We start from the raw sequence: 55,818 nt of genomic DNA, 5'->3' as shown, positions 1-55,818 counted from the left end.
ACTCCTTGGCTCACAGAACGACATGGCTACGATCCGACTTGTAATATCGATTTAAAGAATGCCTGGATCAAAGCGCACGTGAACGTGGAGCTGTCGCTCGAAGATCAACGTCGTTCCATTACCGCTATTTTTGATCACATTAAGCTAAATGCTTACAAAATAGACAAGACCTTGTCGCAAAGTACCGATGGCGCAAAAACCAAAGCCATTAACCTGATCTACTCTCTGGAGAAAAAAATGCTGCGTGCTGAAAAACGCAAACATGTTACTTCGCTTAACCAGATTGACGGTTTAAAAGCCAGGCTATTCCCAACAGGTGTACTTCAGGAACGGGTGTTGAATATAGCACCTTTATATGTTCTCTATGGTGACGATTTTCTGGCCGCCTTACTGCACAATTTTAAACCTTTAGATTTTAAATTTACTATTCTTTACGCCTAGTTGATATGACTTTCCATACGTTTCCTGAAGAAAAACTACGTTCTTTTACTGAACGTGTATTTTTAACCATGGGCTGCCCTGCAGACCATGCTTCTCTGGCAGCTGATGTTTTGCTGAAGTCGGACCTACGTGGTATTGATTCGCATGGTGTGGCGCGTTTAACGGGTTATGTACGCCTTTGGGAGAAGAAACGCATCAATGCACAACCCGAAATAAAAGTTGTTCATGAAACGGCTACCACAGCTACGGTAGATGGAGATGGCGGTTTAGGTTTAGTGGTAGCCCCTTTTGCCATGAAGCTGGCAATGGAAAAGGCAGCTACTTATGGAAGCGGCTGGGTGGCGGTAAAAAACTCCAACCATTTTGGTATAGCAGGTTATCATGCTTTACTCGCTGTAGAGCAAGATATGATAGGTATTAGCATGACGAATGCCAGTCCGCTGGTTGCCCCTACTTATTCCAGTGAGCGCTTACTGGGTACCAACCCTATGTGTTATGCATTTCCGGCAGGAAAATATCCACCAGTGATTGTTGACATGGCGACATCCGCCGCAGCAAATGGAAAATTGGAGATTGCACAAAGGGCAAATGAAAGTATTCCGGAAGGATGGGTACAGGATAAAAACGGACAATCGTCTACCGATCCCAATGCCTTAAAACACGGCGGTTCTTTATTGCCTTTAGGAAGTGATAAAGACCATGGCAGCCATAAAGGTTATGGTTTAGGTGCTACGGTTGATATTTTATCGGCGGTACTTTCCGGTGCCAATTACGGCCCATGGGTTCCCCCTTTTGTAGCCTTTTTAGATCCACCCACTGATCCGGTTGGCGAAGGCATAGGGCACTTTTTCGGTGCCATGCGTGTGGATGGCTTCCGCCCTGCCGAAGATTTTAAAAACCACCTGGACAACTGGATTGAAAGGTTTAAAAGCTCAGGCACCATTGATCCGGAGAAAAAAGTGGTTATCCCCGGAGAACCGGAACACGCTGCTGAAATTGACCGCAAAAAAAACGGCATCCCTTTGGTGGACGCCGTTGTAAAAGATTTAAATGAACTTGCTATGAAACTTGGTATTGAGGGTTTCTAATGAATCCCTTTCAACAACCTGTTCCACCTGATCTTACTGAAGAAAGAACCATTGTTATCATAGCTCATCCAGATGAACAAGGCTTTACCCACTATGTGGTCTGCCGGAACAAAACCCCAGTAGCGCGAATCCAGTGAGTTATGTCTGTTATCGCCCATCATCCAGTAGTAGTCCATTTTAAAGGTATAATTATCTGTTTTCACCCCGTTAATGATGAAATCATTGCCAACTTTTTCCAAAGTATTCCCTTCATAAACACGGATAGCTCTTTCATATAAAGGAAGTGTCAGACTATCTAACTTAACTGTCCAGCCTTTTTTAGGCACCTTGATTGGGCCGAAATTATCTATATTCCAGGGCCTGTTAGGATCATGTGGAAAAATAGCCAACTCCTCTACACCTGCAGGCACAGTACTTTCTTTTACTGATTGTACAAAGTCTAATTTACGCACTTCGTCCATCATGGCGGCAGTTCCGGTAAACTCATAGGTATTGTCAGATAAGCCGGTAATATCATTCTGCAGGTTGAAACCCATTTGTTCAAACACCTGGAAGTTCACATCGCTGGTTTTAAATGCTACCGCGTATGACATTTGGCCACTAGGCACCAGTTTTTCAGGCACTCCATTTACAGAAACCAAACCGTTCGCCATGCTTACCACATCGCCACCAATGGCGATACAACGTTTAATATAGTTCTCACGTTTATCAACAGGCCTTCCCACAATAGTAAACTGGTTATGTACGGTTTCTCTGCCTAGGTTGCGGATCATGTCGTAGTAATCATGCGCTTGCTGCTCTAAAGCAACCGTATCACCTTCGGGGAAGTTAAATACCACTACATCATTACGTTTTATCTCCTGGAAACCAGGAAGTCTTTTGTATGCCCACTGGATGCCATCGTAATAGGCTTTACCACCTGTAATTGGCATGGTGTGGTGCGCAAATGGAAAAGCCACGGGCGTCATAGGAATACGGGCACCGTAGTTAACTTTACTTACAAAGAGGAAATCGCCTACTTTCAGGGTCCGTTCCATGGATCCGGTAGGGATGGTGTAAGCTTCAATAAAAAATACGCGAATAATAGTGGCAGCGATAACGGCAAAAAGGATGGCGTCAAACCATTCTCTGCTTTTAGATTTCTTTTTCCTTGGAGTAGTATCCTGATGATCCGTATCCTTTTTCTTTTCCCAGAACTTATAGTTCATATGTTATGATTTGTTAAAATTAAAGATATCAGCAATGTTATAAAAACCTTGCTTATGTTGCAGCCATTCTGCAGCAATCACTGCACCCAATGCAAAACCTGCACGGCTGTGAGCGGTATGTTTTAGTTCTATATCATCAACCTCAGAGCTGTAAATAACGGTATGTGTACCCGGAACATGTTCTCTGCGTTGAGATGTAATTAAAAGCTGATCTTCTTTCAGCACTTCCTCAAAAGGTGTTCCTTCAACTTCGTTCACCCATTCCTGTTTCCGGTCAAGGTTTTCGATAATGCCTTCCGCTATGGTCATTGCAGTGCCGCTTGGCGCATCGACTTTCTCAGTATGATGAATCTCTTCCACCTGCACTTCGTAACCAGGGAAATTGTTCATTAACTTCGCCATGACCTCATTAATATGGAAAAATAAATTAACCCCTATACTGAAGTTTGACCCATAAAGCAGGGTATTGTTACGGTCGAGGCAGTCATTTTTAACCTGCTGTAATTCTCCATACCATCCTGTGGTACCCACAACTACCGGTATATTAGCATCGAAACAAGCGTAAATATTGCCAAGGGCAGCATCTGGCGCACTAAAGTCTATAGCTACATCTGCCTTGCGTAAATTAGAGGTTGTGAGATCTGCAAGGTTATCGATGTTGATTTTTAACACTACTTCGTGGCCTCTTTCTAAAGCAAAGCGCTCTATAATCTGACCCATTTTTCCGTAACCCAGTAAAGCTAGTTTCATTCTTATGATATTTAATATTTAAAGGTCATGTCCAGTAACAGCCATGTTATTTATGCAATCTTGCCGGCCATCTGGTCAGTTAATTATTTTGTTGTTGTTGTAATTCCAATGCCCGCAGCTTAGAACCTTAATGTGAGTTTAACACCCGGAGCTGCGCCCGCGTAACCATAAAGGGTTCCGGAGTTCATGTTCAGGCTGGGTGAAAATTTCAAAGAAAGGTCGTCGCCGACGTCAAAATATTTCAAACGGGCATCAACATAAGCCTCGATAATGTTTACTGCATACAATGCACCAAAAGAGAAGATAATGACCCAGCGGTTACGTGCATAGGTGTCCTTTGCCCGGATCAACCCTTCTGTAGGGTAGGGTTCTAGGGGTCCCCCCGGCGTGGGCACACCATTGTTAACCCGGTATTGCAACTCTTCGAGGTACTTGTGGTATTCTTTATTGTTATCGATATAGGATAAGGTTAGCAAAGTAGCACCAGTATAGATGGCTGCTACTTTGGCGATGCGGTAAACCGTTACCCCATTCCCGATCTGGCCAAGGCCTGGAAGGATTGCAGACCGTATTGCTGCGCGACGCCCGGCAACTTTTCCGGGGTTGATGTAAGCAGGCTTCAACGTGTCGATTTTACCTGATGTGCTGTCCTTTTTTATCGGCATAGGTTCTTGTCCTTTTGCCACCAGCGCCGCAAAAAACAAACAAACCATGAAGCTTAAGCATTTAGACATTACCAATCCAACAATTCAAGTATTCTGTTTAAGTCATCGTCGGATACAAAAGGAATCTCGATCGCCCCTTTTCCATTTTGTCCCACTTTCAGCTTCACTTTTGAAGCAAACCTCGATGCCAGGTCTTTTTGTAATTTCTGATATTCCAAAGAGGCTGTTGCCGTAACTTTAGCCGATTTAGGTTTCAATTGCTGGTTATTCAGGTCGCGTACCATTTCCTCTACCTTCCGTACCGAAAGTCCTTTTTCGATAATCTCCTGGTGCAGGAATAACTGCTTATCGGTACCATCAACATTAATTAATGCTCTGGCATGTCCCATGGATATTTTCTGGTCGCGAATGGAAATCTGAATAACTGGTGGCAGTTTTAACAAACGCAGGTAATTGGTTACCGTACTGCGATTTTTCCCTACCCTTTCACCCAATTGCTCTTGTTTAAGGCTGCATTCTTCCATCATTCGCTGGAAGCTGAGTGCCACCTCAATAGCATTGAGGTTTTCGCGTTGGATATTTTCAATTAAGGCCATTTCCAGCATCTGCTGATCGTTGGCACTTCTGATATAGGCTGGGATTTTAGTTAAACCGGCCAATTTAGAAGCCCTTAAACGGCGTTCTCCAGATATTAACTGGTATTGATTTGGCCCGATTTTTCTAACCGTAATGGGCTGGATTAAGCCCTGGGTTTTAATCGACTCTGAAAGTTCGTTTAATGCAACCTGGTCAAATTCTGTCCGCGGCTGATAAGGATTGGTTTCAATTTCACTGATGTTAATATCACCAATACTATTTTCCTGACGCTGATCTATGGTCGTCTGGTGGCTTGGAACGTTCTTCGAACTTTTCGGTTGATGAACGGAGTCGGTGTCATCTAAAAGCGCACTTAAACCTTTACCTAAACCTGTTTTTCGCTGAAAAGATGTCATGGTGTATAATTAAATAGCGGTTTTCAAATGGTCCACCTCGCCTAGCAAGCCATTCTTACGAACAATCTCACGGGCAAGGTTCAGGTAATTGATTGCACCCTTGCAGTTCGCATCGTGCATAATTACCGAGATACCATAGCTAGGTGCTTCACTTAAGCGGGTATTACGTTGTATAATGGTATCGAAAACCAGGTCCTGAAAATGCGTACGTACTTCTTCCACTACCTGATTTGATAGGCGAAGGCGTACATCGTACATGGTTAACAGAATACCTTCTATTTCCAGTTCCGGGTTTAAGCGTGTTTGAACAATTTTAATGGTATTTAAGAGTTTGCCTAAACCCTCCAGGGCAAAGTATTCGCACTGGACAGGAATGATCACAGAATCTGCGGCAGTTAGGGCATTGATTGTAATTAACCCCAGGGAAGGAGAACAGTCGATAATGATAAAATCGTACTGGTCCTTAACTTTTTCCAGTACCGCCTTCATTTTATATTCCCTGTTGTTCAGGTTAATCATTTCGATTTCCGCACCAACCAAATCAATATGTGCAGGGAGGAGGTCTAAATTAGGGGTATCTGTTTTTTGTATCGCTTCTGAAGGCTCTACATCATTAATGATACATTCGTAAATACTGTTCTTTATATTTCGGGGATCGAAGCCAATTCCAGAAGTGGAGTTGGCCTGAGGATCTGCATCAACTAATAAGGTCTTATACTCTAATACAGCTAAACTAGCGGCTAAATTAATTGATGAAGTGGTTTTCCCTACTCCACCTTTTTGATTTGCCAGTGCAATAATTTTACTCATTTATCTTTTTAAAAATTATAAATTATTTGCCTGAGGCTTAATTATTCATGAATTTATTACACCAAAAAATGCTATTTTTGTACAGTTCAGGCACTTTTTAATGAATAGCTAAGATACAAACTTATTGGCATATATGCTGTCAAAGCAATAAGTGTTTTAAACATATTACTAACACTTTTTACATGATAACCATCATATCAGGCACCAACAGACCCCATAGTAATACGCTCAAAATCGCGAAATATTATCAGAAATCTTTATTGAAAAGAGGAATGGACACCCGGTTGTTTAGTTTGGAAGAACTGCCCGACTGCCTGATAAAAACGGACCTTTACGGACAGCGAAGCGAAGCGTTCAAACCGATTCAGGAGATGGTAACCAACACGGAGAAATTCCTTTTTATCATTCCTGAGTACAACGGCAGTTTCCCTGGGGTTTTGAAAACTTTTATCGATGCCTGTGATTTTCCAGCCAGTTTTTACAATAAAAAAGCATGCCTGGTGGGTATCTCCTCAGGAAGATATGGAAACATCCGCGGCCTAGACCATTTTGCCGGGATCTGCAGTTACCTGCATTTAAATGTAATGCCTTTACGCATACACTTATCGACGATTAAACTGGAAATGAATAACAGCAATGACCTCTTTAAAGAGGACACGCTAAAGTTTACCGATGAACAGATGGATAAGTTTATTGCTTTCTAAAACGGTTTCTATACCCCAAAGCTGATCCAGGTTTTCCCCTCATTACCAAAAATGAAATATCCGGGATTTAGTATTTCTGCCAGATCTTCTAAAAGATCTATCTGTGCTGAAGGGTCGTTAGTTACGCTAACGTCGTCAAGCAGATACAAACGGTTATATTCAACTGCAGGCCATTCTTTGTCCAGCATTGCTGGTACCATGCCCATCAGGTTAAACATACTGCTGCCTGGTTCCAGGTAAAGCACCACCCTGGCTAACTTTGGATCAGATTCGATTTGTCCGCCTGCAAGGTCAAGTAATTCGTTTAGCGCCGGGTTAGGCACATTACGTGCATCAAGAACTGCTACCGGCACTTTATCCATAAACTTAATCTTATGCCTTACCAGATCCACACGGTCTTGTAATTGTTCTCTGACCAAATCATCCTCAACATTATTAATAGCGGCATTTAAAAAAGACATATCGATTTATTTATTACTTTGTGCAAAAGTAATATTCCTGAACTGATGCATCGTACTATTAAATATATTTTTTGGAGTCTGCCCTTGATCCTGTTGTTTTCCTGCCAGGATAGAACTGACCATAGCGATAAAAAAGTATTTAACCTGAACATTGACCAGGGGCTCACCTCTTTGGATCCTGCGTTCGCCAGAAATCAGAATGCCATATGGATGATCAATCAGATTTTCAATGGACTGGTTCAAATAGACAGCAACTTAAATACCGTACCGGCCATCGCCAAAACATGGCAGGTTAGTGATGATGGACTTCAGTATACCTTTAACCTGCGCCAGGATGTTTATTTTCACGACGACCCGTTATTTCAAAGTGGGAAAGGCAGGAAAGTGGTGGCGGCCGACTTCGCCTATAGCTTTAACCGCTTAATTGATGCTAAAGTGGGTTCTTCGGGCGGATGGATTTTTAGCGACAAAGTAAAAGATTCGAGCAGTTTTGTGGCCCTTAACGATAGTACATTCCAGATTAACCTGTTAAAACCATTTCCGGCATTTTTAAACTTATTGACGGCCCAATATTGTTCAGTCGTACCCAGAGAGGTAGTGGAACATTATGGAAAGGATTTCCGAAGTCACCCGATAGGTACGGGCCCCTTTAAATTTAAGTACTGGAAAGAAGATGAAATTATGGTGCTGTTGAAAAATGAGCATTATTGGGAGTCAGATGACCAGCAGCGCCTGCCCTACCTCGATGCTGTGAAAGTGACCTTCATTAATGACAAACAAAGTGCATTCATGAATTTTATTAAAAAGGAGCTTGACTTTTTTGATAAAGTAGACGGCAGTTATCGTGATGATATTTTAACAAAAAGCGGCAAAATGACCAGCAAATACAGGGATGCCTTTCAATTGAAGAAAGGAGAATACCTCTGCACGGAGTATTTGGGTATTCTGGTTGACACGAGTAAGACCATAGTTAAAAATTCACCCCTGAAAAACAAACTGGTGCGACAAGCGATCAACTATGCTATAGACAAGAAGAAGCTGATTAAATACCTACGCAACAGCATTGGCACGCCAGCCACTGCTGGTTTTGTGCCTGCTGGAATGCCTGGTTTCGACAGCCTGAAAGTAAAGGGGTATTCGTACCAGCCGGAAAAAGCAGCGGCATTACTCGCAGAAGCCGGTTTCCCTGGAGGTAAAGGCATGCCACAAGTTACCTTAAGTGCCTCCACAACATCAAAGGACATGATTGAATTTATCCAGGGTGAGTTGCAGGCCATTGGCATTAAAGTAAAGGTAGAAGTGAACCCCAGCGCCAGTTTGCGCGACCTGATGTCAAAAAATGAGGTAACTTTCTTCAGGGGATCCTGGATTGCAGATTATCCCGATGCAGAAAATTACCTCAGTGTATTTTATTCTAAAAACCGTGTTCCTTTTGGCCCAAATTACACGGGGTATTATAATGACGAATTTGATCGTTTATTTGAACAAAGTTATTACGAGAATGATTCGGATAAACGTTATGCCCTTTACCAAAAAATGGACAACATGATTCTCGAATACGCTTCTATAGTGCCCGTTTATTATGACCAGTCTGTAGTAATGTTACAAAACAACATCTCTGGTTATTTAATGAACCCCTTAAACTTGATGGTGCTTAAAAGGGTTCAGAAACATTAAGGTTATTGGCCTCCCTGTCCGGCACCGACTCCCATTCCGCCTTGCTCACCTTGCTTTTGGTCATCGTTGTTAATTTTCTTTTTCTTGGTCGGGTTATAATTAATCTTTCCAAAGCTATAGCTGAAGTTAACACCAAAAGAACGAATAGGGTAATAGATATTTGTGCTTTGCAGGAAGGTTGGCGACTGGTTAACTGATTCAATATGCAGGTCTCTGGCGAATACATTAAACACGTTTACACCAACTGTTCCTTTTTTATTCAGGATCTCTTTTTTAACAGCTCCGCCATAAAACTGCATGGCGCCGCTTTTGCCCTGGAAAGTATAACGTGGCCCGTTATGCACCCCGAAGATTTCTGTATTCCAGCCTCCTTTAAAGGAGATGGCCGAACGTAAGAAAGTGCTGTAGTTCAACTTCACACCAGTAGACTCCCCAGATACAGGGCCGGCCACTTCATAAGTGTTTAAGTTAAAATTACCCATTACTGTCCATTTCGGCTTAATGTTATAGGAAGCAAAAGCGTTAGCACCGTATGATTTACGGGTACCTACGTTATAATAAGACGTTAACTTTTGTGTAGGGTCAAAGACACTCTCTATCACATCTTGCGTATTTCTGTAAAATACAGAAGCGTTGATCACCGATCCTTTGATATAAGTAGAATACCCTAATTCTATGTTATCACTTAGTTCCGGACTTAAATTTGGGTTACCCTGCGTGATGTTCTCCGGGTCATTTTGATTCTGGAAAGGGTTTAGGTAAAATAAACTTGGGCGTGACATGCGTTTATTATAGCTTAATTTAAGTGTTGAGGCACCTTTTAAAGTTTGAGACAGGATCATACTTGGAAACAGGTTAAAGTAGTCATTATCAAAGTTAAGTTCCGTACCTGATTGTCCGCCGATTTTAGTGTATTCAGCACGTAAACCACCTTTTACTGTAGTTTTCTTAGCCAGTTTAAAACTGATGACACCATACACAGCACCTACATTCTGGTCGTAATCAAAATCCTGATCTGAATCCTGGTACTTACTTTGGATATTTCTGAAAATACCTTTCATACCCGTTTCCAATACCGTTACTTTCGAGAATGGGTAAGTATAATCAGCTTGTACAGTGTATTCGTTGTTTTTACCCGTATTGTCGCCGTTAATTCTATTGGTAAAACCATTAGCATACTGATCAACGGTATTAAATTCATTAACATTTTGTCCAAATGAAGCCTGGCCCATTAAAGCAAACTCTTCCCCTTCTTTTTTGGATGTCCTTCTGTAATCAGCACTCCAGTCTACATTTTTGAAAACCATTGCATTATCAGTGAACCTGGAAAAATTTGCAACATCTGCAGCAGGGTTGATATTAAGAACATCGAGAGAACCTTCAGAACCATTCTCAAAGCGGTTGAACTTCACGTTTGTGGATAAACTGTTATAGTTATTGATATCATAGTCTAAACCTGCACTTCCATTATAACCCCAGCGATTGGCTTTGGTAGTCCCTTGTTGTAAGACACCCCTATTTGTTACGTAATTCTGGTTAAGAATCTCCACACGGGTATCCTGTGGGATTGCATACTGGGTTCCGATATTGCTGGTAAATCCTAAACGGCCTTTTTTGGCGTTCAAACTTACGTTACCATTGTTTTGGCGTGTACCAACGGAGGTATTCACGGAACCACTCACCCCTTGGGCTGTTTTTTTCTTGGTAATGATGTTAATGATACCACCGGTACCCTCAGCATCATATTTCGCCGAGGGACTGGTGATCACTTCTACAGTTTTAATTTCTTCAGCAGGAATCATTTTTAAGGCATCAGCCACACTATTGGCCATGGTACCTGATGGTTTACCATTGATGAGCACTCTTACCGCAGAACCTCTTAAGGTTACATTCCCCTCAATATCTACAGATAACAATGGAACCTTTCTCATCACATCACCTGCTGTACCGCCAGCAAGGGTAACATCCTGGTCTGCATTATACACCATTCTGTCGATCTTATTTTCTACCATTGCCTTTTGGCCACTGATTTCCACTTCTTTTAAGTTACTTGCAGTTGGTGCTAAAATAATCGTCCCGATGTTGTTATCTGGTCGCTCAGGCGTGGTTTTCACCATCACTGATTTGGTTTTATAACCCATGAAACCAATAGATAATTTGTATTCATCGGGTGCAACATTTTGCATCACGATTTTACCTTTGTCGTCTGTTAAACCGCCGTTAACGGATTTGTTATCTTTCACTTTTATCAGCGACACGGTGGCGTAATCAACCGGCTTTTGTGTTAGCGAGTCGATAATCACCGCTGTGATCCTTCCCGTAACAGTCACTCTTGCGGCACCGCCGCCCATCGGGAATTGTGCCTTCGCACTACTCACCATACCTAAAACTATAAACAATAGTAAAATTCTTTTCATAAAAAATTATGTCGTTTCCTCTTAGTGCAAATTGACGACAAATTGTTACAGCTTGCTCCAAAAACAATATTAATGTTACATTAATATTATCTTCTGAGAAATGAGAAGATTAATAAAAAAGGCCTATAAGTTATTGAGGATTAACACAATAACAACCGATGATGTTAAAAACAAAAAAGCCTGTGCCGTTTCAACGACACAGGCTTTCTATTTAGCAGTAAAGAATAGATGTTAAACCACCAGGTTTACAATTCTACCCTTCACAACAATCACCTTTTTAGGTGTTTTACCGTCCAGGTATTTTTGCACTTGTTCATTTGCTAAAACAGCGGCTTCAATTTCAGCAACATCCAACGAAGCGCTTAAACTAAGGTTTAACCTGGTCTTTCCATTTACTGAAATAGGGTAATTAAACTCATCTTCCAACAAGTATTCCGGATTATACTCCGGGTATGGCGTATGCGACAGGCTTCCAGCTTCATGACCTAACAAGCTCCATAATTCTTCACAAATATGTGGTGCATACGGAGACAAAACAAGGGTTAAATCAGATAAGATTTTTTTGTTGTTACATTTAAGGTCTGTTAATTCATTCACGGCAATCATGAAAGCCGATACTGAAGTATTGAACGAGAAACGTTCAATGTCGTCCTGTACCTTTTTGATGATTTTATGTAAAGCTTTAAATTCTGCTTTGCTCGGCTCCTGGTCGGTAACGGTAAATACCCATTGCTCATTATGGAACAAACGCCAGAACTTGCGCAGGAATTTAAATACACCTTCGATTCCATTGGTGTTCCAAGGTTTACTTTGTTCAAGCGGACCTAAGAACATTTCATACATGCGGAGCGTATCGGCACCATAATTTTCAATGAGCACATCAGGGTTAACGACATTGAACTTAGATTTTGACATCTTTTCAACTTCTACACCACAAATGTATTTGCCATTTTCGAGTATAAACTCTGCATCCTGAAATTCCGGCCTGAACTGCTTAAACTTAGGGATATTTAACACTTCGTTTTCAACTATGTTAACATCCACGTGTAACGCTGTGGTTTTATATTGATTTTTTAATCCAGCAGAAACCAAGGTATTTGTACCCCTGCCCTCTTCATCGACCACCCGGTACACAAAATTACTGCGCCCCTGGATCATGCCCTGGTTAATTAATTTTTTGAAAGGCTCCTCTTCTATTACATACCCAAGATCCTTGAGAAACTTGTTCCAAAAGCGACTATACAATAAGTGTCCGGTGGCATGTTCTGCGCCACCAATGTATAAATCTACATCTTTCCAATATCCTATTGCCTCATTTGAAGCGAATTCATGTTTGTTATGTGCATCCATATAACGGTACCAATACCAACTGGAACCTGCCCAGCCCGGCATGGTACTTAACTCGTACTCATATTCTTTATGATACTTCCAGTTTTCAGCCCTGCCCAATGGTGGCTCACCTGATTCTGTTGGCAGGTACTTATCTATTTCAGGAAGTACCAAAGGCAATTCTTCTTCCTTAATTAGATATGGAAGTCCGTGTTTAAAATATACCGGAATTGGCTCTCCCCAATAACGCTGGCGGCCAAAAATAGCATCACGCATGCGGTAGTTGACTTTGGCTTTACCAACTTGTTTTTCTTCCAGCCATGCATTAAGTGTTTCCGTTGCTTCTTTGTAGCCCATGCCATTAATGAATCCGGAATTGACATATACGCCTTCTTTGGTTGGATCGGCCTGAACGTCTAAATGTTGTTGTGAGTCCAAGATTTGTACAATCGGCAAACCAAAGTACGTGGCGAATGCCCAGTCACGCTGGTCGCCACTTGGCACACCCATTACAGCGCCCGTACCATACCCAGCTAGTACATAATCGGCAATCCATAAAGGTATACGTTCGCCACTTACCGGGTTAATCACATAACTACCGGTAAACACGCCCGATACAGTTTTAGTATCCGCCATGCGGTCTAACTCTGATTTTTTACGGGTCTGGGCGATATATTGCAGCACCTGATCTTGCTGAGCAGGTGTGGTTAAGGAAGCTACCAGCTCGTGCTCTGGCGCCAACACCAGGTAAGACACGCCAAAAATGGTGTCTACACGTGTGGTAAACACTTCGATATAACTTGCAGGTAATGCTGCTGTTAGCGCTGTTTGTTCAATTTCAAATCTTACACTGGCACCAACACTTTTACCAATCCAGTTCCGTTGCATTTCTTTTACTGGTTCTGGCCAGTCGATGGTATCTAAGCCCTGCAATAAACGTTCGGCATAAGCTGAAATGCGCATGCTCCACTGCATCATTTTCTTTTGCTCAACCGGATGGCCACCGCGCTCTGAAAAACCGCCAATCACTTCGTCATTGGCCAATACTGTTCCTAAAGCCGGGCACCAGTTTACCGTACTTTCCCTTAGGTAAGTAAGTCGATATTTCAGTAATTCAATTTGTCTATCTTCAAAGGACATGGTTGCCCAGTCGCTTGGAAGTATTGATCTTACATCTTCATCACAAACGGCTTTTATACCCGCAGAGCCCTCAGCGTTAAACTTTTCTATTAAGGTGGTAATATCTTCGGCCATATCCGTTTCCAGGTTATACCAGGAATTGAACAACTGCATGAAAATCCATTGCGTCCATTTATAGTAACCAGGATCGCTGGTACGCACTTCGCGACTCCAATCGAAAGAAAACCCGATCTGGTCCAGCTGTCTGCGATAAGTGCTGATATTTACTTCGGTAGTAATAGCGGGGTGCAACCCGGTTTGAATAGCATACTGTTCTGCCGGCAAACCAAAAGAATCGTATCCCATTGGGTGTAATACATTAAACCCTTTTAACCTTTTATACCTTGAAAAAATATCTGATGCAATATAACCCAGCGGATGGCCTACATGTAAACCTGCCCCCGATGGGTAAGGGAACATATCTAATATATAAAATTTAGGTTTTTCGGTATTGGTTTCTGCTTGAAACGTTTTATGCTCCGCCCAGAAATTCTGCCACTTTTTTTCTATGTCTTTAAATTGGTAATCCATTTCAGCTGTGCTTATATAATGCGAAAATAACGAAATTAATTACCTTTTAGCAATCTTCCGGTGCAAGCTACCTGACCAGGTAATATGTTTCAGTAACTTTAGGATTGGAATTATCCACTGTTCCGGTAAAAATGAAGGACTTCTCGGTGAGGCTCTCGGTGTTACAGAATAGCAGTTTATTGGAAAGGCTAATGTTAAAAGTTCCACCCATTAATACGACATAATTCCCTGCCACACGGTTTCCCTGACCAAGATTCATCTCGAGCTCATCATTTTCATTGTTTTTAAAATCAATGTAATCTGTAGGTTGGAAGGGTATGGAGGCTGAAGACACTACTGAAGTTCCACTGGCATCGTAAACACGGGTTTCTATTCTTTCTACCTGCCAACGGCCTGTCATATCGGATTGATATTCGTCGGAAGTTTCTTTTTCACAGGCAGAGAATAGTGTTATCAAGCACAGAAATGCACTCATTCTAAATAGATTAGATTTCATAGTAGTTGGTTTAGATGTTTCTTTTTATTAAAATTTAACGACAAACTTCTAAACTTATTACAGAAGCTCTTTCAAATTGTATACAACTAATAACCGTGTACACATTAACGGTATGGCCATTATTAAAGACAATGCTTAGAATTTTTGTACTTCTACAGTTAACTCAACTTTCTGTCGGTGATGAAATTTTGTATAAAATGCATCATACTTGCAGCAGGCCATATTTTACTTATCTTTCTAAACTATTTCTTTGAAACAATCGTTGTACATAAGGTATTAATAAGGTGCTATTGGCAAGTAATTTATTTTAGTTGCTTTAATTTTTTTATTTTCGCAAAACATAAATACAAATACATGGAAGAATTTGAAGTGAGCGATGCTTCTAAGAAGACGAAAACCATCTATATTTCTACGATATTCAGTATCACCCTGGTTTTGTTGATGCTGGGGATGTTAGGTTTAATTTTGGTTCACGCCAAAAATTTATCCAACTATGTTAAAGAAAATATTGTACTGAATATAATTTTGGATGAAGGCGCTAAAGAAGCAGATGTTCTTCAGTTTCAAAAAGAACTTAATGCCAACCCTGCCATTAAAAACACACAATATGTGAACAAAGAAGTGGCAGCAAAAAACCTTACTCAGGATTTAGGTGAAGATTTTGTTAATTTCCTTGGTTATAACCCCTTGCTATCGACCGTTGATGTATACTTGAAAGCGGATTATGCAAATAATAAAAGTATCGATGCTTTAAAAGCACAAATCGGCCAAAGTCCCGTGGTGAAAGAAGTAATCTACCAGAGTTCTCTGATCGACATGGTTAACCAGAACATCAATACCATTAGTTTAATTATCCTTGGCTTCGCAGTTATTTTATTGGTGATCTCTATAGCTCTTATTAACAACACCATTCGCCTGGCCATTTATTCTCAACGCTTCTTAATTAAAAGCATGCAGCTGGTAGGTGCAACCAAAAGCTTCATACGTAAGCCCTTTGTATTGGTCGCGGCACTTCACGGTTTAATTTCTGCTATTATAGCGGTAATCTTATTATTAGGAATTCTGTATTATGCGCAAAAGCAAATACCAGAAATTATCATACTGAAAAATTATACAGAATTTGGCTTTGTGTTAATCTTCCTTGTTGCGGTGGGCATCTTTATTACGGCCATCTGTACAGCCCTGGCGGTAAACAAATATTTACGTCTTAAAATTTACGATCTTTACAGATAATGACAAATAAAAAAACCATTCCTGGGCACCAGGACAGCAAAAATGAACTGGTGTTCACTAAAAAGAATTATCAATTACTCCTAATCAGCATTGCCATTGTGGTAATAGGCTTTGTGCTTATGATTGGAGATACCAATATTTACGATTTCAGAAAAACACTTCTGGCACCGATGGTGGTGTTATTTGGTTTTGGATTTGGGGTTTATGCTATACTTAAGAAATAGGGTATAACATGGACTATCTTCAGGCTTTTATCCTTGCTGTTATAGAAGGATTAACAGAATTTTTACCGGTATCTTCTACCGGTCACATGGTTATTGCCAGTTCCATTATGGGTATTGGTAAAGACGACTTCGTGAAGTTATTTGAAGTTGCAATACAACTGGGCGCTATTTTGGCAGTGGTTGTATTATATTGGAAAAAATTCATTGATTTCGGCAAATGGCAGTTTTATTTTAAACTCCTCATTGCGGTAATTCCAGCCCTTTTCTTTGGTTACTTATTAAACGATTTTATCGACGACACCTTGGGTAATCCTATTTTTATTGCTCTGGTACTGCTTTTTGGTGGTATTGTATTGCTTTTTATCGACAAGGTATTTAAAAATCCAACAGTGCATAATGAACAGGAAATTACCAATTTAACTGCATTTAAAATTGGGTGTTTCCAGGTACTTGCCGTTGCCCTTCCCGGTTTAAGCAGAAGTGCCGCCACTATTATTGGCGGTATGCAGCAAAAGCTGAGTCGCCAGGCCGCAGCAGAATTTTCCTTTTTCCTTGCCGTTCCTACTATGTGTGCTGCTACGGGATATAAGCTGTTAAAAGGTTATCATTTGCTGAATGAGGAGAATATAAAATTGTTACTTTTTGGCAACGTTATTGCATTTGTTGTGGCTATAATAGCCATTAAGTCGTTTATAGGATTTTTGTCAAAACACGGTTTCCGTATCTTTGGCTGGTACAGAATAATAATAGGTGTGGTAATATTAGCGTTCTATTTTGCAGATGTGCCATTGACCGTTTAATAATGATAGATAGAGAATTTAATTTTACAGAAGGCGAACTGTTACTGATCAACAAACCATATCGGTGGACAAGCTTTGATGTGGTGGGAAAGATCAGAAATTCATTAAAACCTTTGAAACTCAAGGTTGGACATGCAGGGACACTGGATCCTTTGGCAACAGGATTGCTGATCATCTGTACAGGGAAACTGACTAAACAGATTGACACATTTCAGGCCCAGGAAAAAGAATATACAGGCACGATGGTACTTGGTGCAACTACACCTTCTTATGATATGGAAACCGTAGTAGATCAGGAATTTGCCATTGATAACCTTACTAAAGAAGCTATTTATGCAGCTACTGCTCCATTTACCGGCGACATTGAACAATACCCGCCGGCACACTCTGCAGTTAAAGTGAATGGTGAGCGCTTGTATGTGAAGGCCCGTCGTGGTGAAGAAACAGAAGCCCGTTTACGCTTTGTGTCGGTTCCGGAGTTTGAAATTACCCGCATTGACCTGCCGGAAGTAGATTTCCGTATTGTTTGCAGTAAGGGAACGTATATCAGGTCGCTGGTATCCGATTTTGGCAAACACCTGAACAACGGCGCCTATTTATCTAAACTAACCAGAACAAGAAGTGGTGAATTTAGCCTAACAAACGCATTAGAGGTTGCCGATCTGGTGGCTTTTCTAAAGAACAAGAAAGAAATTGAAAATATACCAGCACCTATCGGAGTTTAAGAAACTAGCCAACGCTGTAGTCACCATCGGCACTTTTGACGGCGTTCATTACGGTCACCAAAAGATCGTGAAGCGGCTTTGTGAACTGGCAAAGGAAACTGGCGGTGAAAGTGTCATCTTAACGTTCTTTCCACATCCGAGGTTAATCCTCGATCCGGAGAACCAGAACTTAAAAATGATAAACACAGTTAAACAAAAAGCCGAAATATTGGCAAGTTTAGGTGTAGATCACCTCATTATCATTCCTTTTACACGTGACTTTTCGAATTTAAGCGCCAAAGAGTACATTAGGCGGATTCTGATAGATACTATAGGCATGAAGTACATTATTGTTGGTTACGACCATCGTTTTGGGAAAGATAGAAAAGGCGGCATGCCTGAACTAGAGCTTTATGCTAGAGAATTCGATTATAAAATTGAGCTTATCAAAGAGCAGGATATCAATGATGTTGCCGTAAGTTCAACTAAAATACGGCAGGCTCTGTTAAAGGGCGATGTAGCACTGGCTGCTGAATACCTGGGTTATCCTTTTTCTATTGAAGGCCGGGTAGTTAAGGGTGATAAAATTGGCCGTACTATCGGCTACCCGACAGCTAACATTTTTGTTGAAGAAACTTACAAACTCATTCCTTCAGATGGGATTTACGCTGTAAAGGTAGATATGGGCGACGAAAGTTACCGGGGCATGGCTTACATTGGCCAACGGCCAACCATAAACGGCATGACCAGAAATATAGAAGTGAATATCTTCGATTTCAATAAAGAAATTTACGGGCAGACGATTGTAATGACCTTTCTACAGTTTTTACGTCACGACGTTAAATTTACCGGTTTGGAAGCTTTAAAGGAACAGCTTCATGAAGACAAACAAAATACTTTAGCTTATTTTAAACAATTGAAATAAACGTCCTGCAACCTGGGGCTTGTAATTAAAATCAATTTTTTTGTATATTTAACCTCACGAGGTAGTTGCTTTTTGCGTTCTTGCAAATCGCTTGCATGCTTACTTCCCATACCTATTAGCTTTTTCATACGAATAACGAGCATGATACATCTTCCCGAACTGATTAGTGACTTAGGGTTAATACTTGCTGCCGCAGGAATCACTACTTTATTATTTAAAAAAATTAGACAACCTTTGGTATTGGGTTACATCCTGGCGGGCTTACTGGTTGGTCCACATGTTGATTTTTTTCCAAGTGTTGCTGATCTGGAAAGTATTACCATCTGGGCGGAGATTGGGGTTATTTTCCTATTATTTAGCCTGGGCCTGGAATTTAGTTTTAAGAAATTGGTAAAGGTAGGCGGTTCATCGTCCATCACAGCCATTGTTGAAGCCGTATTTATGCTGAGTGTTGGTTTCCTGGCCGGGAAATTAATGGGCTGGGAGACCATGGACAGCATATTTTTAGGGGGATTACTTTCGGTATCTTCTACCACCATCATTATCAGGGCATTTGATGAGCTAGGTGTAAAACATAAAAAATTTGCAGGTTTAGTTTTCGGGGTGCTCATAATTGAAGATTTAGTTGCCATTTTAATGTTGGTATTGCTCACTACGCTTGCTGTTAGTCGGCAATTTGCAGGAGCAGATATGCTTATTTCCATCCTTAAACTAGCCTTTTTTCTGGTACTTTGGTTTATAGGTGGTATTTTTCTGGTTCCGTCGTTCCTAAAAGCTACAAAAAAACTAATGAACGATGAAACGATGCTCATCGTGTCCATCGCCTTATGTTTATTAATGGTCATTCTAGCCGTGCAAGTAGGCTTCTCCCCAGCCCTTGGCGCCTTTATTATGGGCTCTATTTTAGCAGAAACTACACAAGCAGAGCGCATTGAGCATTTAACAAAGTCGGTAAAAGACTTGTTTGCCGCCATATTTTTTGTGTCGGTAGGTATGTTGATCGACCCAAGAGTGCTTGTGGATTACGCAGGTCCGATTGTGATAATTACTTTCGTTACTGTTTTTGGTAAGTTTATCAGTTCCAGTCTTGGCGCGCTGCTCTCTGGGCAGCCTTTAAAAACGTCAATACAGGCAGGCCTGAGTTTATCTCAAATCGGTGAGTTTTCTTTTATCATTGCAACATTGGGTTTGACCCTAAAGGTTACCAGTGAATTCCTATATCCGATAGCGGTAGCTGTGTCGGCGATTACCACTTTTACCACTCCCTACCTAATTAAACATTCTGAATATATATACACACAGATTGAACGTCTGCTTCCAAAGAAATGGATTGCCGGTATGAACAGATATAGTACAAGTACTGCAGGCATTACAACTTTAAGCGATTGGAAAGTATTCCTGCGGGCTTACACATTCAGTGTCATTGTGCATTCCGTCATTCTGTTTGCACTCGTGCTTTTAGGCTCCCGTATTTTGCAACCCTTTATTGCAAAAAATCTAATTGATGGCCAATATGGCACCATTGTTAGTTTACTGCTAACCTTAATGGTTATGATTCCCTTTTTATGGGCACTTGCATTAAGGCGAATAGAACGCAAGGCTTATAGCAATTTATGGCTTAATAAAAAATACACCCGTGGTCCACTGGTGGCACTCGAAAGTTTACGGGTAGGACTCGCAGTATTTTTTGTAGGTTTCTTGATCTTCCAATTCTATAATACCTGGATCTCCGTAGGCGTAGCCGTTGCATTGATTATTCTTGTGATGACGATATTTTCAAGAAGACTGCAGGCATTTTATACAAGATTGGAAACCAGGTTTTTACACAACCTAAATGCCAGAGAAGAGCAAAAGAAACAACCGGAAATTTTACCATGGGATTCCCACCTGGTGGAACTTCATATTTCGCCAGAATCGAAATTGGTAGGAAAAACCCTAATGGAACTTGCCATCAGGGAGAAATATGGTGTAAATATTGCAATGATTGAACGCGGGAAAATTATTATACCTACCCCAGGGCGGGATGAGAGATTGTATCCGCATGATAAAATTCTTGTTATTGGTACCGATGATCAGATTGCGTTAGTACAATCCTTATTTGAGGGGCAGGAAGATGAAGTTGAAGACGTTGCCTTCCCTAAAAAAGATATGACCTTACAAAAGGTGGTTATCAACAAGCAATCGCCAGTTTATGGGTATAGCATCCGTAATTCAAAAATACGTGACATTACCCAGGGATTAGTGGTGGGAATAGAGCGGAAAGGCGAAAGAATATTAAACCCTGACTCAGACCTAGTGTTTGAGGACGACGATATTGTTTGGATTGTTGGGAATACCAAGAAGATTCCTGATTTACTTAAGAAAGCCTAAATTATTTATCAATTCGTTTACATGAAACTAGACCAGGAGAAAAGCGAGTTTTTGGACCAAATGCTTCAGCAATGGCAAGAACAGCAACTGCTGACTGAAGAACATGTTGTGAAGTTAAAAAACAGCTATGAGACCAAAAGTTTCGACTGGCGGAGGTTAGCGCAATATTCATTTTGGATAGCCATGGCTTGCGGAGTAATTTCGTTAGGGGCTCTGCTATTAGATAAGGATATTCTCACCTACCTGGAAAAACTTTACGATACTCCAGACGGGTTGATTAGCCTGCTTTCTGCCGTGGTTGCAGCAATTTTATACTATACCGGATTTAAACGCAGCCGAACGCACTATATGCAGGTGTTTAGCAACGATGCATTAATTTTTACGGCAGTGATGTTAACAGCGAATGCCATAGCCTATTTAGGAAAGGCTATTGGTAATAACGAATCGCATTTTTCAATACTCATTTTGTTTTCCGTCATCGTTTATGGCGTGCTTGCCTTTGTGTTTAAATCCAGGTTAATCTGGACCTTTGTATTAATCTCCCTCGGTGCCTGGTTTGGCACAGAAACTGGTTATCTCTCCCGCGGGGACTACTATTTCCTGGGATTGAATTACCCCTTACGTTTTGTTTTTTTTGGATTAGTGCTAACTGCCACTGCACTTTTGTTAAAGAACAAGCCTAAATTCAGGCTGTTTTATGGTACTACTTATATAGGCGGCATGCTTTACCTATTTGTGTCGTTGTGGCTTATTTCTGTTTTCGGAAATTATGCCTCTATTGAAGAATGGTATAATGTAAGACAGATAAACCTTTTTTACTGGGCCATCCTATCAGCGATTGCATGTTTGATCAGCATTATTGCTGGCCTAAAATATAGAGATGACATAGCCAGGGAATTTGGGATCACCTTTTTATTTCTAAACCTTTACACCCGTTATTTTGAGTATTTCTGGGATACCTGGCATAAAGCACTGTTTTTTTGCGTGCTTGCCGCATCGTTCTGGATTATAGGACGCAGGGCAGAAAAAATATGGAATGTCGAGTTCCTAAAAAAGTAACTTACGATTTGATAAAGTGCACATAGATTACTTTTATGAGGTGATAAGCCGACAAAGAAAAAAACAGAATGGCAATACTTTTATTGATCAGGTAACTACTCAACGCAAATTTTTCCTTGATATAGGTAGCAAAGCGTGCGAAACCATACAAGGCCAAAGCGGCACCGATACCTGAGCCGATGCTGAAAATGGTTAAAGACAGGTAACCTATATCGATCCACTCATGGGAAATAAGATAAGTACCCACAAACAACCAGTAAGGGACCTGCATTGGATTTAAAACACCAAGTACTAAACCATAACGCACACTATCTTTACTGCTGTAATCAGCTTTTGGCATTTCCTTTCTAGATTTCCAGGTAATAAGCCCTAAAATCAGAAACAGAAACACCATAATCACATCTATAATGTTGTCCAATTCTAAGCTTAAGGAAAGCCATTGAACAAAGCGCATCATGAGCAGGGTAAATACTACTTCGACAGCACTCAAAGTAGCGATAAAGTAGAATGCCTGTTTGATACCACGATTTATCGTAATCTGCACCACAGTGAGGTTGATATTACCAGGCGGAATGTAGCCAATAGCATTGAGCACCAGCCCCAATAAAAAAGTTAAAAAAAGCATCACCAAATATTATTTCAAATGCTCTTTTAAATATTTCGCCGTATAGGAATTGCCAGCTTCAACCAATGCCTCTGGAGTTCCTTCAAATACCACTTGTCCACCCTTATCACCACCTTCAGGGCCAATATCAATCACCCAGTCTGCAGACTTGATCATGTCCATATTGTGTTCAATCACAAGGATGGTATTGCCTTGCTCAATCAACGTATTCAATGCAATGAGCAGTTTCTTAATGTCGTGGAAGTGCAACCCTGTAGTCGGCTCATCAAAGATGAACATCGTTTTATTGGCGTTATTCCCTTTAATAAGGAAGGAAGCCAGTTTAATCCGCTGCGCTTCACCACCTGACAAGGTATTTGACGATTGCCCCAAATGAACATAACCCAAACCCACATCTAATAAAGGTTGCAGCTTGTTAAGAATCTTTGGTTCTTTGCTGAAAAATTCAACCGCTTCTTCTATGGTAAGATCAAGAATTTCTGAAACATTTTTTTCCTGATAAGTGACATCAAGCACCTGTGGTTTAAATCTTTTGCCACCGCATGCCTCACATGGCAAGTAAATATCGGCCATAAACTGCATTTCGATCTTTACTTCCCCCTCACCCTGGCAAACATCGCAACGGCCACCTTCTACGTTAAACGAGAAAGCAGAAGGTTTTAAGCCCGCGGCTTTTGACGCTGGTAAGGCTGCAAATAAAGCACGGATATCATCCCATGCTTTAACATAAGTAACGGGGTTAGAACGTGATGAACGGCCAATAGGATTTTGGTCTACCATTTCGACCTGGCTAACCAGCTCGAGGTTTCCAAAGATACCATCGTAAACACCTGTTTGTTCGCCAGCGTAATTGCCAATGGCTTTTTGTAACGCCGGAAAGAGTATTTTCTTGATTAAGCTGGTTTTACCAGAACCGGATACACCACTGACCACTGTAAATATACCCAGGGGAAACTTAACATCAATGTTCTTTAGGTTATTTTCGCGAGCGCCTTTTATAAGCACATGGTCATTCCAGCTCCGCCGACGCTCAGGTATCGAAATACTTTCTTTACCACTTAGGTACCTCCCCGTTAAGCTTTTTTTGTCTTTTATGATTTGCTCATAGGTTCCGCTAAAAACCAGGTTACCACCATGAGTACCAGCTTCTGGACCAATATCAATGATATGATCAGCAGCTTTCATCATCTCCTCTTCGTGTTCTACCACAATAACAGTGTTACCCACATTCCGTAAAGACTTAAGAACACCGATTAATTTATTGGTATCTCGGGGATGCAGGCCAATACTGGGTTCATCTAATACATAAATGGAACCCACCAGACTGCTGCCCAGAGAAGTGGCCAGGTTGATTCTTTGGGATTCGCCACCCGACAACGTATTTGACAAACGGTTTAAAGTAAGATAACCCAAGCCGACATTATTAAGGTATTCGACGCGGTTAAAAATCTCTGCAAGCAAACGCTTGGAGATCTTTTCATCGGTTTTAGACAGGTTAAGGTTTTCAAAGAAATTGAGGATCGTTGAAAGCGGCATTAAGACAATGTCAATGATCGACTTTTCTCCAATCTTTACGTATGATGCATCTTTACGCAACCGAGACCCTTTGCAATCCGGACAGATTGTTTTACCGCGATAGCGCGATAGCATGACCCGGTATTGGATTTTAAAAGTCTGCGTTTCAAGCTCTTTAAAAAAGGCATCCAGTCCACCAAAATATTTATTACCCGTCCACAACAAAGCCTTTTGCTTCTCTGTAAGTTCATGGTAAGGACGGTGAATAGGAAAATCAAATTTATCTGCTGTGCGGATCAGTTTATTAAGCCACTCGCGCATTTTTTCGCCTCGCCATGGCGCGATAGCACTATCATATACACTTTTACTCTTATCAGGTATAACAAGGTCCTCATCAATCCCGATAACGCTGCCATAACCCTCACATCTTTTACAAGCACCATATGGATTATTGAAACTAAAAAAATTAGGAGTAGGTTCTTCGAACCTTATACCATCTAATTCAAAGCGGTCGCAGAAATGGGTTGTTTCACCATCATGCTCCACGTAGCAATCACCTTTACCCTCGAAAAAGGCTGTTTGAGCTGAGTCAGCTATTCTACTTAATGTTTCTTCTTCTTGATCCACAACGATACGGTCAATCATGATCCGGATATTGGTTTCACTAGTTAGCTCTTCGTCTACGAAATCTTCATCTTCCAGAATAGCTTCAATTTTTCTTATCTTTCCTTCAAACAATACCCGGAGAAAGCCTTTTTGTAGTAATACAGCCAGTTCTTCTTTAATGGTTCTGTTATTATGCGGATATAATGGACAATAGATAGTGACTGTGCTACCCGCTACGAGTTTGGAAATGTAGTCGACCACCGTACTCACTGTATCTTTTTTAACCAGTTTGCCGGATTCCGGAGAATAAGTTTTGCCGATACGGGAAAACAATAGTTTCAGGTAGTCATAAATTTCAGTAGAAGTTCCTACAGTAGACCGGGGATTAGAGGTAATAACTTTTTGCTCAATAGCAATAGCTGGGGCAATACCCTTGATGTAATCCACATCAGGTTTATTCATTCTACCCATAAACTGTCGGGCATAAGACGACAAACTTTCTACATAACGTCTTTGGCCTTCAGCATATAAGGTGTCAAAAGCAAGGGAAGATTTGCCTGACCCGGACATCCCTGTAATGACGACAAGTTTATTCTTTGGAATAGCAACATCGATGTTTTTGAGGTTATGAACTCTGGCACCTTTTATGATTATATTTTTATGTGGATCTTTCTCTGTTTCCTTAGTCATTGTTGTTGGATAGAACTGCAAATATACCCCGAATTTTATAGATGATTATTTTTTGAGAATGTAAAATTAAGTATATCAGTAGCTTTTTATTTTTTTTAACACATTTATGGTTGATTTGTAAGAAAAAAGTGCTTCTTTTGAAAGAATTAACCACAACAATTGAACCATCATCACTAACCAACAAAAGGAGAAAGACTATCGATTAAACAACTACTAAATATTTTAAAGCAAACAGCAGGGAATTTAGTATTGACACTCCTATGAAATTACAATTAAATAGTGATCAGGAATTGGTGAAGTTATACCTCAACGGTGATGAATCCGTTTTGGAAGAACTTCTTCGAAGACATAAATCCAAAATATATACCTCTATTTATTTATTGGTCAAAGATCAATATCTAGCAGAAGATATATTTCAGGAAGCCTTTATTAAGGTAATTAACACACTTAGATCTGGCAGATATAATGAAGAAGGCAAATTTTTGCCTTGGGTAATGCGAATTGCACATAACCTTGTTATAGACCACTTTAGACGCGAAAAGCGTGCACCGGTAATTACAAGTGCCGATGGAACTGATATTCTGAACTTGTTGCAGATCCATGAGGATAGTGCTGAAGACAAGATTCTAAAAGAACAGACATATACAGATTTGAGGGAGATGATCAGGCTCTTGCCAGATGAGCAAAAAGAGGTTTTAATTATGCGTCACTACGCAGACCTCAGTTTTAAAGAGATTGCCGATCTAACCGATGTTAGTATTAACACAGCATTGGGCCGTATGAGGTACGCACTGAGCAATTTAAGGAAGATGATGAAAGTTAAAGAGGTGAGCTAATTGCCACACGAAATTATGTTTTTTAAAATTGTTGTGTAGGTTAAAATAAATAGCAAACTGCTGCGTTTAATAGATAAAACAAATCAGCCTTATGCTTATGGTAACAACCTCTACTTCAACCCACAAAACGGATCATTATCGTCAAAACGACCAACTTTTTAAAGGAGATTTTGATGAAAATGACAATTTCTTTTATGACAATCTCAAGAAAGAACTGGATTCTTTATCCCGGGAACCTAGTGATGAAGTCATAAACAAAATCTTAGCCTACGCCAAGGCGAAGTAAATAACAAAGCTGCCTTATACAAGGCAGCTTTTTTTTATTCCGCTATATTTATATTTGCAGATGCTTAAAAAAGAAAGGTACAGAGAATTTGTAAATCATTTTTCAGTTAAACAACCAGATGCAGTAACGGAGCTGGATTACCATAATCCTTTTCAATTGTTAATTGCCGTCATCCTATCGGCGCAGTGTACCGACAAAAGAGTTAATATGGTTACTCCTGCCTTGTTTGAACGCTTCCCTAACCCAAAGGCACTGGCCGAGGTTACACCAGATATCGTATTTGATTATATTAGAAGCATAAGCTACCCAAACAATAAAGCTAAACACCTTGTTGGTATGGCAAAAATGTTATTGAACGATTACAATAGCGAAGTGCCTTCAGACATCAATGAACTTCAGAAATTACCTGGTGTTGGACGAAAAACAGCCAATGTGATTGCTTCTGTAGTCTATAATGCGCCTGCCATGGCAGTAGATACACATGTATTCCGTGTGGCTAACCGAATTGGTTTAACAACCGGTAAAACGCCTTTGGCAGTGGAAAAAGACCTTGTGAAACATTTACCGGAACACACCATACATATTGCGCACCATTGGCTGATTTTGCATGGCAGATATGTTTGCGTGGCACGTTCTCCTAAATGCAGCATCTGTGAGATTACTCATCTATGCCGCTATTACGAAAGACTGTTTAAAACTAAGATTGTTAGTGAAAAAGAAACCAAATAAATAATACTTTACCCGATCATTTTTTATAATCAAATATTTCCGTATTTTTGCTAAAATAGTTAGCACTATAATTAATTTGATAGTTGTAATAAAGAATAAATATTTTATATTTAAGAACAAAACTTAACGAGATGAACCCAAACACAGACAAATTAAAAGCATTACAACTCACCCTTGACAAGCTTGAGAAATCTTACGGAAAAGGGGCCGTGATGAAATTAGGAGACCAAGCCATTGAGGCCGTTGAAGCTATTTCTACAGGCTCTATTGGGCTTGATATTGCTTTAGGCATTGGTGGCGTGCCAAAAGGCCGTGTAATTGAGATTTACGGGCCGGAGTCATCAGGTAAAACTACTTTGGCTACCCACATTATAGCAGAAGCCCAAAAGTCTGGTGGTGTTGCAGCTTTTATCGATGCGGAACATGCTTTTGATAAGTTTTACGCTAAGAAATTAGGTGTTGACGTAGAAAACCTGTTGATTGCTCAGCCAGACAATGGTGAGCAAGCGCTGGAAATTGCTGATAATCTGATCCGTTCGGGAGCTATAGATGTGATTGTAATTGACTCTGTTGCTGCATTGGTTCCAAAAGCAGAGATTGAGGGTGAAATGGGAGAATCTAAAATGGGCTTACAGGCACGTTTGATGTCGCAAGCCTTACGTAAACTTACCGGAACAATTGCAAAGACAGGATGTTGCTGTATTTTCATTAACCAACTGCGTGAAAAAATTGGAGTGATGTTTGGAAATCCAGAGACAACAACTGGTGGTAATGCATTAAAATTTTATGCTTCAGTACGTTTAGATATCCGTAGAACTTCACAGATCAAAGATTCGGACGAAGTATCTGGTAATAGAATTAAAGTAAAGATTGTTAAAAACAAAGTTGCACCACCTTTCAGGATTGCCGAGTTTGATATTATGTTTAACCAGGGGATATCTAAAGTTGGGGAAATTATTGACATCGGCGTGGATTTCAATATCATCAAAAAAGCTGGATCATGGTTCTCTTACGGAGAGACCAAATTAGGTCAGGGAAGAGATGCCGTGAAACAATTGTTATTGGATAATCCCGAATTGGCAGATGAAATCGAAGCGAAAATCAGAGCTGAGGTTTCAGGTGAAAAACTAGAAGAAAAATTGTAAAACTTTCATCTCACGTTATATAAAAAATGGCTGCTCCCTTACGGAAGCAGCCATTTTTATTACCAGCCTAAAGTGCTACATGTATTTGGCATCGATATATAAGGCCACCAATAAAGTGGCTAAAATAGCTAACATAAGCACCACAACACCTAAAGTGTTTTTACGTTTGTCCTGTTTAAGTAACCAAACAATAAAAGCGGTATAAGGAACTAACATTAGTCCTATAAAAAATATGCTCATTGAATTCATATCGTGTGTTTTAAAATTCCATTCGGGCTGCAGGAGAAACATCCTGGCCCACAAAATCGTTGTTTAAATATTTATGGTAGCCGGCAATGGCAATCATTGCCGCATTATCTGTACAGTATTCAAAAGCAGGAATAAACACATTCCATTGTTGTGTTAAGGCGAGATCCTTCAAAGCATTACGTAAACCTGAATTAGCAGACACCCCCCCGGCAATAGCCACGTCTCTAATGCCGTATTCCTTGGCGGCCTTTTTAAGTTTATTTAGCAAGATGTTAACAATGCTATGTTGAACGGAAGCACATATATCATCTATGTTTTTAGAAATAAAATCAGGGTCAATCTTTTCCTGGTCTCTGATAAAATAAAGTATGGCTGTTTTGAAACCACTGAAGCTAAAATCCAGACCTTTAATTTGAGGCTCTGGGAACTTGAAAGCAAGCGGATTTCCTTTTTGAGCATGCTTATCAATCAATGGGCCCCCAGGATAAGGAAGTTTTAGAATTTTGGCTGTTTTATCAAAAGCTTCGCCTGCGGCATCATCCAGGGTTTCGCCTACAATTTCCATTGAGGAGTAATCTTTAACAAGCACAATCTGGGTATGTCCTCCAGATACTGTAAGACATAAAAAAGGAAATTGCGGTTTGGGATCATCAATAAAGTGCGCTAATATATGGGCATGCATATGATTTACAGCAATAAGTGGTAAATCTAGGGCTAGGGCAAAAGATTTTGCGAAAGAAACCCCTACTAATAAAGAACCTAAAAGTCCAGGGCCTTTAGTAAAAGCTACGGCATTGATTTCATTTTTATTTACTTTAGCATCGATTAATACTTGCTGTATAACTGGCACAATATTTTGTTGATGTACTCTGGAAGCTAATTCCGGTATTACCCCACCATAATTTTCGTGAATAGTTTGGTTCGCAATAACATTGGCTGTAATTTTACCGTTGTTACAAATAGCAACTGAAGTTTCATCACAAGAAGATTCGATAGCAAGTATTACTGACACGTTTAAATAATTTAAGCTACAAAAATATCAAAAAACTATTACAAATACTTCTTTGGGTGATCGCATCAATTTTATTGTTGTTGTGTATCGTGATATTCGCGCTTCGTTTTGAACGCGTACAGACTTATGTAGCAAAAAAAGCAGCAGCCTATTTATCCAAGGAGCTTGGAACTACCGTGTCCTTAAGCAGCATCTATATAAAGCCTTTTAAATCTCTTGTGCTTGAAGACCTTGTAGTACTGGACCAGCAAAAAGATACCATGCTGAACACGCCCAGATTTTTGGTGGATGTTAACAAATTCTCATTAAAAAAACGGGTAATAGACCTTAACTCCGTACAAGTTAATGATGGAGCATTTTACCTCAAAACCTATAAAGACGGCACGACTAACCTGGCCTTTCTAGTCAATTATTTTAGTTCCGGCGCTACCAAAAAAGTAAAAAAAGAAAAGAAACCTTTCGATGTCAGTTTAAACACAGCAATCATCAATAACTTGCGTTTCCGTTACAAGAACCAAAAAGTAGACACTATCATGAAAGGTGTCAATTTTAACGATATCGACCTGACAAATCTAAATGGAATATTTGACGGATTCAATACCAAGGACCACTTCCTTAAAACCAATGTAAAAAACCTGACTTTCAAGGAGAAAAGCGGATTTTACCTAAAAAACTTAACAGCAATAACCACAGTAGATTCAAACCGAATCGAACTCAGCAAACTGTTATTAGTAACTAACCAAAGTCGCCTGACTGATTATTTCCAGCTTTCGTATAATAAATTCGGAGATTTCAGTGATTTTTTCAATAAGGTACGCATGAAAGCGAGCTTTAAAAACAGTCACCTTGATTCGAAAGACATATCATATTTTACATCTGCATTGCGGGAAATGAACATTAGCATTGATGTGGATGGAGATGTGAGTGGCTATGTGAACAATTTGCGTGCAAAGGGCCTGAGCATTAAAGCAGGTAAGGCTACCTATATCACAGGAGATTTTCTAGTTAAAGGCCTTCCGGTACTCAGTGAGACTTTTATGGACCTGAAAATTGAAATGGCTGGAAGCAATAAGAAGGATCTGGATGAACTGTTAAGTCGTACGACTGGGAAAAAGATAAAACAGGTTCCAGTTATCATAGACAAATTTGGAAACATCAATTTTAAAGGAAGTTTCACAGGTTTTCAAAATGATTTTATTGCCTACGGGGAATTCAAAACCAAGTTAGGACGGGTCGTTTCTGATGTGAATATGAAAATTGATAAGGCAGGTGTTCCCTCCTATTCGGGTTACGTTAAAACTTACGATTTTAATCTTGGCAATTTACTAGATGAAAAAGCATTAGGAAGGGTAACTGCGGATGTCAATATAAAAGGTCGCGGCATGGAGATTAACAACCTTACTGAAAAAATTAGTGGTAAAATTAAGTACATTGATTTCAACCAATACCGCTACAGTAATGTGAATATTGACGGAACATTTGAGAAAAAGTATTTTGATGGCCGGCTAACGATAGACGATAAAAATGTTAACCTAATTTTTGATGGCGGAGTGAATCTAAATTCAACTTTGCCAGTTTTCAATTTTACTGCAAGCATTAGAGAAGCAAGACTCAGGTCTTTAAACCTGACCAATGATTCCCTGCAAATTGACGCAGATTTTACCACTAACTTTTCCGGCAACAACCTCAACAATATCCAGGGAAATCTATCCATTAGCAATATTAGATTAAATAATGTAAAGGGCATCTATAATATAGATTCTGTGCAGCTTACCGCCCAGGGAATTGGTATTGACCGGGCATTAACCATTGAATCAGATATATTAGATGCCAGCATTAAAGGTCAGTACGACCTAAATAACCTTCCTTCTTATTATAAAGCCCTGGCAAAAGCATACATCCCATCTTTAAACACCCATATTGAGAACTATGGTACGCAGAACTTCCAGTTCAACCTAAAAGTCAAACATTTCGAACCGCTCTCTCACCTGTTAATTCCTGGTTTAGAAATAGAAGATGATGCCATTTTGATTGGTGACTTTAATTCTGAAAAGAAAATAGCTACACTCAATGGCTTTATCAGAAAACTTACTTACAAAGGAGTGGTCGTGAACAACATCATTATTGATGAAAATACAAGTGATCAACAGTTACATGCTATTATTACCTCAGACCGCGTAGATCTTAACGATAGTCTGTACATTAAAAACGTCAATATTTCAAATATAATCAGGAATGATAGTTTATTGACCAACATTAAACTTTCAGATGCCGATGATGTAAATAAGCTGGATTTAAATGGTCTGGTAGAATTTGCAACAAACAATACTGCACGCATTAGCGTATTACCTTCCCTATTAACAATTAACCGGGAAGAATGGGAGATACAGGAGAAAGTCCAAATTAATTTTAATGAAGGGAAAACAGAAATTAAAAATTTTGACTTGACTAACGGGGAACAGCAACTCTCTATCAACGGTTTGATTTCTAAAGACCCTACAGACTTACTCGCAATTACCTTTAAAGATTTCCAGCTAAAAACCCTTAACCCTTTTGCAAAAGGATTTGGTGTGAATTTAGGTGGACGGTTAAATGGGAAAACTTCACTTTATGGAATAACAAGTTCAATTAGGGTTTCTGACGACATCCGTATTGATTCCTTAAACTTCAATGATACTTATATTGGCTCCCTTACCGATACATCTTCGTACGACCGTACCGGGAATGTAGCTAATGTATATACCAGCATTTTAGCGAATAATGAAGAAACGTTAAATTTAACAGGCAACTTAGATCTGAACGAAAAGCAAATCGACTTGACGGTGAAGTTAAAAAACAGCGAAATGGCAATACTTGCTCCTTTCGTAAAAACATTGGTAAGCGATTTAAAAGGAAAAATTACTACAGATCTGCGTATTAACGGCCCATTTAGCAAACCTGAAATTAACGGAGATATTGCTTTAGATAATGCACAGCTTACAGTCAATTACCTCAAAACGAATTACACCATTTCTGATAAAGTCTCGGTTAGAAACAGCGTAATTAATATCGACAACCTTGAATTGCGGGATATTGGAGGCAACAAAGCACAGGCAAACGGAACTGTTGATCTAAACAACATTAGCAGGCCTGACCTAGACATTGTTGTTAAGTCATTGGATTTTATGGCCTTAAATACTACGGCAAAAGACAATCCGCTTTATTTTGGGCAGGCCTACGCCACAGGTACCTTTGTTTTTAAAGGGCCAACAAATAGAATGTTTATTGGGATTGATGCAAAAACTGAAAGTGGTACTGTGTTTAACCTGCCGCTAAACAGTTCAGAAACAGTGAGCTCAAAAGATTTTATCACCTTTGTGAGCAAAGACACCACCAAGGTTGAAAAGAAACAGACAAGCTTTGATGGATTGACCATGAGCTTTAACCTGGTGGTAGATGCAAATAGCACCGCTAATATTTTTACTACCCTGGGTAAGCTTAGTGGTAAAGGCAATGGCAATTTAAACCTCGAAATTAACAGCCTGGGCGACTTTGAGATGACCGGTGATTATGTTATAGAATCAGGTAGTTTCGATTTCACGGCTCAGGAAGTGATCAACAAAAAGTTTACCATCCGGCAGGGTGGAAGTATCCGTTGGACAGGTAATCCCACTGCTGCACAGATTCAATTAAAAGCCATTTACTCTTTAAGGGCCAGTCTTGACGATTTGTTTTCTGCGGCCAATCGGGCGGAAACGAATAGCAATTCGGGAGATCGGGTACTTACAGAAGTGGAAATGGGTCTATCTGGTCTACTCTTAAAACCGGATATTAAATTAGATATTTTCTTCCCTTCCAATCCAGCTATTAAAGAAGATTTACAGGCTTATTTCAGTGATCCGAACAACCTCAACCTTCAAGCCTTTAGTTTAATCATCCGCAGGAGCTTTGCTCCAGGAAATGGTAAACAGGATTTGGGGAAACAATTGACATCTGGAGTAGCAAGTACCGCTACAGAATTATTGTTTAACCAGTTTAACAATGTCCTGTCATCACTTAACCTGGACTTTGTAGATATTAACATCAGATCGTTTAATGAAGCCAATGCATCATTCAAATTCTTCAATGACCGGGTAATTTTAAATGCTGGCATTGTAGATAGGAATAGTACCAGCGATCTATCCATAGGTTTTAATAATAATAATGTGGGTGGTGAAGTAGAATTGCTTGCCCTGCTCAAAAAGGATGGCTCGCTGGTGGGTAAACTCGCTAATAAACCTCCAACACAACAGAGTATCTTTTTAAACAGCGGTATCAACCAGAATAACAATGTAACTGCGCTTGGGCTGATCTATACCCAGCAGTTTGAAAATTTCAGGGAGTTTTTACAGAAAATGACCGGGCAGTATAAAAAGAACCAGCGTAAATTGAAAGAAGAGGAAGATGCTAAAGCAGCAAAACAGCTCCAGGCTAAGGAAGCTGTTTTGAAGGAAGAAAATGAAAAGAATAAGACTAAAAAGATAAAGGGCTAACCTTTCATAATTTGGTGACCCATTTTGTCTCTCTTTGTTTTTAAGTACGATTCATTATGTATATTACTTTCTATTTCTATTGCAACGTTTTCAACAATCTCCAAACCATACCCTATTAATCCGGCTCTTTTAGTAGGATTATTTGACATCAATTTCATTTTAGTTACACCTTGTGCCCTGATGATCTGTGCGCCTACACCGTAGTCTCTTTCATCACCTTTAAAACCTAACTTAATATTTGCTTCAACGGTATCGAAACCAATATCCTGCAAGTTGTAAGAACGCAACTTATTAACCAGACCAATTCCTCTACCCTCCTGGTTCATGTAAACGATCAGGCCTTTTCCAGCCTTCTGTATCATTTCCATTGATTTATGGAGTTGCGGACCACAGTCGCAACGGCAGGAACCAAATATATCACCTGTAACACAAGAACTGTGTACACGAACCAATACTGGTTCGTTTTCTGCCCATTCGCCTTTACTTAATGCTAAATGCTGCGCAGCGGTGTCAATTTGAGTATAAGCCGTTAATTTAAAATCGCCCCATTCTGTAGGTAAGTTAACCGTCACTTCGGGTATAATCAGGCTTTCGTTGGCTAAACGATAAGCAATAAGGTCTTTAATAGAAATAATTTTCAACTGGTGCTGAGCAGCAATCTTCATTAAATCAGGTAAACGAGCCATTTCTCCGTCGTCCTTCATAATTTCGACCAATACGCCAGCCGGAGCTAAACCAGCTAACCTTGCAAGGTCTACACTAGCTTCAGTATGCCCCGAACGGCGAAGCACACCTCCATGTTTAGCACGTAGTGGGAAAATATGTCCAGGTCTTCCTAATTCATCAGGATCAGTATCTGGATTGACCAGTGCCTGTATTGTTTTAGATCGGTCGGTGGCAGAAATACCAGTAGTACAACCATGGCCAACTAAATCTACAGAAACAGTAAAATTAGTTTCATAAGCAGCAGTGTTCTTTCCAACCATTAATTCAAGTCCGAGTTCATCACAGCGCTCTTCTGTTAAGGGCACACAAATCAATCCTCTGCCATAAGTAGCCATGAAGTTTACCAATTCGGGAGTTATTTTTTCGGCAGCAGCTACGAAATCACCTTCATTTTCTCTATCCTCATCGTCAACTACAATAATCAGCTTGCCAGCTTTAATATCTACAATAGCATCTTCTATTGTGTTCAATTTAATTTCCATTTTTAAATGTTCTTGACCAATGGTGTAAATGTGCACCAATGGCTACTATACAAAGTTACAATCTTCGGTGTAATTAATGTCCTTAAAATATCATTAATAGCTATTACAACTTGTATACAGGAGTTAACGGATGTTATTTCTTTTTGAAAAGATTCTTGATCAGGCCTTTGTAGTAGGTAGTGTCAAACAGCGCCGAATCAACAGTCGCTTTATAGGTTAAAAATGCACCCAGCGGACTTAACACAATAATCGCCATCCAAATACCCAACGCCGGATTAATCGTACCTTGAATCGCCGATTTTTCACTCACTGTAGATATAATGTGATAAATCAAAAAGAACACCACCGCCATCACCACTGGTAATCCTAATCCGCCTTTTCTAATGATCGCACCCAGTGGGGCACCAATAAAAAACAACAACAGACATGAAGCTGCTAATACGAATTTACGCTGGTACTCAATTTTTACTTTTACATAATTGCGGAAGACATCTTTATGTTCGGGAATTTTGCCGGCGGTAGATTGTTGAATAGACGTGACCTGGTCTAAAGCGCTTTGAGATATCGCCAGACGCTGGTCTTCGGGAAACATATTAATAACTTCGCCTTTAATAACCTTCGCAGGCACTTTTATCTTAGTATACCCTTTTGTATAGTTGTTTTGTTTATAGTAGCTTCCTATGCTTGTTTTTGCGAAATTATTGATACTGTCAGTAACCCTGGCGAGGGAATCCTCTTTTTTAACTAATCCTTTCAGGTTAAGCATTTGTGTGTTCGACCGAAAACTGTTTTCGTCAGTGCGGTTCATTTTGAAACTGGAAAAGTCAAACTTCTGCTCAGTTTCTTTAAAGCGCATTCTATAGAGTTCCTGACGGGGATTGTAGTAAGCAGTTTTACCGGTCTTCTCTTCATACCTAACACCATCGTTGAGCTTTAGCATCAGGTATTGGTCGTCACTGGTTTTATACATCTTGCCGTTCTTGGCCATAATCACTTTAGCAATGCCGCTGGTTGCACTATGATCGTAGATCATAATACCTTCAAGGGAGATTCCGTCTTCCCCCTTTTTATCTACACGGATCGAATATCCCGGAATACTGTTATTAAATACACCTTCTTTAATTAAAAAAGACAGTTTTTTATTACGCACATCCCAAAGCAGGGAACCAAACTTTAAGTTGGCTTTAGGCAGGATGTAGTCGGAAAATAAAAAGGAACTGAAAGCCATAATCACGATGACCATAAACAGCGGCCGCATGGCCTTTTGAAGGGATACCCCCGCCGACTTAATTGCCACCAGCTCGTAGTTTTCACCCAAGCTACCGAAAGTCATAATTGACGATAAGAGTACTGAAAGTGGCAGTGCCATGGATACATTGGCTGCCGATGCATATAACATCAACTCGAGAATGACATACCACTCGAAGCCTTTACCGATTAAATCATCAACGTATTTAAACAGGAAAAACATCAGCAAGATGAACATCACGATAAAAAACGTGGCGATAAACGGCTTAATGAAAGCTTTGACTAAAAGTAAGTGTATCTTTTTCAATATACAAAGGTAGTCAATGCGCGGGAATTATTTAAGCGCCAATTACACTGAGCAAATAGGTTATTTGGTTATCCCAGATTGACGTACGTTCCGCAATGGTTTCAGCGGTAGCAAAGTCGGTAATGCTCAAGGCGACATCGTTGGTTAAGTCGTCCTGAACAATTTCCATTTCGAAATAACAATGTGGTTCGTCATCAATCCACTTAAATTTAACAAGTTTATTTTCTTTTATGCTTAACAGCTTTGCTTTCTGCACTTCGTCGTCCCAGGTAAAAGTAAACACCTGATCACGAAATATCACATCATCTGCGAACCACTGAGACAGGCCGTTAGGCTCGCTAATAAAACTAAACAAAATACGCGGAGATGATTTCATTTCGTATTCTAGTGTGAACTTTTTCTTTTCTGACATCTCTAAACCCTTATATTTTGACTTAAATGAATAATTTTGATGATTTATTTCTAAAGAAAGCGAAATTATTCTATATTTGCAACTCTTTAAAAAATAAGAATACGGCGGGGTAGCTCAGATGGTTAGAGCGCAGGATTCATAACCCTGAGGTCGGCAGTTCGATTCTGCTCCCCGCTACTCTTAAACAGCGTTTCTTCTCTCTGTCTTGTTGATGAAACAAACACAATAATCACCCATCAAATCTTGAATTTCTAGAAGCACAAAACAAGTCTTACCTTGTTGTTTTTCCGGCGATGATTACAATGGTAACAATACGAAACAAAGTGAACATCTACAAAATTCAGGCGTACCTCTTCTGTGAAACGCTATTCGTACAGCCGTCTTTTAGTGCTTGATCCATCAATTATTTAATGGGCAAATGCACCGGAAAACCTAACCTATCCTAAATATATATTTCCCGGTTTAAGTAATCGACACTTTAATTCCCAAGGTCTCAAATGCTTTTACGGTTTGGTCCGAAATTCCACTGTCGGTAATAATGTGATCAACCTGCTCTATTCCGCAGATCTTCCCAAATCCCCGTCTTCCAAATTTCGTTGAATCAGCAAGCACAACAATTTTCTGAGAGGCTGCAATCATTTGCCTGTTCAGGTGCGCTTCCAACGCACTGGTTGTGGTGAGTCCAAATTCAATATCTATCCCGTCTACACCTAAAAATAGTTTGCTGCAGAAAATGTCATTCAGAATGTTTTCTGAATATGGGCCAGTTACAGATGAAGATGACTTACGGAGCAAACCACCAAGTTGTATCACTTCTATCTGTGGTTGCTGCATTAATTCTAAGGCCACATTCAATGCAGACGTAATAACGGTGACCGCCCCTTTTGGTTGAATATTTCTTGCAAGTGATAAAACGGAAGTACCTGAAGCAATGATAATGGAATCATTTTCCTCAATTAAGGTAGCTGCAAGAGCGCCAATTCTGTTTTTCTCTGCACTTTGCAGATGTTGTTTTTCGTTTACTGGCCTATCCGCAGCATAGGGGTTATTGAGCGTTGCACCTCCGTGTGTTCTGTATAGTAAATTTTTATCTTCTAAAAGTTTCAGATCCTTACGAATGGTTACTGAAGAAACGTCTAATTCTTTACATAGACTCTGAACATCTAAACGTCCATCATTTTGAATCTTGGTTAATATATATTGATGTCTCTCGGCAATGCTAATCATATGTTTCCTTAAATAGAAGCATAAGTTACCCATAATTTTCATTTTTCAAGCCTTTTAGTAACAAATCTAGGGAAATAATACATGATCATATAATTTCCTTTCGTTTGTAAATATATTATCATTAGTTTCGTTTAAAGAAGTGTTTGATATCAAACGAAATCAACTGAAACTATACGTTAAAACATACAAAAAATGATATTTAGCAGAGCCGGCTCTATCAGTGCTATACAAGAAGAAAAGGAATGGGATGTGATTATTATTGGTGGCGGTGCCACAGGGTTGGGAACTGCAGTTGATGCAGCAAGCAGGGGCTATCGCACATTATTGGTTGAACAGTCAGATTTTGCTAAAGGTACCTCCAGCCGAAGCACCAAATTGGTGCATGGTGGGGTAAGATATCTTGCTCAAGGCGATATTGCCTTAGTATATGAGGCATTACATGAAAGAGGCTTGTTATTAAAAAACGCCTCTCACTTGGTTCATGATCAAGAGTTTATTATCCCTACATACGACTGGTCTTCAAAATTAATGTATTTAGTTGGCCTGAAATTCTACGACCTCCTTGCAGGAAGAAGCGGCTTTAGAAAGTCAGCCTGGTTAACCGCAGACAAGGTGCTGGCTGCTATTCCAGGTTTGTCAAAAAAAGCGCTGATTGGCGGTGTTAGCTATAGCGATGGACAATTTGATGATTCCAGACTGGCAATCAACCTTGCGCAGACAGCTGCTGAATATGGTGGTGTGCTTTTAAACTATATGCGTGTAAACTCGCTAACAAAAGGATCGGATGGTCGTGTAAATGGTATTATCACTGAAGATTTAGAAACCGGAGAGTCATTTAAGGTTTACGGCAAAAGTATTATTAATGCCACAGGTGTATTTGTTGACGATATTTTAAAGATGGATGTTCCTGCAGGAAACGCTTTAGTGCGACCGAGCCAGGGGGCACACATTGTCTTGGATCGCTCATTTTTAAAGGGCGACACTGCATTGATGATTCCAAAAACAAGCGATGGCCGGGTTTTATTCGCTGTACCATGGCATGGAAAGGTATTGGTGGGCACAACAGATACCCCACTCGATGCCCATAGTATGGAGCCTAAACCACTAACCGAAGAAATTGAATTTATTCTGAAAACCGCGGGAAATTATCTGTTAAAAAAACCTCGTCATCAGGATATTTTATCCGCCTTTGCTGGTTTAAGACCACTAGCAGCGCCGGGTAAAAACACCGGTAGCACAAAAGAAATTTCCAGAAGCCATAAGCTTATTGTAAGCGATTCGGGGATGATCACCATTACGGGTGGCAAATGGACAACCTATAGAAGAATGGCCCAAGATACAATAGACAAGGCAATTGCCTTGGGTCAACTTCACCGTGTAAAATGCATCACAGAGAAAGTTAAAATCCACGGTGCTCAGGAAATAGTAGAACAAGGAGAATTTGCTTTCTATGGCAGCGACGCGGCCAAAATTAAGAAGTTGATGAAAGACGATGCACAGTTGGCACAGCCGCTTCATACTGAATCAAGTTTGGTAAAAGCTGAAGTTATCTGGATGGTCCGTAACGAAATGGCAAGAACGGTTGAAGACGTCCTGGCACGTAGGCGCAGAGTTTTATTTCTGAATGCCGAGCTGGCTGAGAAGCTTGCTCCTGCTGTAGCCGAAATCATGGCAGTAGAACTAGAAAAGGATATGGAATGGGTAAGTGCTCAGTTACAGCAATTTAATGAGCTCGTGGCGCAATACCTTTTAAAATACCAGGAAATCCCTTCACATTAAGTTAACGAAAACTTTAACAACAGTATATATAATAACATTGAACTTCGCGAAAACTTATTAACGAAATAATTTAAGATGCGAATGTTCAAAAAACGAGCACAAACCAAAAAATCCAAATATGAACAAAAATTTTACTAAGCGGTATAAGGCTGGTCATTATATGGCCGGTGTAGCGCTGTTTGCCTTTGCCATGCAATTGCCGCAAACAGTCTTTGCAGTACCTGTTGGAGTAACCTGGCAGCAACAAGCGCAGGATGTAATCACAGTTACAGGAAAAATTCTTGATGATGCCGATGGACAACCACTTCCCGGTGCCACCATCATGGATGGGCAACGCAAAGTGTTGGGTACAACCAATGGCGAAGGAATCTTTAGTGTAAAAATTGCCAGAGGCGGCTCCTTAACAGTAACAATGATCGGTTACAATGAGGCAAGCAGAGTAATCAACGATCAATCACCACTTACTTTTCGTTTAAAAGAACAGTCAAGCGCACTGAATGAAGTTGTGGTAACAGCATTAGGGATTAAACGTGAGGAGAAAGCCTTAGGTTATTCTGTGTCTACGCTTAAAAACGAAGAATTAACCAATGCTATTTCCAATAACTGGACGGATGCCTTAAGTGGTAAAGTTGCGGGTTTGAACCTGGTTAAATCAGGCGGCGGTCCTGCTGGAACAAACAAAATTATTTTAAGAGGCGAGAATTCACTCTCTGGCGAAAGTGCTGCACTCGTTGTTATTGATGGAGTAATCACCAGCTCTAGCAGTGGTCGCTCAACAGGTGGTGGCAGCAGCTCTTACCTGGGCGGCGATTCGCCATCCGATTTCGGAAATGGTTTAGCAGACATCAACCCTGAGGATATTGAAAGTGTATCCGTATTGAAAGGTCCTGCAGCAACAGCCTTATATGGTTCAAGAGGAGGAAACGGTGCTGTAATCATCACCACCAAATCTGGAAGAGCACAAAAGGGTATTGGGGTTAGCATCAACTCCAACACCGCAATTGAAAATGTGAGCAGCTGGCCAGAGTATCAGTATGAATATGGCCAGGGTGATATAGGCCAGGATTTGTATTATTCTTATCTGGCTACTGCTGATGGCCCGAGTACCAGAAGTACCAGCTCTGCATGGGGACCAAAGTTTGATGGACAATCGTATTTCCAATATGATCCTGTTACCCGTACTACAAGTGCAACGCGTCTTCCTTGGGTACCTTACGAAAATAACCACAAGGATTTCTTTCAAACGGGTACAACATATACCAATAGCGTTTCTCTTGATGGCGGTACTGATAAAACCACAGCACGTTTATCAATTACTAACCTGGAGAATAAGTGGATAATTCCAAATACTGGATATACCCGTAATACGGTTTCCTTATCGGTAAACAGCAAACTTACTGATAAGCTACAGATCGCGAGTAAAGTAAATTATACTAATAAATACTCTGATAACTTACCCTCAACCGGTTACAATAACCAAACCATCATGTATTTCATCAGGGGTCTGGCGCCTAACATGAATCTCGACTGGTTTAAAGACTACTGGTTGCCAGACCAAGAAGGCATTGCGCAAAATCGTCCGTTCAGTAGTTTGTTAGACAATCCATATTTGATTGCAAATGAAATGTTAAACAGCTCTAACCGCAACAACGTAGTTGGTAATGTAAGCGCTACTTATAACTTCCTGGACAACCTAAGTTTGATGGTACGTACCTCAGTCGATTTATCTTACGAAGATCGCCAGCAACAACGCCCGTTTAACTCTAATAAGTTTGCTACCGGAATGTACCGCACGCAGAACATCTATAACCAGGAGGTTAACAGCGACTTTCTGCTTCGTTACAATAACACTTTAGGTTCTAAGTTTGACTATAACTTAACCGCAGGTGGTAGCAAGATGATGAATAAATACATTAAAGATGAGTTAAGAGCTGATCAATTACTTTACCCTGGAATTTTCAATTTCGCCAATGCTAAGAACCAATTGATAGCCTTGCCCAACCGCGCAAGCTATGCATTCAACAGTTTCTACGGTTTAGGTTCATTTAGTTACGACAAGTTCTTATACATGGACTTAACTTATAGAAATGACTGGGTAAGTACTTTGGCTACCCCAACTTCTACCGATAACGTATCATTCGATTATTATTCCTTAGGAATGAGTGCAGTATTATCGGAGGCTTTTGAAATGCCATCAGCTATTTCTTTCCTAAAGGTACGTGGATCTGTGGCACAAGCTGGAAGCGGTTCAACTAAACCATACCAAACTTCATTCTTTTATAATCCAACACCATTCCCGGGAAGTCTGGAAAACCCAAATGTAATTGCAAATCCTCAATTAAGACCACTAATGACTACAAGTTATGAGTTGGGTTTAGATTTGCGTTTATTTCAGAACAAACTGAACTTAGATGTTGCCGTATATAAAAACGATACTAAAGATCAGATTATTCCTTCCAGAATTGATAATGCTGCAGGTTACGGATCTGTTATCCTTAACGTTGGTAAAGTAGCCAACAATGGTTTAGAGGTTCAATTGAACGGCGATGTGTTTAAGAGCAAAAATGGTTTTAACATGAACGTGTTCGGAACATTTTCTGTAAATAACAACAAAGTTGTTGAACTTAACGATGAGGTTGGTTCATTGGTTTTAGCTACTGGTCCCCGAGGCACTATCGAAGCACGTGTGGGTGGTGCCATGGGCGATATCTACGGCTTAGGCTACCAGCGCTCGCCTGATGGACAAATCGTTTATGAAAATGGATACCCTTTAATGGGTGAGACTACACAAAATCTGGGTAACTCTACCTCCCCATATAAATCTAGTTTAGGTACATCTTTCGGTTACGGACGTTTCAATTTAAATGTATTGTTTGATGCACAATTTGGTGGTGTTGCTTATAGCTTAACTCATGCCGTATTAGCTGAAGAAGGTAAGTTAAAAAAAACCTTACCGGGTCGCTATAATGGAATCATTGGCGACGGAGTGGTATTAAACCCTGATGGTACTTACAGCCCGAACACAGTTGTGGCTACCAACATTGGAAGTTATTACAAATCGCACTTCGTGCGTGATAATGTGGAATCAAACATCTTCAGTACCGATTATATTAAATTCCGTGAGGCCCGTTTAGATTATTCATTCACGCCAAAAGTGGTGAGTCGATTAGGTCTTCAACGTGCAACTATCGGAGTTTACGGCCGTAATTTATTGATGTTTACCAATTGGCCGGCATTTGATCCGGAAGTAGGAAGTATTGGCGCATCAGGCGACGTTACTGCTGGTTTCGAATCAGGACAATTCCCTGCAACCAGAACTTTCGGGGTAAATATTAGCATAGGCATTTAAACTTAAAAAAACAGATCATGAATATAAGATATAAAACTTTCCTGCTGTTTTTAACAACAGGAATGATGTTAACAACTTCCTGCAAAAAGGATTTTAAAGAATTAAATACTAACCCCAATGCCAGTGTTGCTGCATTGCCAGAGGCTTTATTGACGCCAGCATTATGGGACGTGGTAACCCGTAACAACAACAGGGCATTGCGCCTTAACAATGAATTAATGCAGGTGCATGTAACCACTATAGACAGTGACGAGATACACCGTTATGTAGTACGCCCTTCCGAATCTGATTATATGTGGAATAACTGGTATCAGCAGTTAACCAATTTCAGAGATATGTACGCACGCGCAGAAGACTTGAACAACAATACCTATATGGGAATTGCGCTAATCTGTGACGTTTTTGTAAGTTCATTAATCACTGATACTTTTGGTGATGTGCCTTATAGTGAATCCAATAAAGGGAAAGAGCAGGTCTATCAACCTAAATTTGATACACAGGAAAACATTTACAAATCGTTGTTTGAGAAATTAGAGCAAGCCAATGAATTATTGGCAAACGGTAAAGCCCTAACACTTGAACAAATAGCGTATGATCCAGTGTACGGAAGAAATCTTCCATCAGGAACCACTGAAGCAGTCGGTTCGCCTTTGGTTATCAACAACTGGCGTAAGTTTGGCAACTCACTGTACCTGCGCTTGTTAATGCGTGCATCAGGAAAAACCAGTTCAGGAGCTGTAACTAAAATTCAACAAATAGTAAGCGATGCGACTAAATACCCAATTTTCACCAGCAACCAGGAGTCGGCAGTAGTGCGTTACACTACTATACCACCTTATGTATCGGCTTTTAATACTTTCCGTGCATTTGATTTTAATGGCGATAATGGATTAAGTGAATTTTTCATTAACACCCTAAACAGTTGGAATGACCCACGTCGCACAATTTGGGCAACAGTAGCAGGGGGCACCTATTCGGGAATCCCTAGTGGTTACGTTCGTGGAAAAATACCTGAACGCGCTTCGTTATACAATGCTGCATTAATGAATGAGCCGTTATTGGGAAACATTATGAACTATGCAGAGTTACAGTTTATCTTAGCTGAGGCTTCAGTTAAAGGTTATATTTCTGGTAATGCTAAAACTTATTATGAAACAGGTGTAACGAATGCCATAACATTCTGGAATACACAGGTTCCAACTGATCATTTGACCAATCCGGAGATTTCCTGGAATGATGGGGCTGGTCTGGATGCAAAAATGGAAAAAATCCACCTTCAAAAGTATTACACCTTGTTCTTCACAGATTTCCAGCAATGGTTTGAGTACAGAAGAACTGGCCACCCTAACTTGCCTAAAGGAGAAGGTCTTCAAAATAATGGCCTAATGCCGGCGAGGTTTAAATATCCTGTGTATGTGCAGTCGCTGAATGCGGCAAATTACACAAGTGCGATAGCCATATTCGGAGCAGATGATTTAAACACCAAGGTTTGGTGGAACAAAGAAAATTAAGATAATCAGATATGAAAAAGATATATTCTATTCTCGCCGCATTAGTCCTTTGCGGTATCGTATTCAATGCCTGCAAGAAGGATGTAAATCCTTCCCTGGGCAAAGACAATCCCGTTGCTGCGATATTTGTAGTTAAGAAACTATACAAAGGCACAGACGTGAAAATTACTTCTGAAGCCTTAACGGGAGCAAGTAAAACCGGAGGAATTGTGATCTCTAACCAGAGCGGGAAGAACTTTCCTCAAGGCACATTGATTATCCAAAGTCTCGACAGAGGTCAAATGGCTGGTTTGCTGGTTGACTTAGGGGCTGCAGAAGTACCATTCGTACCTGGTGATTCAGTTGTGATCGATCTGGAAGGTGGTATTTTATCTAAAACAGGTGAATCCTTACAATTGAAAGGCCTGTCAGCGGCTAATATCCAAAAGATCGCTTCTGGAAAACCAATGCTTGCAAGATCTGTGTCAATGGGCGCTTTATCTAAAGACTTTGCGCTGTATGAAAACACGTTAATCAAAATTACCGCAGATACTAAACCACTTCCTGCCGCAGGTGACACTTACGCTGGTGCTAAAACACTTGACGATGGTTCTGGCAGTACAGTAGAGTTACTTACAAAAACAGAGGCCACTTTCGCAGGAAATTCAATGCCAGCAAGTGCTACTTATACTGTAATTCCTGTATACGGAAATGCTGATGGAAACTTTGGTTCAACCCAACAAGTGCGTCTGCGTACGGAAGCGGATGTAGCCAATGCCAGTGGTCCTATTTATGCAGGCTGGCCAGAAAGTTTCGAAACACCTGATGCATCTTTCAAAGGTTCCTATAATATGAATACGCCTGATGTTCCTGATAACAATGTTCAACTGAAAACAGGAAACTGGAAATTATTGCATTCGATCTTTGGCAACACAGCAGGTAGAGACAGGTTTAATGAGCCTGGTAAACAATCCATCAGGTTTAACCAGAATTTAACTGTCTCAGCTTTACTACAAATGAATTTTGACTTGCCAAATGGAGCATCAAAAGTAACTTTATGGCACGGTGCTTATTACACAGATGCCATTAGTACATTCAGACTGGAATATTCTACCGATGGTGGTACCACCTGGGTTGCTGCCGGGCCAGATGTTAAGGCACAGAGCGGTGGTTCAAGACAGGAAACTTTCGCTTTGAATATCAAAGGTAAAGTAAGGTTCAGAATCAATAAATTAGGATTAGGCCCTACAAGTGTACCAAATGTCTATAACGGCAGGTTATGTATCGAAGACATTGCTATTTACTCTAACTAAGGTTAATTTTTAAAACTGGGTGGCCTCTGGCCATCCAGTTTTTTGTCTTATAAGTTATTTTCGACTTAACCTCAATATGGTGTCGGAACACAACATAATCGAAACATAATGAATAGAAGGTCATTTATACAAAAGTTCGGACTAATCACAGGTGCAGCATTCATCAGTTTGCAAACCAGTGGCTTCGATAAACTGAGCACGAACAACAAAATTAGAGGCAGGGTAACATCTGCAGGTAAAGGTCTTGCGCGTGTTGTCATATCCGATGGCTACAGCGTGGTTGTCACCGATAACAAAGGAAGATATCAGATTGAGCCCCATGAACTGGCAACCAACTTATTTATAAGTACACCTGCTGGTTACGCTTTTAAAACAACCGAGCAAATTGTACGTCAGTATGAGAAGTTAAAAAATGGCAATCAATATAATTTCGAATTAGAGAAACTTCGTCAGGATGATTTAAAACACCAGTTCCTGATTTGGGCAGATCCACAGGTTAAAAATGCAGAAGATGTACGGCAGATGATGGAAACGTCGGTTCCTGATGTACAGGAGCTCCTAAAATCATTGGGCCCGGACGCGTTAATCCATGGCATTTGTGTAGGTGATATCGTTTGGGATGAACATCAACTCTTTGACGACTATAATAAAGCAGTTGCAAAGATGGGTATTCCTTTTTTCCAGGCCTTGGGAAATCACGATATGGATTACAGAAAGGGCGGCGATGAAACTTCTGATGTTACATTTAAGGAAGTATTCGGCCCAACCTACTACTCTTTTAACCGTGGCAAAGCGCATTATGTGGTATTAGATGATGTAAGATACCTGGGCACTGATCGGAACTATGATGGTTACATCTCACAAACACAGTTAAACTGGCTAAAGAAAGACCTTGAGCATGTAGCGAAAGACCAGTTGCTAATCATCAACCTGCATATCCCCGTACATAGCGGTGTAAAGAATAATAAAGAATTATATGCCTTGCTGGAAGGTTATCAGCATGTCCATATCATGTCGGGCCATACGCACTACAACAAAAATGTAATTACTAATAACATTTACGAACATAACCATGGAACCGTTTGCGGAGCCTGGTGGACAGGTCCCATCTGTGAAGATGGCACGCCTCGTGGATATGGTGTTTATGAAGTCGATGGCAACCAGCTAAAATGGTATTATAAATCGACTGGCGAGCAAAAACAGAAACAGCTGAGTATATTCCTTGATGTCCTCACAAAACAAAGTCGTCTGATTGCCAATGTATGGAATTATGATTCGCAATGGACAGTGAAGTATTTCCTTGATGGCAAGGATATGGGAATCTTGGAAGCACAAAAGGGTTACGACCCGCTTTCCGTAGAATTGTATAAAGGTGACCAGTTGCCATTAAGGAGGAAGTTCCCCGAACCGCGTAAAACCGAGCATATCTTCGTGGCACACTTCAGTCCTTTAGTGAAACACATAAAAGTTGAAGTTACTGATCGATTTGGCAATGTTTATATAGAAGAAGTTGACGCACCAGCGGTAAAAAAGTAATCACATGATGAAAAGAATAACCTATATCACAAGTGGCCTGGCAATGATGAGTTTGTTTGCCTGCAAGAGCCAGAAAGACCTAACAGCTTCAAACCAAGTTGAATTTCCATCATTCAGCAGTGAAGCGCATCGTGGCGGAAGAGGCCTGATGCCTGAGAATACCATCGCAGCGATGAAAAATGCTATTGATCTCGGCATTACTACCCTGGAAATGGATACCCACATTACCGGCGATAAACAAGTTGTTGTTTCGCACGATGATTACCTGAGTTCACAATTTATTTTGAAGCCGAATGGTGAGAAGATCAGTAAGGCAGAAGAAAAGAGTCTGATTATTTATAAGATGAATTATGCTGACTTGCGCAAATACGATGTTGGCAGTAAGTTTCATGATAAGTTCCCGGAGCAGAAAAAAATGAAAGCCTACATTCCGCTTTTAGAAGATCTGATCGATTCAGTGCAGACCTACATCAAGCAAAACAACAAAAAGCAGCTCTTTTACAATATCGAAACTAAATGCGATGCTAAAGGTGATGGCGTATATAACCCTGAGCCTGCAGAATTCGTCAAATTATTAATGGATGTGGTCATGAAGAAAAAGATTGCACCCTATGTAGTCATTCAATCATTCGACAAACGCACCATCCAACTGATTAACCAGAAATATCCTGGAATCAGAACTTCCTATTTAGTAAACAACAAAAAGTCTGTTGAGGAAAACCTCGCTGAATTGGGTTTTAAACCATTTATCTACAGTCCGGAGCATAAATTAGTGACTGCAGAATTGGTAGCGAAAGTCCATGCACAGCAAATTAAGGTAATACCCTGGACGGCAAATACCAAAGCTGATATTCAGCGCTTAAAAGATCTAAAGGTAGACGGTATCATTACCGATTACCCAGATTTACTTGTCGACTAACGGCAGGTTCCATTTATAATAAAGTATATCAAAGACCAAATGTTCAAACTATTTCAACCAAGTCCACATCAAACACTTCTACCCAAAGATCAAATAGACAAAGAATACAGAAGCAACCGAATTAAAGTATTCCTAGGTATCTTCATCGGTTATGCAGGTTATTACCTTGTGCGCAAAAATTTCTCACTGGCCATGCCAGATTTAATTGCACAAGGCTATTCAAAAGCTGAATTAGGCTTTGCTCTTTCAGGCGTATCCATCGCCTATGGTATCAGTAAATTCCTCATGGGAAATATCTCCGACAGGAGTAATGCGAGAATATTTTTATCTGTAGGTTTAGTATTCTCGGCATTGACAATGATCTTTATGGGGCTGGTTCCATTTGCCACCTCTTCTATCCTGATCATGTTTGTTCTGCTGTTTATTAATGGTTGGTTTCAAGGGATGGGATGGCCACCTTGTGGCAGGGTTGTGGTACATTGGTACTCCATTAAAGAGCGTGGCACCATGATGTCGATCTGGAATGTTGCCCATAATGTAGGTGGAGGTTTGGTTGGCCCAATTGCTATTCTGGCGGTAGAAATCTTCGCCGACTGGCAAAGTAAATTCTATTTTCCAGGTTTAATTGCACTCGTGCTTGCAGCAGTTGCATACATCCTGGTTAGAGATACTCCACAATCATGCGGTTTACCACCAATTGAAGAATATAAAAATGATTATCCAAAAAATTATTCCGAAGAACATGAAAAGGAGTTGAGTGGCAAGGAGATCTTTTTTAAATATGTATTTAACAACAGAATGCTTTGGTATATCGCCTTTGCAAACGCTTTCGTTTATTTGGTACGTTATGGTATCCTAGACTGGTCTCCTACCTTCCTCAAAGAGGCAAAAGGATTCAATTTAAGTGAATCTGGTATGGCATATTTTCTTTACGAATATGCAGGGATTCCAGGGACATTGATTTGTGGCTGGTTAAGTGACAAAGTGTTTAAAGGCAGACGTGCACCTGCAACCATCATCTATATGGTATTGGTAACAATTGCTGTACTGGTTTATTGGAAAAATCCTCCAGGCAATGTATGGATAGATAATGCCGCACTTATTGCAATCGGCTTCCTGATTTATGGTCCGGTAATGTTAATCGGTGTACAGGCATTAGACCTTGTACCTAAAAAGGCAGCAGGAACAGCAGCAGGTTTAACTGGATTATTCGGTTATATGGGCGGTGCACTTTTCGCTAATATTTCAATTGGTCTTGTTGTAGATAGATGGGGCTGGGACGGTGGCTTTGAAGTCATTGTTGCTGCTTGTATATTGTCAATTGTTTTTACTGCCTTTACCTGGAACCGTGAAAAGAGAAATCTGGTTGAGGCAAATTCTCATAAAAATGAAAGTATTGAAGTTTAAAGTTATCCTTACAGCAACCCTTCTGGTTGCTGTAAGTTCAATGTCGCTGAAAGCGCAGCAAAAGGAATGGGATAGCACCTATCGGCCTGCAAAATATTTGCAAAAAATTGCTGAATTCAAAGCTACACCAGTGGAAAAGAAAGACTATGTTTTCCTTGGGAATAGCATTACTGCTGGAGGAAACTGGTCAACCTTACTGGGTTTACCTCATGCAAAAAACAGGGGCATCTCCGGCGACATTACCTTCGGCGTACTCGAGCGGCTTGATGAAGTTATTGCCGGCAAGCCGAAGAAGCTCTTTGTGTTAATAGGAATAAACGATGTGTCTAGAAATATTCCAGATGAAGTGATCTTGGCTAATTACAAGAAGCTTATCAGTAGGGTCAGAAAGGGATCTAAAAAGACCCAGATATACTTTTATACGCTCTTACCGGTGAATAGCAGTTTTGGCAAGTTCAAGAACCATTATGGTAAAGATGAGCATATACTTTGGTTGAACCAGGAGATTAAAAAACTAACCGCAAAAAATGTAACGGTCATTGATCTCTATCCGCACTTTCTGGATGGCGAAAAGCGTTTAAAGGCCGAACTTACAAAAGATGGCTTGCACCTGATTCCAGCAGGTTACCAGGTTTGGATAGATATGCTCAATAAGAGTGGCTATCTGAAATAGAGTTAAATATATTTTCATGACATAATCCCCGAATCTGTATACAAGTAAAGCGGAATTCTCTTACCTTTGTCGCGCCTTAACACAAACATCAATTGCAAACTGTTTTGCTAGAAAATGTGCCTTTAAGTTTAGGGCGGGGTAGCTCAGATGGTTAGAGCGCAGGATTCATAACCCTGAGGTCGGCAGTTCGATTCTGCTCCCCGCTACTGAAAGCGGCATTCCAGATTCAATTCTGTAATGCCGCTTTTTATTTACCTGAAATCTATATTTTTTGTTAACAATCTATTACGTAATTTACCATGATGTTGCTGCTTCTTGTGATTAAATAATACCCGGTATTTTTGGCAAAAGCCAGATGCAATTGTCAATTAATATCTTTTAGTCCTTTCGTTCAATTGGCCCTGATGAAGGAAGGTTCCAATGATAATAAAGTGCTAATATTCTTATGGTAAAACACGTCACCAAAGAAAAGACCGCCACCCAATCACCTGGTAAATTCCAGTAATTGCCTAAAACCACGATTGCTGCCCCTATAATCGCTGCAGAAGCATAAATCTCTTTCCTTAAAATAACTGGAACACGATTCAGTAATACATCGCGCAATACGCCTCCACCAACAGCAGTGGTAACGCCTAATATTATGGCCATTTGAGCATTATGACCATAGGATAAGGTTTTTTGAGATCCAGTAACAGCAAACAAGGCTAAACCAAGCGCATCGAATAGTAGTACTGGGTGATTAAGCCTTTGTACAAGTGGGAATAACCCAATGGTCAATGCAGATGCAGCAATAGATGCAACTAAATAATACCAATTTGTTAATCCCGCTGGTGGAATGGCACCGATACAAACGTCACGGATAATACCACCACCACAGGCCACAGTAAATGCAACTGCACAAATCCCAAATAAATCAAGACCCTGCTGCCGTGATGCAGTTGCCCCGCTTATAGCGAATGCAAAGGTACCAGCCAATTCAATGAAATAATAAATATTATGTAGGCTATCCATCTTATTCAGGCGCTATAAGTTTAATCCCAAATTAGAGAACACCATAGCCATTTCCAAATTATATTTCAAAGAAATGAAGAAATACGCCCCTCCAGCAGATACCTTTCTTACGAAGAATTAAATTAACATCACCTCAAATTACGTTTATTTTATTATACTTACTTTTGCAAAAAAAACACCAGCGTATATATGAAAATAAAAGTCGGCTTAATAGGATTCGGGAAAACAGGGAAAGCGGTTGCAGCCGTCATTTTACAAAACAAAGAATTCTCATTAGAGTGGGTTTTAAGAAGAACTACAACCTTAGAAAACCGGTCAGTGCCAGAATTCTTAGGGTTAGAAAGCGAAGAACCCGGACTAATTTATTCAACAGAACATATTGCTGTTGGCGACTTATTGGATCAACATCCAGTAGATGTTATCATCGACTTTTCCTCCCAAGATGGAATTCATGTTTATGGCCATGCAGCAGCGCAACGCAACATCAAAATCATTTCTGCCATATCACATTACCAATCTAAAGAGTTAGACCTGCTTACGGAGTTGGCAGAACAAACCACCGTATTCTGGTCTCCAAACATAACACTTGGTGTCAATTACCTTTTATTCTCCGCAAAATTCCTTCAAAAAATTGCCCCTGGGGTAGATATCGAAATCATTGAAGAACATTTTAAACAAAAAGAAGGTGTTTCCGGAACAGCAATTAAAATAGCGAATGCATTAGACATTGATGTTGAAAAAATCAATTCAGTAAGGGCTGGTGGAATTGTTGGGAAGCATGAGTTAATCTTTGGTTTTCCTTTCCAGACAGTCAGGCTGATCCACGAATCCATCTCGCGGGAAGCATTTGGTAACGGTGCAATTTTTGTTGCGAAAGATTTAATCAAACTTCCAAAGGGTCTTTATAATTTCGAACACATCCTAAGGCCTTATTTCCAACTGTAATACCGGCCCTCATTAAGATCTTTTCAAACAAAACCAACGCTAATTTCATTGTATATATTAAAACAACTGACATTAATATGGGAAATACAGGAAAAGACGCAAATAACCATCCTAAGCCAACAGAAGAGGTACAAATGAATATAGAAACGGTTATACCGGATACAGAAAACATAGTGCCTCCTTCAGTGCGGAACGAAGAACCTGCAACTGCAAATAAAACAGAAGAGGCACAAATGAATATCGAAACGGTTACACCGGATACAGAAAACATAGCGCCCCCTTTTGTGCGGAACGAAGAACATGCAGCACCAACACAAACAGAAGAACCAGGTCAATCGCAGTCGGCTCCTAAAGGTGAATCTACAGCGAATGAGGAAACTAAAACTGATGATTCAGATGACGATGGAGATGACGCCCGTGACCAAATTGAAACTGTTAGTCCCTAGCTAATTATTTCTCCGCTGATTCAATCCCTATGCCATCACAAAATACTGCCTTTACCTCATTTAAATGCAGCTAATCAAAAAGTATTGTACGTTTACGAACAGTTTATTCACGTAAGCGTACATACTAAAATAGAAAATTATTTCTTATAGGTTTCCGCCAGCTTTAAAGCGTTATATAAATTCACAACACCACCACTTTTGCAGAGGTCCGAGAAATTCACCTTTACCGTTTCACCCCTATCATTTTTATACTTTACTTTGCGGTTCACTTTAGTCACTGATTTTATAATAATATCCCGGATTTCCTGTGGAGTTAGGTCCGGATAATAACTTAATAGCACAGCAGCAACGCCAGAAACCACAGGGGCAGCCATACTGGTACCATCAAATTCCTCATATTGAGATTTTGGGACAGTCGACTTAATCATAAAACCAGGAGCAAAAACATCAACCGTATATTTTCCGTAATTGGAGAAACCGGCTTTTAAATCCGCATCATCAGCATAGGCACTGGCCCCAACTTCTATCCAGTTATTGGCATGGGGCAGATTAAATTTTGCTGTGTCTACGGGCAATGGTGCAGGGGCCCTTGGAGCATTGTAAGCATTAGGATTTGAACCCATAGGCACAGGCCTTGGTAATATATCTGTATTCGTTTTATTCTTTTTACGGTATTCCTGTTCTTCCTTACTATCATAATATTTAGTAGGATAGTTTGCTACGCGGTCATTGTTCTTATTGTCATTTCCTGCTGCATGAACCAGCAGCACGCCTTTAGATTCTGCATATTTAATTGCCTCATCCACTACTTCCTTATCCCATTTATAGCCCTTACCAAAACTCATGTTAATAATGTCTGCACCATTATCAACCGCATAACGTATACCATTGGCCACATCCTTATCTCGCTCATCACCTTCTGGCACCACTCTAATAGGCATAATTAAAACATTATCTGCCACTCCCCTAATCCCCTTATCATTATTGCGGTTAGCGGCAATAATTCCCGAAACATGTGTACCATGTTCGGCATTAGGCCCCATTACATCATTGTTTCCATAAATCCGCTCCCTTGGGTTATCATAATCGTCGCCTACAAGTTCTGCGCGCTGGTCGTATTTAGGATTAAGGTTATACTTGAGCATCACGTTATACTGGCGGTAGGCATCCTTAATCTCTTTATAAAATTTATCAAATCCCCCACTCTCCTTTGCACCCTTTCGAATAATTTTTTTGATCTGCACATCACGGGAGTCATCCGTTTTGTAATTTTCAATATCTGCCAAAGTGGGAGTTTCCTTACCATTAGCAACAGCCACAGAATCTAAAAAATTATTGATTAACGTTAATACAGAGAAGTTTTTATCTGCGTCGTCATAACGTTTCCCAAACTCACTCGTTACCCTGCGGTATAAATCATACTCTTCCTTCTCTGTACTATCCAATGGAGTGGACCTGATGGTAGAGCGATATTTAGGGTCATATTTACGATAAATTCTAACCAACTCGAGGTTATCATAAGTCAAATTTCCGTTTTTAGAGCCAATAAAATTCCAGCCATGTACATCATCGATATAGCCATTTTTGTCATCATCTATCCCATTATTAGGAATCTCCTTTGTATTTGTCCAGATAACATCTTTTAAATCCTCGTGCCCAGTTTCAGTACCCCCATCTATTACGGCAACCACAACCTTCTTTTTTGGACTTTTACCTTTTAACAATTCCTGGTAAGCCTTTTCTGTACTTACCCCAAAATAACCGTCATTTACCAGGTCAAGGTTGTACCAATTGGGAGGTAGTGTAACATCCTTTTTCTGTGCAGAAACGTTAAGGCAGAATATCGACAGGAAGAGGACAAAGATAGTATGCTTGATTTTCATAAATTATAGTATGAACAATGGTATAATCTTATAAACAGATAAAGCAATAATACGTTTTTTTAAAGGTTCAGTTAAGCGATTTAAGATTTTTTAACATTCTGATTTTCTCCAGTTAGGTCTGATTGACTAGTGTCAACAGCATGATCATCATCTGTATAGTAAAATACGTGACGGGTTTAGTGATGTAGTTACAGGATATAATCGGAGAAAGGGAGTAGTTTCGAGGTTATAAAAGGGAATGTAAACCAAATTTAAATATAAAAACTACTTATAAACAAGAAAAGCCTGTAGTTTCCTACAGGCTTTCTTTAAGATTTGGCACCGACCTACTCTCCCACGTGTTACCGCAGTACCATCGGCTCTGGTGGGCTTAACTTCTCTGTTCGGAATGGGAAGAG

General features: G+C 40.2%; 43 protein-coding genes, 2 tRNA genes, 1 rRNA gene and 1 pseudogene. 27 read left to right on the top strand and 20 right to left on the bottom strand.

Going from position 1 to position 55,818, the window contains the following annotated elements; translation table 11 throughout:
• Together ACR2F3_RS07845 and ACR2F3_RS07840 are read left to right on the top strand one after the other, a co-directional pair.
• Positions 1-441, top strand: a pseudogene (locus ACR2F3_RS07845) (bacillithiol biosynthesis cysteine-adding enzyme BshC); the annotation flags it as partial.
• A 5-nt stretch (positions 442-446) separates the two neighbouring features.
• The gene (locus ACR2F3_RS07840; RefSeq protein ID WP_432709430.1) at positions 447-1,529 is read left to right on the top strand and encodes an Ldh family oxidoreductase; all 1,083 of its coding nucleotides are present in this window, start codon (positions 447-449) and stop codon (positions 1,527-1,529) included.
• On the opposite strand, the gene lepB is transcribed toward ACR2F3_RS07840, so the two are convergent.
• The 5 genes from lepB to ACR2F3_RS07815 all read right to left on the bottom strand — a co-directional run bounded on the left by lepB (position 1,526) and on the right by ACR2F3_RS07815 (position 5,954).
• Complete coding sequence (gene lepB, locus ACR2F3_RS07835) at positions 1,526-2,737, bottom strand: signal peptidase I (RefSeq protein WP_432709429.1); 1,212 nt, start codon at positions 2,735-2,737, stop codon at positions 1,526-1,528. The genes ACR2F3_RS07840 and lepB overlap by 4 nt on opposite strands.
• Before the next feature lie 3 nt (positions 2,738-2,740).
• Positions 2,741-3,487: a 4-hydroxy-tetrahydrodipicolinate reductase gene (gene dapB, locus ACR2F3_RS07830; RefSeq protein WP_432709428.1), complete on the bottom strand. Its 747-nt coding sequence runs from the start codon at positions 3,485-3,487 to the stop codon at positions 2,741-2,743.
• Positions 3,488-3,606: 119 nt separating this feature from the next.
• A complete protein-coding gene (locus ACR2F3_RS07825; RefSeq protein ID WP_432709427.1) occupies positions 3,607-4,200 on the bottom strand; it encodes a DUF5683 domain-containing protein in 594 nt (197 codons plus the stop codon).
• Between the two features lie 20 nt (positions 4,201-4,220).
• Positions 4,221-5,144 (bottom strand): ParB/RepB/Spo0J family partition protein, encoded by a 924-nt coding sequence (locus ACR2F3_RS07820; RefSeq protein WP_432709426.1) that lies wholly within the window; start codon positions 5,142-5,144, stop codon positions 4,221-4,223.
• A gap of 9 nt (positions 5,145-5,153) precedes the next feature.
• Positions 5,154-5,954 carry a ParA family protein gene (locus ACR2F3_RS07815; RefSeq protein WP_432709425.1) on the bottom strand — a complete coding sequence of 267 codons (801 nt, stop codon included), beginning with the start codon at positions 5,952-5,954 and terminating at the stop codon, positions 5,154-5,156.
• A gap of 182 nt (positions 5,955-6,136) precedes the next feature.
• Between ACR2F3_RS07815 and ACR2F3_RS07810 the strand changes: the two genes are divergently transcribed.
• Entirely contained in the window at positions 6,137-6,658 is a 522-nt protein-coding gene (locus tag ACR2F3_RS07810; protein ID WP_432709424.1) for an NADPH-dependent FMN reductase, read from the top strand.
• Positions 6,659-6,666: 8 nt separating this feature from the next.
• Here ACR2F3_RS07810 and ACR2F3_RS07805 read toward each other — a convergent pair whose 3' ends face one another.
• A complete protein-coding gene (locus tag ACR2F3_RS07805) occupies positions 6,667-7,119 on the bottom strand; it encodes a hypothetical protein (RefSeq protein WP_432709423.1) in 453 nt (150 codons plus the stop codon).
• A gap of 18 nt (positions 7,120-7,137) precedes the next feature.
• On the opposite strand from ACR2F3_RS07805, the gene ACR2F3_RS07800 reads away from it, so the two are divergent.
• The gene (locus tag ACR2F3_RS07800; protein WP_432709422.1) at positions 7,138-8,796 is read left to right on the top strand and encodes an ABC transporter substrate-binding protein; all 1,659 of its coding nucleotides are present in this window, start codon (positions 7,138-7,140) and stop codon (positions 8,794-8,796) included.
• 2 nt (positions 8,797-8,798) lie between these two features.
• Here ACR2F3_RS07800 and ACR2F3_RS07795 read toward each other — a convergent pair whose 3' ends face one another.
• The 3 genes from ACR2F3_RS07795 to ACR2F3_RS07785 all read right to left on the bottom strand — a co-directional run bounded on the left by ACR2F3_RS07795 (position 8,799) and on the right by ACR2F3_RS07785 (position 14,748).
• Entirely contained in the window at positions 8,799-11,213 is a 2,415-nt protein-coding gene (locus ACR2F3_RS07795) for a TonB-dependent receptor domain-containing protein (protein WP_432709421.1), read from the bottom strand.
• Positions 11,214-11,444: 231 nt separating this feature from the next.
• Positions 11,445-14,252, bottom strand: coding sequence for a leucine--tRNA ligase (leuS, locus tag ACR2F3_RS07790; RefSeq protein ID WP_432709420.1), 2,808 nt, complete (start codon positions 14,250-14,252; stop codon positions 11,445-11,447).
• 67 nt (positions 14,253-14,319) lie between these two features.
• The gene (locus ACR2F3_RS07785) at positions 14,320-14,748 is read right to left on the bottom strand and encodes a hypothetical protein (protein WP_432709419.1); all 429 of its coding nucleotides are present in this window, start codon (positions 14,746-14,748) and stop codon (positions 14,320-14,322) included.
• 354 nt (positions 14,749-15,102) lie between these two features.
• Here ACR2F3_RS07785 and ACR2F3_RS07780 point away from each other — a divergent pair, with 354 nt between their 5' ends.
• From ACR2F3_RS07780 to ACR2F3_RS07750, 7 genes are all read left to right on the top strand, one after another.
• Positions 15,103-15,981 carry a cell division protein FtsX gene (locus ACR2F3_RS07780; RefSeq protein WP_432709418.1) on the top strand — a complete coding sequence of 293 codons (879 nt, stop codon included), beginning with the start codon at positions 15,103-15,105 and terminating at the stop codon, positions 15,979-15,981.
• Positions 15,981-16,205 (top strand): DUF3098 domain-containing protein, encoded by a 225-nt coding sequence (locus ACR2F3_RS07775; RefSeq protein ID WP_432709417.1) that lies wholly within the window; start codon positions 15,981-15,983, stop codon positions 16,203-16,205. The genes ACR2F3_RS07780 and ACR2F3_RS07775 overlap by 1 nt, the downstream gene beginning before the upstream one ends.
• 8 nt (positions 16,206-16,213) lie before the next feature.
• On the top strand, positions 16,214-17,005 hold the full coding sequence (locus ACR2F3_RS07770; protein ID WP_432709416.1) for an undecaprenyl-diphosphate phosphatase: 792 nt from the start codon (positions 16,214-16,216) through the stop codon (positions 17,003-17,005).
• Between the two features lie 2 nt (positions 17,006-17,007).
• The gene (truB, locus tag ACR2F3_RS07765; RefSeq protein ID WP_432709415.1) at positions 17,008-17,730 is read left to right on the top strand and encodes a tRNA pseudouridine(55) synthase TruB; all 723 of its coding nucleotides are present in this window, start codon (positions 17,008-17,010) and stop codon (positions 17,728-17,730) included.
• Positions 17,699-18,634, top strand: a complete 936-nt coding sequence (locus ACR2F3_RS07760; protein ID WP_432709414.1) for a bifunctional riboflavin kinase/FAD synthetase — start codon at positions 17,699-17,701, stop codon at positions 18,632-18,634. The genes truB and ACR2F3_RS07760 overlap by 32 nt, the downstream gene beginning before the upstream one ends.
• A gap of 141 nt (positions 18,635-18,775) precedes the next feature.
• Complete coding sequence (locus ACR2F3_RS07755; protein ID WP_432709413.1) at positions 18,776-21,004, top strand: cation:proton antiporter; 2,229 nt, start codon at positions 18,776-18,778, stop codon at positions 21,002-21,004.
• Positions 21,005-21,025: 21 nt separating this feature from the next.
• Complete coding sequence (locus tag ACR2F3_RS07750; protein ID WP_432709412.1) at positions 21,026-22,063, top strand: DUF2157 domain-containing protein; 1,038 nt, start codon at positions 21,026-21,028, stop codon at positions 22,061-22,063.
• A gap of 1 nt (position 22,064) precedes the next feature.
• Here ACR2F3_RS07750 and ACR2F3_RS07745 read toward each other — a convergent pair whose 3' ends face one another.
• Together ACR2F3_RS07745 and uvrA are read right to left on the bottom strand one after the other, a co-directional pair.
• Entirely contained in the window at positions 22,065-22,688 is a 624-nt protein-coding gene (locus ACR2F3_RS07745) for a LysE family transporter (RefSeq protein WP_432709411.1), read from the bottom strand.
• Positions 22,689-22,697: 9 nt separating this feature from the next.
• Positions 22,698-25,499 carry an excinuclease ABC subunit UvrA gene (gene uvrA / locus ACR2F3_RS07740; RefSeq protein WP_432709410.1) on the bottom strand — a complete coding sequence of 934 codons (2,802 nt, stop codon included), beginning with the start codon at positions 25,497-25,499 and terminating at the stop codon, positions 22,698-22,700.
• Between the two features lie 260 nt (positions 25,500-25,759).
• Here uvrA and ACR2F3_RS07735 point away from each other — a divergent pair, with 260 nt between their 5' ends.
• The 3 genes from ACR2F3_RS07735 to recA all read left to right on the top strand — a co-directional run bounded on the left by ACR2F3_RS07735 (position 25,760) and on the right by recA (position 28,495).
• Positions 25,760-26,335 carry an RNA polymerase sigma factor gene (locus ACR2F3_RS07735; protein WP_432709409.1) on the top strand — a complete coding sequence of 192 codons (576 nt, stop codon included), beginning with the start codon at positions 25,760-25,762 and terminating at the stop codon, positions 26,333-26,335.
• Positions 26,336-26,681: 346 nt separating this feature from the next.
• Positions 26,682-27,350 carry an endonuclease III gene (gene nth, locus ACR2F3_RS07730; RefSeq protein WP_432709408.1) on the top strand — a complete coding sequence of 223 codons (669 nt, stop codon included), beginning with the start codon at positions 26,682-26,684 and terminating at the stop codon, positions 27,348-27,350.
• Positions 27,351-27,481: 131 nt separating this feature from the next.
• Complete coding sequence (gene recA, locus ACR2F3_RS07725; RefSeq protein WP_432709407.1) at positions 27,482-28,495, top strand: recombinase RecA; 1,014 nt, start codon at positions 27,482-27,484, stop codon at positions 28,493-28,495.
• 75 nt (positions 28,496-28,570) lie between these two features.
• Here the strand turns inward: recA and ACR2F3_RS07720 are convergent, their stop codons facing one another.
• Positions 28,571-28,744: a hypothetical protein gene (locus ACR2F3_RS07720; protein WP_432709406.1), complete on the bottom strand. Its 174-nt coding sequence runs from the start codon at positions 28,742-28,744 to the stop codon at positions 28,571-28,573.
• Positions 28,745-28,754: 10 nt separating this feature from the next.
• Positions 28,755-29,756: a tRNA (adenosine(37)-N6)-threonylcarbamoyltransferase complex transferase subunit TsaD gene (gene tsaD / locus ACR2F3_RS07715; RefSeq protein WP_432709405.1), complete on the bottom strand. Its 1,002-nt coding sequence runs from the start codon at positions 29,754-29,756 to the stop codon at positions 28,755-28,757.
• Between the two features lie 56 nt (positions 29,757-29,812).
• On the opposite strand from tsaD, the gene ACR2F3_RS07710 reads away from it, so the two are divergent.
• On the top strand, positions 29,813-34,267 hold the full coding sequence (locus ACR2F3_RS07710) for a translocation/assembly module TamB domain-containing protein (protein WP_432709404.1): 4,455 nt from the start codon (positions 29,813-29,815) through the stop codon (positions 34,265-34,267).
• On the opposite strand, the gene ACR2F3_RS07705 is transcribed toward ACR2F3_RS07710, so the two are convergent.
• The 3 genes from ACR2F3_RS07705 to ACR2F3_RS07695 form a co-directional block, all read right to left on the bottom strand.
• Positions 34,264-35,475, bottom strand: coding sequence for a bifunctional 3,4-dihydroxy-2-butanone-4-phosphate synthase/GTP cyclohydrolase II (locus ACR2F3_RS07705; RefSeq protein ID WP_432709403.1), 1,212 nt, complete (start codon positions 35,473-35,475; stop codon positions 34,264-34,266). The two genes, ACR2F3_RS07710 and ACR2F3_RS07705, sit on opposite strands and share 4 nt — an antisense overlap.
• Before the next feature lie 133 nt (positions 35,476-35,608).
• The gene (locus ACR2F3_RS07700; protein ID WP_432709402.1) at positions 35,609-37,030 is read right to left on the bottom strand and encodes an LptF/LptG family permease; all 1,422 of its coding nucleotides are present in this window, start codon (positions 37,028-37,030) and stop codon (positions 35,609-35,611) included.
• Between the two features lie 31 nt (positions 37,031-37,061).
• Complete coding sequence (locus tag ACR2F3_RS07695; RefSeq protein ID WP_432709401.1) at positions 37,062-37,442, bottom strand: START-like domain-containing protein; 381 nt, start codon at positions 37,440-37,442, stop codon at positions 37,062-37,064.
• A 103-nt stretch (positions 37,443-37,545) separates the two neighbouring features.
• Between ACR2F3_RS07695 and ACR2F3_RS07690 the strand changes: the two genes are divergently transcribed.
• Positions 37,546-37,619 (top strand) — tRNA-Met (locus ACR2F3_RS07690).
• 285 nt (positions 37,620-37,904) lie between these two features.
• Here ACR2F3_RS07690 and ACR2F3_RS07685 read toward each other — a convergent pair.
• Complete coding sequence (locus ACR2F3_RS07685; protein ID WP_432709431.1) at positions 37,905-38,669, bottom strand: DeoR/GlpR family DNA-binding transcription regulator; 765 nt, start codon at positions 38,667-38,669, stop codon at positions 37,905-37,907.
• A 192-nt stretch (positions 38,670-38,861) separates the two neighbouring features.
• Between ACR2F3_RS07685 and ACR2F3_RS07680 the strand changes: the two genes are divergently transcribed.
• From ACR2F3_RS07680 to ACR2F3_RS07640, 9 genes are all read left to right on the top strand, one after another.
• Positions 38,862-40,448: a glycerol-3-phosphate dehydrogenase/oxidase gene (locus ACR2F3_RS07680; protein WP_432709400.1), complete on the top strand. Its 1,587-nt coding sequence runs from the start codon at positions 38,862-38,864 to the stop codon at positions 40,446-40,448.
• A 118-nt stretch (positions 40,449-40,566) separates the two neighbouring features.
• On the top strand, positions 40,567-43,797 hold the full coding sequence (locus ACR2F3_RS07675) for a SusC/RagA family TonB-linked outer membrane protein (RefSeq protein WP_432709399.1): 3,231 nt from the start codon (positions 40,567-40,569) through the stop codon (positions 43,795-43,797).
• Positions 43,798-43,814: 17 nt separating this feature from the next.
• Positions 43,815-45,308: a SusD/RagB family nutrient-binding outer membrane lipoprotein gene (locus ACR2F3_RS07670; protein WP_432709398.1), complete on the top strand. Its 1,494-nt coding sequence runs from the start codon at positions 43,815-43,817 to the stop codon at positions 45,306-45,308.
• Positions 45,309-45,319: 11 nt separating this feature from the next.
• The gene (locus ACR2F3_RS07665; protein ID WP_432709397.1) at positions 45,320-46,600 is read left to right on the top strand and encodes a DUF5689 domain-containing protein; all 1,281 of its coding nucleotides are present in this window, start codon (positions 45,320-45,322) and stop codon (positions 46,598-46,600) included.
• 108 nt (positions 46,601-46,708) lie between these two features.
• Positions 46,709-48,136 carry a calcineurin-like phosphoesterase C-terminal domain-containing protein gene (locus tag ACR2F3_RS07660; RefSeq protein ID WP_432709396.1) on the top strand — a complete coding sequence of 476 codons (1,428 nt, stop codon included), beginning with the start codon at positions 46,709-46,711 and terminating at the stop codon, positions 48,134-48,136.
• A 4-nt stretch (positions 48,137-48,140) separates the two neighbouring features.
• Positions 48,141-49,055 (top strand): glycerophosphodiester phosphodiesterase family protein, encoded by a 915-nt coding sequence (locus ACR2F3_RS07655; protein WP_432709395.1) that lies wholly within the window; start codon positions 48,141-48,143, stop codon positions 49,053-49,055.
• A 39-nt stretch (positions 49,056-49,094) separates the two neighbouring features.
• The gene (glpT, locus tag ACR2F3_RS07650) at positions 49,095-50,462 is read left to right on the top strand and encodes a glycerol-3-phosphate transporter (RefSeq protein ID WP_432709394.1); all 1,368 of its coding nucleotides are present in this window, start codon (positions 49,095-49,097) and stop codon (positions 50,460-50,462) included.
• The gene (locus ACR2F3_RS07645) at positions 50,443-51,135 is read left to right on the top strand and encodes a GDSL-type esterase/lipase family protein (protein WP_432709393.1); all 693 of its coding nucleotides are present in this window, start codon (positions 50,443-50,445) and stop codon (positions 51,133-51,135) included. The genes glpT and ACR2F3_RS07645 overlap by 20 nt, the downstream gene beginning before the upstream one ends.
• Positions 51,136-51,267: 132 nt before the next feature.
• A tRNA-Met gene (locus tag ACR2F3_RS07640) sits at positions 51,268-51,341 on the top strand.
• A 172-nt stretch (positions 51,342-51,513) separates the two neighbouring features.
• Here ACR2F3_RS07640 and ACR2F3_RS07635 read toward each other — a convergent pair.
• Complete coding sequence (locus ACR2F3_RS07635) at positions 51,514-52,146, bottom strand: trimeric intracellular cation channel family protein (RefSeq protein ID WP_432709392.1); 633 nt, start codon at positions 52,144-52,146, stop codon at positions 51,514-51,516.
• 189 nt (positions 52,147-52,335) lie between these two features.
• Between ACR2F3_RS07635 and ACR2F3_RS07630 the strand changes: the two genes are divergently transcribed.
• Entirely contained in the window at positions 52,336-53,091 is a 756-nt protein-coding gene (locus ACR2F3_RS07630) for a 4-hydroxy-tetrahydrodipicolinate reductase (protein WP_432709391.1), read from the top strand.
• A gap of 77 nt (positions 53,092-53,168) precedes the next feature.
• On the top strand, positions 53,169-53,537 hold the full coding sequence (locus tag ACR2F3_RS07625) for a hypothetical protein (RefSeq protein WP_432709390.1): 369 nt from the start codon (positions 53,169-53,171) through the stop codon (positions 53,535-53,537).
• 137 nt (positions 53,538-53,674) lie between these two features.
• Here the strand turns inward: ACR2F3_RS07625 and ACR2F3_RS07620 are convergent, their stop codons facing one another.
• Positions 53,675-55,420 (bottom strand): S8 family serine peptidase, encoded by a 1,746-nt coding sequence (locus ACR2F3_RS07620; RefSeq protein ID WP_432709389.1) that lies wholly within the window; start codon positions 55,418-55,420, stop codon positions 53,675-53,677.
• Between the two features lie 313 nt (positions 55,421-55,733).
• A 5S ribosomal RNA gene (gene rrf / locus ACR2F3_RS07615) occupies positions 55,734-55,818 on the bottom strand; the annotation flags it as partial.

It is taken from the genome of Pedobacter sp. (assembly GCF_045627485.1).
GTDB lineage: Bacteria > Bacteroidota > Bacteroidia > Sphingobacteriales > Sphingobacteriaceae > Pedobacter.
Note: the sequence above shows the minus strand (reverse complement) of the source record. Positions and strands in the feature narration are given on the sequence as shown.

Bases quoted from the DNA above. Each gene is read 5' to 3' on its own strand.
- ACR2F3_RS07840 (WP_432709430.1), top strand. From the start codon at position 447: ATGACTTTCCATACGTTTCCTGAAGAAAAACTACGTTCTTTTACTGAA.
- lepB (WP_432709429.1), bottom strand. From the start codon at position 2,737: ATGAACTATAAGTTCTGGGAAAAGAAAAAGGATACGGATCATCAGGAT.
- dapB (WP_432709428.1), bottom strand. From the start codon at position 3,487: ATGAAACTAGCTTTACTGGGTTACGGAAAAATGGGTCAGATTATAGAG.
- ACR2F3_RS07825 (WP_432709427.1), bottom strand. From the start codon at position 4,200: ATGGTTTGTTTGTTTTTTGCGGCGCTGGTGGCAAAAGGACAAGAACCT.
- ACR2F3_RS07820 (WP_432709426.1), bottom strand. From the start codon at position 5,144: ATGACATCTTTTCAGCGAAAAACAGGTTTAGGTAAAGGTTTAAGTGCG.
- ACR2F3_RS07815 (WP_432709425.1), bottom strand. From the start codon at position 5,954: ATGAGTAAAATTATTGCACTGGCAAATCAAAAAGGTGGAGTAGGGAAA.
- ACR2F3_RS07810 (WP_432709424.1), top strand. From the start codon at position 6,137: ATGATAACCATCATATCAGGCACCAACAGACCCCATAGTAATACGCTC.
- ACR2F3_RS07805 (WP_432709423.1), bottom strand. From the start codon at position 7,119: ATGTCTTTTTTAAATGCCGCTATTAATAATGTTGAGGATGATTTGGTC.
- ACR2F3_RS07795 (WP_432709421.1), bottom strand. From the start codon at position 11,213: ATGAAAAGAATTTTACTATTGTTTATAGTTTTAGGTATGGTGAGTAGT.
- leuS (WP_432709420.1), bottom strand. From the start codon at position 14,252: ATGGATTACCAATTTAAAGACATAGAAAAAAAGTGGCAGAATTTCTGG.
- ACR2F3_RS07785 (WP_432709419.1), bottom strand. From the start codon at position 14,748: ATGAAATCTAATCTATTTAGAATGAGTGCATTTCTGTGCTTGATAACA.
- ACR2F3_RS07780 (WP_432709418.1), top strand. From the start codon at position 15,103: ATGGAAGAATTTGAAGTGAGCGATGCTTCTAAGAAGACGAAAACCATC.
- ACR2F3_RS07775 (WP_432709417.1), top strand. From the start codon at position 15,981: ATGACAAATAAAAAAACCATTCCTGGGCACCAGGACAGCAAAAATGAA.
- ACR2F3_RS07770 (WP_432709416.1), top strand. From the start codon at position 16,214: ATGGACTATCTTCAGGCTTTTATCCTTGCTGTTATAGAAGGATTAACA.
- truB (WP_432709415.1), top strand. From the start codon at position 17,008: ATGATAGATAGAGAATTTAATTTTACAGAAGGCGAACTGTTACTGATC.
- ACR2F3_RS07755 (WP_432709413.1), top strand. From the start codon at position 18,776: ATGATACATCTTCCCGAACTGATTAGTGACTTAGGGTTAATACTTGCT.
- ACR2F3_RS07750 (WP_432709412.1), top strand. From the start codon at position 21,026: ATGAAACTAGACCAGGAGAAAAGCGAGTTTTTGGACCAAATGCTTCAG.
- ACR2F3_RS07745 (WP_432709411.1), bottom strand. From the start codon at position 22,688: ATGCTTTTTTTAACTTTTTTATTGGGGCTGGTGCTCAATGCTATTGGC.
- uvrA (WP_432709410.1), bottom strand. From the start codon at position 25,499: ATGACTAAGGAAACAGAGAAAGATCCACATAAAAATATAATCATAAAA.
- ACR2F3_RS07735 (WP_432709409.1), top strand. From the start codon at position 25,760: ATGAAATTACAATTAAATAGTGATCAGGAATTGGTGAAGTTATACCTC.
- nth (WP_432709408.1), top strand. From the start codon at position 26,682: ATGCTTAAAAAAGAAAGGTACAGAGAATTTGTAAATCATTTTTCAGTT.
- recA (WP_432709407.1), top strand. From the start codon at position 27,482: ATGAACCCAAACACAGACAAATTAAAAGCATTACAACTCACCCTTGAC.
- ACR2F3_RS07720 (WP_432709406.1), bottom strand. From the start codon at position 28,744: ATGAATTCAATGAGCATATTTTTTATAGGACTAATGTTAGTTCCTTAT.
- ACR2F3_RS07705 (WP_432709403.1), bottom strand. From the start codon at position 35,475: ATGGAAATTAAATTGAACACAATAGAAGATGCTATTGTAGATATTAAA.
- ACR2F3_RS07695 (WP_432709401.1), bottom strand. From the start codon at position 37,442: ATGTCAGAAAAGAAAAAGTTCACACTAGAATACGAAATGAAATCATCT.
- ACR2F3_RS07685 (WP_432709431.1), bottom strand. From the start codon at position 38,669: ATGATTAGCATTGCCGAGAGACATCAATATATATTAACCAAGATTCAA.
- ACR2F3_RS07680 (WP_432709400.1), top strand. From the start codon at position 38,862: ATGATATTTAGCAGAGCCGGCTCTATCAGTGCTATACAAGAAGAAAAG.
- ACR2F3_RS07675 (WP_432709399.1), top strand. From the start codon at position 40,567: ATGAACAAAAATTTTACTAAGCGGTATAAGGCTGGTCATTATATGGCC.
- ACR2F3_RS07670 (WP_432709398.1), top strand. From the start codon at position 43,815: ATGAATATAAGATATAAAACTTTCCTGCTGTTTTTAACAACAGGAATG.
- ACR2F3_RS07665 (WP_432709397.1), top strand. From the start codon at position 45,320: ATGAAAAAGATATATTCTATTCTCGCCGCATTAGTCCTTTGCGGTATC.
- ACR2F3_RS07660 (WP_432709396.1), top strand. From the start codon at position 46,709: ATGAATAGAAGGTCATTTATACAAAAGTTCGGACTAATCACAGGTGCA.
- ACR2F3_RS07655 (WP_432709395.1), top strand. From the start codon at position 48,141: ATGATGAAAAGAATAACCTATATCACAAGTGGCCTGGCAATGATGAGT.
- glpT (WP_432709394.1), top strand. From the start codon at position 49,095: ATGTTCAAACTATTTCAACCAAGTCCACATCAAACACTTCTACCCAAA.
- ACR2F3_RS07645 (WP_432709393.1), top strand. From the start codon at position 50,443: ATGAAAGTATTGAAGTTTAAAGTTATCCTTACAGCAACCCTTCTGGTT.
- ACR2F3_RS07635 (WP_432709392.1), bottom strand. From the start codon at position 52,146: ATGGATAGCCTACATAATATTTATTATTTCATTGAATTGGCTGGTACC.
- ACR2F3_RS07630 (WP_432709391.1), top strand. From the start codon at position 52,336: ATGAAAATAAAAGTCGGCTTAATAGGATTCGGGAAAACAGGGAAAGCG.
- ACR2F3_RS07625 (WP_432709390.1), top strand. From the start codon at position 53,169: ATGGGAAATACAGGAAAAGACGCAAATAACCATCCTAAGCCAACAGAA.
- ACR2F3_RS07620 (WP_432709389.1), bottom strand. From the start codon at position 55,420: ATGAAAATCAAGCATACTATCTTTGTCCTCTTCCTGTCGATATTCTGC.